Genomic DNA, 57155 nt, shown 5'->3' with positions numbered 1-57155 from the left:
GCACCTGGTACGTGGCGATCGTGACCGGGCGGATCTCCTTCTTCGCGCCGCTGTACTCGCCGATCTCCTCCTCGGTGAGCGACGTGCGCTTGATCAGCTCGTGCTTCCACTGGCGGGCCGAGACCGTGTTCGTCACGAGGATGAGGGTCGTCGCCTTGGCCTGCGCCATCGCGCCCGCGCCGACGAGCGTCTTGCCCGCGCCGCAGGGCAGCACGACCACGCCCGATCCGCCGTGCCAGAAGCCCTCGACGGCCTGCTTCTGGTACGGGCGCAGGGTCCAGCCGGACTCGTCGAGGTCGATGCGGTGGGCCTCGCCGTCGACGTAACCGGCCTGGTCCTCGGCCGGCCAGCCCAGCTTCAGCAGTGTCTGCTTGATCTGGCCGCGCTCGGACGGGTGCACGGCGACCGTGTCCGGGTCGAGCCTGGCGCCGACCAGCGGCTGGATCTTCTTGGAGCGGAGGATCTCCTCCAGGACGGGCCGGTCGGTCGTGGTCAGCACGAGCCCGTGCGTGGGGTGCTTGACCAGCGTGAGCCGCCCGTAGCGGGCCATCGTCTCGGCGACGTCGACGAGCAGTGCGTGCGGGACGGGGTAGCGGGAGAACTCGACGAGCGCGTCGACGACCTGCTCGGCGTCATGGCCCGCCGCTCGGGCGTTCCACAGCCCGAGGGGGGTGATGCGGTACGTGTGGATGTGCTCGGGAGCACGCTCCAGCTCCGCGAACGGGGCGATGGCGCGCCGGCACGCGTCGGCCTGCTCGTGGTCCACCTCGAGCAGGAGAGTCTTGTCGCTCTGGACGATGAGCGGTCCGTTCACGCGTGTGCCCTTTCCTCGTGGCGCCGTGCGGCCGTGTGCGGTCCCGTGCAGCCAAACCTCCAGTTTGCCTTATCGGAGGGTGCGGCCGGGTGGCGTCGGCCACACCCCGGGACTCGGACCGGCCGCGGCCGAGGGCGAACCGCCGGGGCCGCCGGACGGCACGGGCACATGCCCGGGGCGGGGACATGGCCCTCGTACGGCAGGCGGGCGGCGCTCAGGCGGGGTCGTCGGCGAGTTCGGCGACGCCCGTGATGCGGTGGAGGGGATACGTGCGGACCTCGTCGGCCGTGTGGTCGTACGCCGTGACGAAGCCGCCCTCGACGCGCACGGGCGCGATGACGCGCTGGCTGGCGGCGCCGTCGGCGTTGACGTAGCCGATCCACACGGCGGAGCCGGTGAGCGCCGCGGCCTGGACGGTCGCGAGGGTCTCGGCCGGCGTCGTGCGGGGCAGTTCCCCGTCCGCGGTGTGCGGGGCCGGCCTGCGTACGGCCGTGGCGGCCATGTCACCGGCACGGATCGCCTTCACCGCCGCGCCGAGGAGGGTGTCGTCCGGCACGGGCGGCCCCTCGCGCACGGGGGCGGGCGGGGTGCGGGGCGGGGTACGGCGGGCGTCGGCGCGGGTGATCAGTACGTCGCCCTCCGCGGACTCGGCCGCCGGCGCGTAGCCCATCGCCCGCAGCCCCTCGAGCAGCGCCGCCGGGTCGGCCTGGGCCGCCAGCACGGTGGGGGCGAGGCGGCGCATCCGCAGCGCCTGCGAGCGGCGGTCGGCGAGGATCTCGTCGAGCAGGGCGTCGTCGTCGCAGCGTACGTACGCGGAGGCGGCGCCGATCCGGAGGTGGCCGTGCCTGCGGGCCACGTCGTCGATCAGATAGCTGAGCGGCTGCGGCACCGGCGTACGGCTGTGCTTGGCGAGGAACGCGTGCAGATCGGCCGCGGCCTGCCCGGCGTCGAGCGCGCGCCGCACGGACGCAGGCGTGAACCGGTACACGGTCGCCCCACCCTTCGACTCCACGTCCGCCAGCACACCGAGGGCGTCGGCCAGCGGCCGCTCCAGGGGGCCGGGCGCGACGGCGGTGAGGTCGGCCTGGAGGAGGACGTGGTCGAGCGGCGCGGGGAGCAGCGGCGCCATGGCCCGGGCGGCGAGCACCACGCCTTGCGGGCCGGAGGTGTCCAGGAGGGCGCGGGCCGCCGTGGACAGCGCGCCGCGGCCGGTGATGCCGAGGAGTTCGGCCTCGGTGAGGGTCCAGGTCGCGATGCGGGACCGGAGGTCCATGGGCTCCGTGGGGCCCCCGGAAGGGGTACGGGCCGCGTCGCGGGCGGGCGGGGGGCCGGACGCCGGTGCCCCCGCCGGACGGACCGGGCGTTCCCAGCGCAGGCGGTCCAGCAGCGTGCCCGGGACCGGGGCGGCGCCCTGCGGGAGGTCGGCCAGCAGGGCCAGGACGCGGCGGCGGACCTCGGGGGCCGCACTGCGGTCCAGGTCGGGACCGAGCGCCGCCAGCGTGCGGCCCTTCGCGTCCTGGCCGCCGACCAGGCCCGCCGTACGGGTCGCCGCGAGCCACGCCGTCGCGAGCGTCGTCCAGCGCTCGGCCGCCGGGAGGTCGAGCCAGTCGTCGTACGCGGGCGTCGGCGCGAAGCGTTCGTCGGCCTCGCCGTCCGAGGCCAGCAGCCCGGCCGCGTAGGCGAGTTCGATCCAGAAGGCGCCGATCTGCTCGGAGACGTCCAGCAGCGCTGCCGTGCGCTTGAGATCGCGCACGCTCAGCCCGCTGGCACGGAGCACCGCGGGTGCGGCCGCCTGCCACTCCTTCAGGAGCTCCTCGACGGTCGCGAGTGCCGTGTAGGCCTGCCCGGCCGCGGTGTTGTCCACAACCTGTGGACGGTGTTCTGCCGTGACGAGGACCTCCGGAGCGACCGGCTCCGGCTCCCGGTGCGCGCGTCCCCCGCGCAGATGCAGCGCCGCCTCGCGCGGCAGCGCCACCGTGCGCGGCGACGCGGGCAGCAGCAGCCCGTGATCCCGTAGCCAGCGCACCGGCGGTGTGGGCTCGGCCGCCACCTCCCCGTACGGCGGCCCCCACACCAGCCGGTCCAGCACCGCCAGCGCTTCCGGCGGAGCCGTGTCGAGCAGCGCCGACATCCGCTCGCGGTCCGTGAACAGCCCGGTCAGTGCGGCGACCGCCGACACGGGGTCGTGGGTCGTCGGCAGTCCCGCCACCGCGAGGATCTCCTGCATCCGCCCCGGCGACATCCCGGCCGTCGCCTCGGCGACCGTCGGGCCGAGGCCGGTCGGCGAAGGGTGCGACGGGGACGGGGCGAGCAGCTCGCGGGCGGTGCGCACCAGCCGCAGCCGGTCGTCGTCACCCCACACCAGCGCCTGTTCGCGCAGCACACCCAGCGAGCGCGGCAGCGCGCCCTCGACGGCCGGCTCGCCCGCGCCGCCGGCGAGCAGGCCGAGGACCGTGCCGTACGAGGTCGGCTCCGCGGCCACGGCCAGCGCCTGGGCCGTCTGCAGCGTGAACCGGTCGAGCCGCTCGAGCGCGCGGACGACGGAGGCGCGGGTGCCGGCGCGGGTGGCGAGCTGGGTGAGGTCGCTCGGGACCGGGGTCAGCAGGTCCGGGCGGGCACGCAGCAGTGCCGCCAGGCCCTCGTCGCCGCGGGCGCGCAGCGCTTCGGCCAAGGTGCGCGGTGCCGTGCCCGTACCTGTTGTCGTACTTGCGGGCGTTCCTGCGGGCACGTGCGCCTCCCGATCGAGCTCACCGGTCCCCATCCGACCCACGTTAGCCCCTGCCCGCGCGCTAACGTCGGGTCAGGGCGCCCGCGGGTACCCCGCCGTTACAGGGCGCGCTGTGGAGGGGCGACCGTGGGGATCGAGAGCGACCAGCTTGTCTTCGACTACCTGAGCCGGGTCGGCGACCTGGCCCAGCAGCACCAGCTGCCCTCCGGGACCAGGATGCAGCTGGTGTCGTCGCTCCGGAACGAGATCGACCGCCGGCGGGCGAAGTACGACACGGACAGCCCGGCCGCGGTGCGCCGCATCCTGGGACGGCTGGGGACGCCGGACGAGGTGGTGGCCGCGGCCGCGTCCGGCGGTCACGCGGCACCTGAGGAGCGGCGAACCGCGGTGCCGGAGCAGCGGTCCCGTTCGGCGGCCCGGCGCTTCATCGCGTGGCCGCGCGGGACGGAGAAGGCCGAGCGCGAGCCGGGATCCGGGTCGGGACCCGGATCCGCGCCCGGCGCGTCGCCGCCGCATCTGGCGGGGATGGACGAGCTCGGCCCGTCCGGAGGCGAACCGGACTGGTGGCGGGTCACGCCGGGGGAGAGCGACATCGGTGGCTTCGTGGGCGGGGTGGAGATCGCCGAGATACTGAGGCCGCCGCGGAAGGACGATGCGGACGGTTCGGAGCCGGCCGACGGCTCCGTCGATGCCGACGACTCCGACCACGCCGAGGACGAGGAGCCGGCTGCCGGACGCCGTCGTCGGAGCCTGCGGGCGCTGCGCTCCGGTCGGCCGGGGCTGGGCAACCCCCTCCTGCTGACCGCCGCCGCGCTCCTGGTCGTCGGCACGATCCTCGGCTCCTGGCTCGCCCTCGGCCTCGGCTGGCTCCTCGCGTACGCGTCCCGCGCCCTTTCCCGTACGGAGGCGAAATGGGCGGTCCTCGGGCTGCCGGGGGCGGTGGCCGCGACCGCGGCGGTGTGGCTCTGGGGCCGCGTCAACGGCCGCTGGGGCGACCCCATCCCGCCGGGCGGCGAGGCGATGGCCGACGCCCTCGCGACCACCTGGCCCTGGGTGGTGCGGGGCGCGGCGATCACGACGGCCCTCTACCTCGTGTGGCGCGCCCGCAGAAGCAGAAACTGACGGTGACCGCGGGCGCGCCGCGCCTGCGACGGGCCGTGCCCCGCCCTGTCCGACGATGCGGCGGCGCCTCAAGTCTGTCCGGCGTTCGGGGACGGACATGCGGGCCTGCCTGGTGGTGCCGGTGCTTTCCGACGGGCGCTCGGGCCTGCCTGGTGGTGCGGGGTACTTCCCGAGGCCGTCCCGCGTCTGGGGACGGACACGTCGGCCTGCCTGGTGGTGCCGGTGCTTTCCGACGGACGCTCGGGCCTGCCTGGTGGTGCGGGGCATTCCCCGAGGTCGTCCGGCGTCTGGGGACGGACACGCCGGCCTGCCTGGTGGTGCCGGTGCTTTCCGACGGACGCTCGGGCCTGCCTGGTGGTGCGGGGCACTCCCCGAGGCCGTCCGGCGTCCGGGGACGGACACGCCGGCTCGTCCGGGCTAAGGCATGGCGGCTGACGACTGCTCCGGGACGACGGCGTCGGCCCGCCACGGCGCCCCCGGCACGACCAGCGGCGACCCCGTCACCGGGTCCGGTACGACGACCGACGTCAGCCCGAACACCTCGCGCACCAGCTCGGCGGTGACGATGTCCGCGGGCCGCCCCTCGGCGACGATGCGGCCCTGCTTCATCGCGACGAGGTGGTCGGCGTACCGCGCTGCCTGGTTGAGGTCGTGCAGGACCGCGACCACGGTCCGGCCGCGCTGGGCGTTGAGCTGCCGCACCAGGTCGAGGACCTCGACCTGGTGGGAGATGTCGAGGAAGGTCGTCGGCTCGTCGAGCAGCAGCAGATCCGTCTCCTGCGCGAGCGCCATCGCGATCCACACGCGCTGCCGCTGACCACCGGACAGCTCGTCCACGGACCGGTCGGCGAGCGCGGCGACGTCCGTACGCTCCATCGCGTCCGCGACGGCCCGCTCGTCCTCCTCCGACCACTGCTTCCACCAGGCCTGGTGCGGCTGGCGGCCGCGCGAGACCAGATCCGCGACCGTGATCGCCTCCGGTGCGACCGGCGACTGCGGCAGCAGCCCGATCTGCTGCGCGATCCGCTTCGTCGGGATACGGGCCAGTTCCGTGCCGTCCAGCAGCACCGCACCGCCCTTCGGCTTCAGCAGCCGTCCCAGCGCGCGCAGCGTCGTCGACTTGCCGCAGGCGTTCGGACCGACGATGACCGTCACCTGCCCGTCCGGTACGGCCAGGTCGAGCTCGTGCACGACCGTGCGGTCCTCGTAGGCGAGCGTCAGCTCGCGGGCCGTCAGCCTGCTCATGCCTTGCCTCCTGCGGTGCGGCCGGAACGACCGGTACGACCGGAACGACCGGCACCGGCAGTGGCACCGGCACCGGTACGGCTGCGGACGAGCAGCCAGATCAGATAAGGGGCGCCGACGGCGGCCGTCAGCACGCCCACCGGCAGCTCGGTCGGCGCCAGCAGCCGGCGCGCCAGCAGGTCGGCCAGCACCACGATCACCGCGCCCGTCAGCGCCGAGCCGAGCAGCGGGATCTGCGCCGTACGCGTCATCCGGCGCGCGATCTGCGGCGCGAGCAGCGCCACGAAGTCGACCGGGCCCGCCGCACCCGTCGCCACGGACGCCAGGACGACACCGAGCAGGACGAGCCCGAGCCGCACCCGCCCGAGCCGTACGCCCAGCGCGATGGCCGTGTCGTCGTCCAGGGACACGTTGCGCATGGCGCGGGCCGCCCACAGCACGCCCGGGACGAGCACGGCCAGTGTCCAGCCGAGCGGCGCGGCCTCGTCCCAGCCGCGGCCGTTGAGCGAGCCGGTCATCCAGATCTGGGCCTGCTGGGCGACGAGATAGTCGCCCTTCGTCATGAAGAGGGTCGTGATCGAGCGCAGCGCGATGGCGAAGCCGATGCCGATGAGGACGAAGCGGGTGGCGTGGAGCCCGCCGCGCCAGGCGAAGACGTACACCAGCGCGGCGGCGAGGATGCCGCCCGCGACCGACAGGTACGGCAGAGCGGTGTACGACGTGACGCCGAAGGTCAGCGCGCCGACGGTGACCGCGCTCGCGCCCTGGCTGATGCCGATGATGTCGGGGCTGGCCAGCGGATTGCGGGCCACGGTCTGGATCAGGGCGCCGGCGATGCCGAAGGCGGCGCCGACGAGCAGGCCGACCGCCAGGCGGGGCAGCCGGAGCGTGCCGACCACCAGCTCGTTCGGGGACGGCTGCCCGAGGACCACCTTCACGACCTCCGCGGGGGGGACGAAGCTCTCGCCGAAGCAGAGGTACGCGACGGACGCGGCGACGAGGGTCGCGGCGAGCGCGACCGCGACGAGCGCGGCCCGCCGGTGCAGGAGGAACCGTGTTCGGCCGAGCCGGATCAGGCCGTATCCCGCCGGCCGCGCTCCGCCCCGGTGGACGGCACCGGGAGCCGTGTCCGCGCCGGCGGTTCGGCCGCCCACCGTGGTGCTCACGCGGGCACCGCCTTCCGTCGCACCAGCGCCACCAGGAACGGCACCCCGATCAGCGCCGTCATGACGCCCGCCGGGACCTCGCTCGGCGGGAAGACCACCCGGCCCACGACGTCCGAGGCCAGCAGCATCACGGGCCCGATCAGCGCCGCCATCGGGAGCACCCAGCGGTGGTCGGTGCCCACGACCGCGCGGGCGATGTGCGGCACCGCCAGGCCGATGAAGGCGATGGGCCCCGCGGCCGCGACCCCCGCGCCGGTGAGCACGGTGGCGCCCACGCCGCCGACGATCCGGACCGTCGCGACGCGCTGGCCGAGCCCCTTCGCCACGTCGTCGCCCAGCGCCAGCGCGTCGAGGCCGCGGGCGACCGAGACGACCAGCACCGTGCCGAGCAGCAGGAACGGCCAGATCTGCGCGGCCACCTCGGCTTCCCGGCCGCCGATCGAGCCGACCTGCCAGAAGCGGAACTCGTCCAGTGCCGCGGCCTTCGTCGTCAGCACGGCCATCGTCACCGACACGAGCAGGGCGTTGATCGCCGCGCCGCCCAGCGCCAACTTCACCGGCGTGGCGCCGCCGCGGCCGCTGGAGGCGATCGCGTACACCGCGACCGACGCGAGCGCCGCACCGGTGAAGGCGAACCACACATAGCCCGTGAGCGTGTGCACGCCGGCGAACGCGATCGCCAGCACGACGCCCACCGACGCGCCCTGGCTGATGCCCAGAATCCCCGGGTCGGCGATCGGGTTGCGGGTGAGGCCCTGCAGCACCGTGCCCGCCACCGCGAGCGCCGCGCCGACCATCAGGCCGATGAGCGTGCGTGGCAGCCGGAGCTCCCGTACGACCTGGGCCGCGTCGCTCGTCCCACCGTGCAGCAGCGCGTCGAACACGGCGGACGGCGCGATCGGGCGCGCCCCGACCGCGAGGCTGAGCAGAACCGCGAACAGCAGCGCGACCACCGCCGTCGCGGTCGCGCACACGCGTCTGGCTGGCATCGCATCCCATCGAGTGGCCGGAAAAGGAAAATTGGTAAGGCTTGGCTAAGCGCCGCCAAGTTTATGCATCCCGGTCGACGCCGCCTGCACGGGCACAATGGCTCTCATGCCTTCGGAACCTCTGACGCGACCGCTCACGGTCGGCTTCGACCTCGACATGACACTGATCGATTCCCGCCCCGGCATCCACGCCGCCTACCGCGCGCTCTCCGCCGAGACGGGCGTCCACATCGACGCCGATCTCGCGGTCACCCGGCTCGGGCCGCCCCTGGAGCAGGAGCTCGCGCACTGGTTCCCCGAGGACCGCATCCAGGAGATCGGCGACCGCTACCGGGAGATCTACCCCACCCATGCGATCGCCCCGACCCTCGCGATGCCCGGTGCCCGCGAGGCCGTCGCCTCCGTCCAGGCGCTCGGCGGCCGGGCGATCGTCGTCACCGCCAAACACGAGCCGAACGCCGAGCTGCACCTCGAACACCTCGGCATACGGCCCGACGCCGTCATCGGCCGGCTGTGGGCGGAGGCCAAGGCGGTGGCGCTGCGCGAGCACGGCGCGCGGGTGTACGTCGGCGACCACACGGGCGACGTCCGAGGGGCCCGAACGGCAGGGGCGCTCTCCGTGGCCGTGCCGACCGGGCCGTGCCGGGAAGGGGAGCTGAGGGAGGCCGGGGCGGACGTGGTCCTGCCGGACCTCACCGCGTTTCCCGCCTGGGTGGCCGCCTACGCCGAGGAACGCGCCTGACGCCGCTGCGCCGCGATCGACCGCAGGACCCCGGCACCCGCGATCAGGAACCCGACGCCCATCAGCATGCAGACGGCGTACGCGACCGGCGGGAACGGCTCCGTGCCGAGGAACAGCGGGGCCACCGTGACCAGAGTGGCCACGGCGCCGATGATGAAGACGATCGCGCCGACGCGCACGAGTCCGTCGCCGGGCCCGGCGGAATTCGCTTGGGTTTCATGAGTCACCCGACCAGGGTAGTTCCCAGCGCACAGGAACCACCGGGGACGTCTTGTCAGTGGGCCCTGGACCATTAGCCTTGGTTGGTGGCGGGTCGGGCGACCCGCTGCAGTGCTATACAGACCAGTTTTCTTTCGCAATTCCCGACGAGTACGAGGACGAGGACAGACGTGCCTACCGGCAAGGTCAAGTGGTTCAACAGTGAGAAGGGCTTCGGCTTTCTCTCCCGAGACGACGGCGGCGACGTCTTCGTCCACTCGTCGGTGCTTCCTGACGGAGTCGACAGCCTCAAGCCCGGGCAGCGGGTCGAGTTCGGGGTTGTCGCGGGCCAGCGCGGTGACCAGGCGCTTTCGGTGACGGTGCTGGACCCGACCCCGTCCGTCGCGGCGGCGCAGCGGCGCAAGCCCGACGAACTGGCGTCGATCGTGCAGGATCTGACGACGCTCCTGGAGAACATCACGCCGTCGCTGGAGCGGGGCCGCTACCCCGACAAGGTCCACGGCAAGAAGATCGCGGGCCTGCTCCGCGCGGTCGCCGACCAGCTCGACGTGTAGCACCGGGCGGCGCCGTATCCGGCCGTGATGCGGCGACTTCCAGCCGTGTCCGGCCGTATCCGCCCACAGTCAGACGAACGCCAGCGCATCCCGGCCGAGGGGCGGTACCAGCCCCTCGGCCGCCGCACGCGTGAGCAGTCCGCGGACCGCGGCATAGCCGTCCTCGCCGAGGTCGGCGGTGAACTCGTTGACGTACAGCCCGATGTGCTGGTCGGCGACAGCCGGGTCCATCTCCTGGGCGTGTTCGAGCACGTACGGGCGCGACGCCTTCGGGTCGTCCCATGCCATGCGGACGGATGTGCGGGCCGACTCGGCCACCAGTTTCAGGGTCTCCGCGCCCAGGGAGCGCTTGGCGATGATCGCGCCCAGTGGGATCGGCAGCCCGGTAGTGGACTCCCAGTGCTCGCCCATGTCGGCGAGGCAGTGGAGTCCGTAGTTCTGGTAGGTGAACCGTGCCTCGTGGATGACGAGACCGGCGTCGACCTTTCCGTCCCGCACCGCCGGCATGATCTCGTGGAACGGCAGTACGACGATCTGCCCGACGCCCTCCGGGACGACATCCGCCGCCCAGAGACGGAAGAGCAGGTACGCCGTCGACCTCTCGCTCGGTACGGCAACGGTCTTGCCCGCGAGTCCCCCAGGGCCTTCGGCCCGGGCGATGCCCCCACGAGCGCCCGGCTCGCGGGTCAGCACGAGCGGACCGCAGCCCCGGCCGAGTGCGCCGCCGCAGGGCAGCAGGGCGTACTCGTCGAGGACGTACGGGAGCACGGCGTACGACACCTTCAGCACGTCGAGCTCGCCGCGCTCGGCCATGCCGTTGGTGATGTCGATGTCGGCGAACGACACGTCGAGGCGGGGTGCGCCCGGGATCCGGCCGTGTGCCCAGGCGTCGAAGACGAAGGTGTCGTTCGGGCAGGGTGAGTAGGCGATCTTGAGGGTGGTCATCGGGCCTTCTCCTCGAACACGGGGCTGAGCAGCTCGAACGCGCGCCGCAGCGCGGCGAGGGCCTCGCCGATCCGCCAGGCGTCCCGGTCGCGCGGGCCGACGGCGTTCGACACGGCCCGGATCTCGACGACGGGCACGCCGTGGGCCGCGGCGGCCTCGGCCACCCCGAACCCCTCCATCGCCTCGGCGGCGGCCCGGGGATGACGCGCCATCAGCTCCGCGGCACGCTCGGCGGTCCCGGTCACCGTGGACACGGTGAGCACGGGCCCGTGCACCGCGTCCAGGACCTTGGCGATCCGCTCCGAGAGGGGCGAGGGAACGTGCACGGAGCGGCCGAAGCCCAGCTCCTCGACGGTGAGATGGCCGTCGGGCGTGCCGGCTCCGAGGTCGGCTCCGACGACGGCGTCCGCGACGACCACCGAGCCGAGCGGAGCGGCGGGCTGGAAGCCACCTCCGATACCGGCGGACACGACGAGGTCGTACCCGGGCGCGGGCCCGCACACGGCGGCCGTCAGCGCCGTCGCCGTACCCGCCGCAGCGGCGGCGGGGCCCACCCCCGCGGCCAGGACGTCCACGGTCACGCCGTCGCCCACGACGCCCTCGGCCGCGCCTGCCGCACAGCGGCGCAGGGAGTAACCGCCCGGGAGGGTGTGGGTGGTGATCGTCCGGCACGTCACCGCGGTCCCGGCGGAGGCGGCGTCCGCCTCCGCCGGGACCGCGGTCACGACGAGTACGCGCATGGGTGGGCGACGGGTCCCGGGCCGCGTCAGGACTTCTTGAGCGTGAAGTGCCAGATGCCGGTCAGTTTCTTGCCGGTGGTCTCCACGATGCTGACCTGCGCGGTGTTGGTCGTCTCACCGAGCTGGCTGGAGAAGAAGGCGCTGGCCGGGATCGACCGGTACGTCTTGTGGTACGGCTCCTGTTCGGCCTGCTGCCCGCCGATGAACAGCGTCCAGCCGTTCTCGGCGACCTCCGGCTCGACGCCGAAGCGGACCCGGTCGTCCGCCGAGACCTCGACGGTCTTGCCGGACTTCTTGTTGAGGCAGCCCTGGATCAGCGACTCCTTGATGGCTTCGCCGTCGTTGTAGCAGGCCGCCTCGGTGGTGACCGAGTTCGTCCCGACCGTCACGGTCGCGAGCGGCGTCGGCTTGTCGCAGGCGGAGAGTACGAGGAGGCCGGCGGACACGGCACCGAGGGCGGCGGCGGCCCGGCGGTGCTTGCCGGTGAAGAACGCAACGGTCATGGTCCGAAGGCTATCGGGCCACCGGTGTCACGCAGCGCGGGGGTGCGGCGTGGCGTGCTCCTATGGCCCCGCCCGGTGACCGGGCCCGGCCATCACCGCACCCGCGGCGCCATCGTCACCGGGCGCGGCGCCGTCGTACTGCGCCGGGACGCGACGAGCAGTCCGCGCAGGGCCAGCACCGCACCCGTCGCGAGGATGGCCGTGGCCACCGACATGCCCAGCGCACCGTTCAGCGGCAGCGAGATCCCGATCGCACCGCCCACGACCCATGCCATCTGCAGCAGCGTCTCCGAACGGGCGAACGCCGACGTGCGCACCGCCTCAGGGACGTCCCGCTGGATCATCGCGTCCAGCGACAGCTTCGACAGTGCCTGCGACAGCCCCGCCACCGCGGCCAGCACCGCCACCATCAGCGGGCTGAAGAACACCGCGGCGAGAACCGCCGCCGACAGCACGAGCATCAGGCCCGTGGCGACGATCACCTCCGGGGGGCGGCGCCTCACCCACGCGCCGATCGCCGTACCGCACGCATTGCCCAGGCCCGCCGCGACGCCCACCATCACCAGCGACGCGGCCGCGCTCTGCCCGGCCAGCGGATGCACGCGCAGCAGGAAGGCCAGGAAGAAGATCAGGAATCCGGAGAGCATGCGGTGCGCCACGTTCGCCTGCAGCCCGTGCAGCACCGACGGGCCGACCGTGCGCAGGCTCGGCTTGCGCTCGCCGTGCGTCAGCATGTGAGCCTTGCGCTCGCCCTTCGCCGAGTCGACCTTGCGGGGCAGGCTGAACGCCAGGAACGTGCCCGCGACGAAGATCGCGCAGGCCCCGTACAGCGGCCACTCGGGGCCGATCCGCTGCAGCCCCGCCGCGATCGGCGCGGCGATCCCGGTCGCGACCAGCCCGGCGAGGGTCACCCGCGAGTTCGCCTTCACCAGGGCGAAGCGCGGTGGCAGCAGCCGCGGCACGACCGCGCTGCGGACGACGCCGTACGCCTTCGACGCCACGAGCACACCGAGCGCGGCCGGATACAGCTCGAGGCCCCCCGTCGCGACGGCGCCCGACATGGTCAGCGCCAGCACCGCGCGGGTCGTCATCGCGCCGGCCATCGCGGCGCGGCGGCCGTGCGGGATGCGGTCCAGGAGCGGCCCGATCACGGGGGCGAGGAGGGCGAACGGCGCCATTGTGATCGCGAGATAGAGGGCGACCCGGCCGCGCGCCTCGTCGGTGGGGACCGAGAAGAAGACCGTCGAGGCGAGCGCGACGGTGACCATGACATCGCCGGCGCCGTTGACCGCGTGCAGTTCGATGAGTTTTCCGAGTCCGGATTCGCCCGCGCCATGGGCGTGGGTCGCCCGGCGAATGCCTCTCGCCGTTCCGGTGAACGGACGGCGCAGGGCACGTCCGACCGCCCGGCCCGCCCTGGTCAGCGGCCCGGCGACAGGGGACGACCTCGCGGCTGTCACCTCGTCATAGTGCCCCACACGCCTTCGACCCGAACCGGGATTCGGACGGGCAGGTGGGCGGGGCGCCACAGAGGGGGTAGCGTGCGTAGCGCGCCACCGGCGGTAGTTCTCGGCCGCGCGCCTCTTCGTCATCCCGCAGAATGGGTGACAGAAGGCGTGCACGGGATTGATTGCCCGGGCGCGGACGTCGATGCGGCCCTCTGGTCCGCTCCGCCCGCCGCCCGTACATCGCGAATCGGCCGGCGCACCCGTGAGACGGCGTAGGAGAGAAGCGAGACCTGTGAGTGCTGCGACGACGCGAAGCCGTACCCCCGACCGTCTGTGCGCCGAGGCGGTAGACCTCGCGCGGGCCGCCGCAGAGGAGGCGGCCGCGCCGGGGGTGGTGGGCGAGCACGTCGGCCTCGTGTCCGAGGGGGACCGGGTCGTCACCCACCTCTTCGCATCCCGGGAGCCGGGGTACCGGGGCTGGCGCTGGGCGGTGACGGTCGCCCGGGCGTCCCGCGCGAAGGTCGTCACCCTCGACGAGACCGTCCTGCTGCCCGGTCCGGACGCGCTGCTCGCACCCGAGTGGGTGCCGTGGAGCGAGCGGCTGCGGCCGGGCGACATGGGACCGGGCGACCTGCTGCCCACCGAGGCCGAGGACCTGCGTCTCGAGCCCGGGTACTCCGGCGAGGACGTGCCGCCGCCGAACTCGGCCGTCTCCGAGGAGATGGCCGACCGGGTCGACGCCGAGGATGCGGAGATCGTGCTGCGGGCGCCGTCCCGGGGCGCGATCACGTCCGTGGCCGAGGAACTGGGGATGCGCCGGGCGCGCGTCCTGTCCCGGTACGGCCTGCACGTCGCGGCGGACCGGTGGGAAGAGGCGTACGGCGCGAAGACACCGATGGCGCAGGCCGCGCCCGCGACGTGTGTGTCGTGCGGATTCCTGATGCCGCTCGCGGGGTCGCTCAAGCAGGCCTTCGGCGTGTGCGCGAACGAGTTCTCGCCGGCGGACGGACGGATCGTGTCCCTGGCGTACGGGTGCGGGGGGCACTCCGAGGCGGCCGTGATGCCGAAGCCGCCGACGCCGCCGCCGCCGGTGCTCGACACGATGCGCCCGGACGAGTTCCCGCTGCGCCCGGCCCCGGACAGCGGCTCGGTCCCGGACCACGCCGACGCGGCGTCCCCGGACGATCTGGGCCACAGCTAGCCACGCCTTCCCCCGGCGGGGACGCGTGCCGCGTGCGGCATCCGCTGCGTGGTGAGGAGTCTGGCCGGCGAGCCCGGGTGCGGGCCGGTGGGTGGTAGGGCCCACCCGTCCCTTCCCCCAGGACACCGTCCTGGGGGACCTCGGCGGGACGCATGCCCACAAACCACTGGCGATGCGCCTGCCCGCAACCAGCCGGACGCCGTGACGCGGGCCGGGGCGCGAGGCTTCCGCAGGGTGTTCGGGGACGTCGGCCTCGTGCGCCCTCCCTCGGCCGGGCCAGGAGGGCATCAGCCCGGAGTTTCGCGTGGTGGTGGGGCAGGCGGAGGAAATGGCCCGCACCCCACGACCGCCGGCGACCGACCCCGCGCGGGGCAATCCGAAGCCGACGCCCGGGCGAGGTCGGGGGCGGAGCCCCAGCCATTCGCACCCCCGCGCCCCCGATACGGGCCTCGTACGCGATACCTTCGGGCCGCGGTTGAGGTACACCGGTAAGAGGACAGAGCGGAGACAGGCGTGAGCGTCAGGACGACCGAGGGGGCCGACCCGTTCGGGACGGCACGGCTGCGGCGTGGGGTGCTCGACGCGTGGGGCGCGAGCCCCGCACGGTTCCGGGAGGACGCCAACGCCGAGGAGGACCTCTCGCTCGGCGGCTACCGCGACCGCCTCGTCGTCGAACTCGCCCAGAACGCCGCGGACGCCGCCGCCCGCACAGGCGTGCCCGGCCGCCTCCGGCTCACCCTCGACCAGGGCACCCTCGTCGCCGCGAACACCGGCGCGCCCCTCGACGCCGCAGGCGTCGAGTCGCTGTCCACCCTCCGCGCATCCGCCAAGCGCGACCACGACCAGACGGCCGTCGGCCGCTTCGGCGTCGGCTTCGCCGCCGTGCTCGCCGTGAGCGACGAGCCCGCCGTCGTCGGCCGGCACGGCGGCGTCCGCTGGTCCCTCGCCGAGGCCCGCGAGCTCACCGAGCAGGCCGCTCAGGCCAGCTCCGGCCTCGGTGACGAGCTGCGGCGGCGCGACGGCCACGTACCGCTGCTGCGGCTCCCGCTGCCCGCCGAGGGCAGCGCCCCCGACGGCTACGACACCGTCGTCATCCTGCCGCTGCGCGACGGCACCGCCGAAGACCTCGTCGAGCGCCTCCTGACCGGCATCGACGACGCGCTGCTGCTCACGCTCCCCGGCCTCGCCGAGGTCGTCGTGGAGACCCCGGACGGGGCGAGGACCCTGCGCCGATCCGAGCAGGGCCCGTACGTCCACATCGAGGACAGCGCGCGGGGCGTCAGCCGCTGGCGCACCGTCACCCACCACGGCAGCATCGACGCCCGGCTCCTCGCCGACCGCCCCGTGGAGGAGCGGCTGCGACCGCACTGGACGGTCACCTGGGCCGTGCCCGTGGACGTCGAGGGCGCGCCCGTGTACCCCGCCACCGCTCCCGTCGTGCACGCGCCGACCCCCACGGACGAACCCCTCGGCGTCCCCGCGCTGCTGATCGCGACGCTCCCGCTGGACACCACCCGCAGGCACCCCGCGCCCGGCCCGCTCACCGACTTCCTGGTGCAGCGCGCGGCCGAGGCGTACGCCGAGCTGCTCGGCGACTGGCGGCCGGTCTCGACGGGCACCATCGACCTGGTCCCGGGCCCGCTCGGCAAAGGTGTGATCGACGGCGCCCTGCGCGCGGCGATCCTCGAGCGGCTGCAGCGCGTGTCGTTCCTCGCCCCGGCCGCCCCGGCCGCGCTGTCGTCGGACGACGTCGTCGCGCTGCGGCCGCTGGAGGCCGAGGTCGTCGAGGGCGCGGGCGCCGAGACCGTACGCGTACTGGCCGATGTGCTGCCGACGCTGCTGCCCGCCGGTCTCGAGCGCCGCGTGGAGCTGCGGACGCTCGGCGTCGCGCGCGTCCCGCTGACGGAGGCGATCGACCGGCTCGCCGGGATCGAGCGCGACCCGTCGTGGTGGTGGAGCCTGTACGACAGCCTCGCCGGCGTCGACCCCGATCGGCTGTCCGGCCTTCCGGTTCCGCTGACCGGGAGCCCTCGCCCCACCATCGGCCCTCGCCAGGTCCTCCTCCCCACCCCCGAGACCCCCGCCGGTCTCGGCCGGTTCGGGCTGAAGGTGGCCCACCCGGACGCCGCGCACCCCCTCCTCGAGAAGCTCGGCGCGCTGCCCGCGACGCCGCGCGCGGTGCTGACCACGCCACAGGTGCGGGCCGCGGTCGCCGCGTCCCTCGACGAAGGGGACGGGCTGTGGGAGGAGGACACGCCCGACAGCGAGGAGCTCGCGGAGATCGTCCTCACGCTGGTCCGGGACGCGGTCCTGGAGCCCGGCGACGAGCCCTGGCTGGGCGCGCTGGCGCTGCCCGACGAGGACGGCGAGCTCGCGCCGGCCGGTGAACTCGTGCTGCCCGGCAGCCCGTTCGCATCCGTGATGCGCGAGGGCGAACTCGCCCTGTGCGACATGGAGCTGGCCGACCGCTGGGGGGAGCAGCCGCTCGCCGCCTGCGGGGTGCTGGCGAACTTCGCGCTCGTACGCGCCACGGACGTCGTCCTCGACCCGGACGAACTGGAGCCCCGCGACGGGGACTTCGCCGAGCCGGACGACGCGGGGCTGCTCGACGCGGTCGACGTGTGGTGCGAGGACGTGCTGGACCGGCTGCCGGACACGCCCGTGCCGCCGGTCGCCACGGAGATCGTGGCCGTACGGGACCTGGACCTGGTGGACGACGACCACTGGCCGCAGGTGCTGGCCCTGCTGGCCCAGCCGCCGCTGCGGGACGCGCTCACGCAGCCGGTGCGGGTGCTGCTGCCGGACGGCACGACGGAGACCGTGCGCCCGTACACGGCCTGGTGGCTGCGCGACCACCCGGTGCTCGGCGGGCGGCGCCCGGCGGGTCTGCGGGCCTCCGGCGGGGATCCGCTGCTGGTCGGTCTCTACGACTCCGCGGACGCGACCGGCTTCGAGGACGAGCAGGTGCTGCACGCGCTCGGCGTACGGACCTCCGTCGCCGCGCTCCTCGACGAGCCGGGCGGCGCGGCCGAACTGCTGGGCCGGCTCGCCGACCCGGACCGCCCGGTCAGCCCGTCCCAGCTCCACGCGCTCTACACCGCGCTGGCCGACCTCGACCCGGAGCAGGTGACGCTCCCGGACGAGCTGCGCGCGGTTGTCGACGGCGAGGTGCGTGTGGTGGACGCCTCGGAGGCGCTGGTCGCCGACGCGCCCGACCTGCTGCCCCTGGCCAAGGACCGCCCCCTGCTGCCGGTCGCCCCCGGCCGGGCGGCTGACCTCACGGAGCTGTTCCAGGTGGCCCGGCTCGGTGACGTGGTCGAGGCCGAGGTGACGACGGTCGGCGAGGAGCACGAGGTGCCCCGGTCGGTCCACGCCCTGCTCGGCCCCGGCACGCCCGACACGTACGTCGAGCACGAGGAGCTGCTGGCGGGCGGCGTCGAACTCGACTGGCGCCGCACCCCCGACGGCGTCCTCCACGCCGCCACGGTGGAGGGCGTGGCGGCGGGTCTGGCGTGGGCCGCGGGTCAGTGGCCGCGTCGCTTCGAGGTCGCGGCGCTCCTGGAGGACCCGTCGCGCACGGAGGAGCTGGCCCGGGACCGCTGGTTCGACTAGGCCGGTCGCCGGACGGGTTCACATGAGCCCCTACGCCGGGAAGCGGCGGTCCACCCAACGCCAGGAGAGCTCCAGCAGCGCCGCGCCCACCGCCGCGATCGCCACCGCCGCCCAGGGCATCGTCGTGCCCACGAGCTTCAGCGCGAAGAAGTCCTGCAGCCAGGGCACGACCAGGACCACGAGGAAGCCCAGACCCATGGTCAGGACCAGGCCGAGGCGCCACCACGTGTAGGGGCGCGCGATGATCGCCAGGACCCACATGGCGACCAGGAACAGGGTCAGCGTCGCCGCGCTGGTCTCGGCCTCCAGTGCGCCCGGGCCCGAGTAGTGGGACCGAGCCAGGAGGTACGTCGTGAAGGTCGCCGCCGCCGCGACGACACCGGCCGGTATCGCGTACCGCATGACCCGGCGGACGAAGTGCGGCTTCGCGCGCTCCTTGTTGGGGGCGAGGGCCAGGAAGAAGGCCGGAACGCCGATCGTCAGCGTCGACAGCAGGGTCAGGTGGCGGGGCAGGAAGGGGTACTCCACCTGCGCGCAGACCACCAGGATCGCGAGCAGCACGGAGTAGACGGTCTTCGTCAGGAAGAGCGTCGCGACGCGCGTGATGTTGCCGATGACCCGGCGGCCCTCGGCGACGACGGACGGCAGCGTCGCGAAGCTGTTGTTGAGGAGCACGATCTGGGCGACCGCCTTCGTCGCCTCGGAGCCCGAGCCCATGCTCACCCCGATGTCGGCGTCCTTCAGTGCCAGGACGTCGTTGACGCCGTCGCCCGTCATCGCGACCGTGTGCCCACGGGACTGGAGCGCGCCGACCATGTCCCGCTTCTGCTGCGGGGTGACGCGGCCGAAGACCGCGTTGGCGTCCAGCTCCGCGGCCATCGCGTGCCGCTCGGCCGGCAGCCGGCGGGCGTCCACGGTGCCGGCCGCGCCGGGCAGGCCGAGCTTTCCGGCGACCGCGCCGACGGACACCGCGTTGTCGCCGGAGATGACCTTGGTGCGGACGTCCTGCTCCTCGAAGTACCGCAGGGTGTCCGCGGCGTCGGGCCGCAACCGCTGCTCCAGGACGACCAGCGCCGTGGGCATGGCGTCCGCCGCGACCTCGGGGGCGTCCAGCTCTCCGGCGGCGCGCGCGAGGAGGAGCACGCGCAGCCCCTGCTCGTTGAGCCGGTCGACGTCGGCGAGGACCGGATCCTCCTCAGGCAGCAGGACGTCGGGCGCACCGAGCAGCCAGGTGGAGCTCTGACCGTCGCCCTCGCTGAACGCGGCGCCGCTGTACTTGCGCGCCGAGGAGAAGGGCAGCGACCGGATGCAGCGCCATTCGTCGCTGTCCGGGTACGACTCGATGATCGCCTGCAGGGACGCGTTGGGACGCGGGTCCGACTCGCCGAGCGCGCCGAGCACGGTGCGTACGTACGCCTCGTCGGAGCCGTTGAGCGTCCGCAGCTCGGTGACGTCCATGCCGCCCTCGGTGAGCGTGCCCGTTTTGTCGAGGCAGACGACGTCGACCCGTGCCAGCCCCTCGATCGCGGGCAGCTCCTGGACGAGGCACTGCTTGCGGCCCAGCCGGATCACGCCGATCGCGAAGGCGACGGAGGTGAGCAGGACGAGTCCCTCGGGGATCATCGGGACGATGCCGCCGACGGTCCTGGCGACCGAGTCCTTGAAGTTGTCGCCCTTCACCACCAGCTGGCTGATGATCAGTCCGATCGCGGTCGGGACCATCATCCACGTCACGTACTTGAGGATCGTGGAGATGCCGGAGCGCAGCTCGGAGTGGACGAGTGTGAAGCGGGACGCCTCCTCGGCGAGCTGTGCCGCGTAGGCCTCGCGACCGACCTTGGTGGCGGTGAAGGCGCCGCTGCCGGCGACCACGAAACTGCCGGACATGACCGGGTCGCCGCGCCGTTTGAGGACCGGGTCGGCCTCACCGGTCAGCAGGGACTCGTCGATCTCCAGGTTGTCGGCCTCGGCGACCTCGCCGTCGACGACGACCTTGTCGCCCGGGCCGAGTTCGATGAGATCCCCGAGGACGATCTCGGACGTGGACACCTCGGCGGCGATCCCGTCGCGCCGCACGGTGGGTTTCGCCTCGCCGATGACGGCGAGCCCGTCGAGGGTCTTCTTGGCACGGAGCTCCTGGACGATGCCGATGCCGGTGTTGGCGAGGATGACGAACCCGAACAGCGTGTCCTGGAACGGCGCGACAAAGAACATGATCACCCAGAGCACGCCGATGATCGCGTTGAAGCGGGTGAAGACATTGCCGCGGATGATGTCGACGGTGGAGCGGCTGCTGCGCAGGGGTACGTCGTTGACCTCGCCGCGCGCGATCCGCTCGGCCACTTCGTCGGCGCTGAGCCCGACGGGCCGGTGGCGCACGGGTGGTTTCACGGGGTGCACGGGGTCGAGCTCCGCGCCCGCGTCGATGACCACCCGCCCGCTCGGCTCGGATCCGTCGCCGTCGATCTCAGCCCGCTGAGTCATGCTCTCGACGTTACGGCGGGCGAACGTCGTTCACCCCCCGAGCCGGGTGAACATCAGGGCCATGTCAGGGCCGCCCGGCCCTGCCCCGCCCCTCCGCGCCCTCGCGCCGGCGCGGCCCCCGCCTCCTGAGCAGCCGGTACCGGGCGGTGGGCCCGGGTGTGCCCGTCCTCAACACCGGACCGGCTGTGGGGTGTGCCCCGTACGGCGGGCGGAGCCCCCGCCTACTTCGAGGGCGGCGGCGCCTCGCCGCGCGACGCCGCCGCGCGCTTGATCGCCGCGTCGCGCTTGCGGACGTACCAGATGCCGATGAGGCCGAGTCCTGCGCCGGCCAGGCAGGTCCAGATCCACCAGGTCAGATCGCGGTCGTCGTACCAGTCGTAGAAGGGGACCTGGACCAGGAAGAGGACGAACCAGAGGATCGTGCCGCCGACGATGGTGGCGACTACGGGCCCCTCCAGGGGCTCGGGTGCCTCGTGCTTGGGGGTCCACTTCGCCATGCGGTCAGTGTAGGCGGGGCCCTCCGGGGAGCCCTTGGGGCCCCGCAGGCGACCCGGAGGGCCCGGCAGTCACAGACGTCTACGCGCGGAGATACCGATCTTCCCCTTATACGTTCATACTGAAGCGGTTTGCGTCCGACCGGTTTCGTTCGTATGAACATCCAAGGAACCGGGCAAGAACCAGAACCACCGACGAGGTCTCGCAATGCCCCCCACGGCCACCGCTCCTGCGGACGTCCAGCAGCCGCAGCGGCCGGAGTCCGGTCCCGCCGGTCCCGCCGGTCCCGCCGGTTCCGGCGCCCTCGCCCGTCTCGACCGCTACTTCAAGGTCTCCCAGCGCGGCTCCACGATCCCGCGTGAGATCCGCGGCGGCTTCGCCACCTTCTTCGCGATGGCCTACATCATCGTGCTGAACCCGATCATCCTCGGCAGCGCGAAGGACATGTACGGCCACCAGCTCGACGCCGGCCAGCTGGTCACGGCGACCGTGCTCACAGCCGCGTTCTCCACCCTCCTCATGGGTGTCATCGGCAATGTCCCGATCGCGCTGGCCGCGGGCCTCGGTGTGAACACCGTCGTCGCCCTCCAGCTGGCCCCCCGGATGAGCTGGCCGGACGCGATGGGCATGGTCGTCCTCGCCGGTCTGGTGGTGATGCTGCTCGTCGCGACGGGTCTGCGTGAACGCGTCATGAACGCCGTGCCGCTCGGCCTGCGCAAGGGCATCGCGATCGGTATCGGCCTCTTCATCATGCTCATCGGCCTCGTCGACTCGGGCTTCGTCTCCCGCATCCCCGACGCCGCGCACACCACCGTCCCGCTCCAGCTGGGCCTCACCGGTCACCTCGGCGGCTGGCCGGTCCTCGTCTTCGTGCTCGGTGCGCTGCTCACGCTCGCGCTGATCATCCGCAAGGTGCCCGGCGCGATCCTGATCTCGATCGTCGTGATGACGGTCGTCGCGCTCGTCATCCAGCTGATCGCGAACCTGCCCGGCCGGGCCTGGGGCCTGACCGTGCCGCAGTGGCCCGGCAACCCGGTCGCAACGCCCGACTTCGGCCTGGTCGGCCAGGTCAGCCTGTTCGGCGGCTTCGAGAAGGTCGGCTACCTCACGGGTGCGCTGTTCGTGTTCACCGTGCTGCTGTCCTGCTTCTTCGACGCGATGGGCACGATCCTGGGCGTCGGCGACGAGGCGAAGCTGATGGACAAGCAGGGCAACTTCCCCGGCATCAACAAGGTACTGATCGTCGACGGCATCGCGGTCGCCGCGGGCGGTGCGACCTCGTCGTCCGCCAACACCTGCTTCGTGGAGTCCACGGCCGGCGTCGGCGAGGGGGCCCGCACCGGCCTCGCGTCCGTCGTCACCGGCGCGCTGTTCTCGGTGGCGCTGTTCCTGACGCCGCTCGCGACGATGGTGCCGTCCCAGGCGGCGACGCCCGCGCTGCTGGCCGTCGGCTTCCTGATCCTGGCCGGTTCGGTCAAGGACATCGACTGGAGCGACTTCACGATCGCCGTTCCGGCGTTCCTGGCGATGGTGATGATGCCGTTCACGTACTCGATCACCAACGGCATCGGCATCGGCTTCATCGCCTTCAGCGTGCTGCGACTCGCGACCGGACGTGGCCGTGAGGTGCCGGTGGCGATGTACGTCGTGTCGGCGGTGTTCGTCTTCTACTACGCGATGCCCGCGCTGGGCCTCACGTAAGGGCAGCCCTGGGCGGCTCTCGGCCCATGCGTCGGGCTCATGCCGGCCCGTGCGTCGGGCTCATGTCAGGCCGTAGAACTTCTCCGTCTCGTCGACGGCCGCCTTGAAGCGTTCGTCGAAGTCGTCGCGAATGAGCGTCTGGACCACATAGTCCTGGACGCTCATTCCGCGTTTGGCGGCGTGCTGCCGGAGCCGGTCGAGCAGCTCTCCGTCCATCCGCAGGCTGAGCACTGTCGATGACATGTCGGCCAGAGTCGCGGGCGGGAACCGGCCAGTGCGTTACTTTCCCGCCGTCTCACTCATTTGAGTGATGCATCGAGCCGAGCCGAAACCTACTGGTCTTTAGGTAGAGTAATGAGTTATTCTAAGGAACATGCCTGACCTCTCCCACGGCGACGACGACGCCGCCGTGAACGCACTGCGCTCCGCCGTCATGCGGCTGGGCCGGCGCCTGAAGCATCAGCGCGTCGACGAATCGCTGAGCCCGACCGAGATGTCGGTCCTCGGCACCCTGTCCCGCTGCGGCTCCGCCACGCCCGGCGAGCTGGCCCGCAAGGAGCACGTCCAGCCGCCGTCGATGACCCGCATCGTGGCGCTGCTGGAGGCCAAAGGGCTGGTCCGGCTGGAGCCGCACCCCGACGACCGCCGGCAGAAAGTGGTCAGCCAGACCGAGCAGGCCGAAGCCATGCTCGAGGAGAGCCGCCGCAAGCGGAACGTCTGGCTGGCATCGCTCGCCGAGGGCCTGGACGAGGACGAGTGGGCGAAGCTGCGCGCTGCCGCCCCCGTCCTGGAGAAGCTCGCGCATCTGTAGACCGACAGTCCAAGGAGGCGAACCCTGTTGAGTACGGGACCCGGAGCAGACTCCGCACCCGCACCGGACCCCACACACGACACCGACCGCCGCGCCGGCCACGGCACCTTCAGCTCGCTGAAGATCCGCAACTACCGGCTGTTCTTCACCGGAGCGATGGTCTCCAACACGGGCACCTGGATGGCCCGCATCACCCAGGACTGGCTGGTCCTCAGCCTCACCGGCTCCTCCGCCGCCGTCGGTATCACGACGGCCCTGCAGTTCCTGCCGATGCTGCTCTTCGGTCTGTACGGAGGCGTGATCGCCGACCGCTACCCGAAGCGCCGCATCCTGCTGTTCAGCCAGGGCGCGCTCGGCCTGTGCGGGCTCGCCCTCGCCGTACTCACGCTCTCCGGCCACGTCCAGGTCTGGCACGTCTATCTGATCGCGTTCATGCTCGGCATGGTCACGGTCGTCGACAATCCCACCCGGCAGTCCTTCGTCTCCGAGATGGTCGGCCCGCAGCAGCTGCAGAACGCCGTGAGCCTCAACTCCGCGAACTTCCAGTCCGCCCGGCTCGTCGGCCCGGCCCTCGCCGGTGTGCTGATCACGGCCGTCGGCAGCGGCTGGGCGTTCCTGCTCAACGGCCTGTCCTTCCTCGCCCCGCTCACCGGCCTGCTGCTGATGCGCACGAGCGAGCTCCACAAGGTGGAGCGGGCACCGCGCGGCAAGGGGCAGCTGCGGGAGGGGCTGAAGTACGTCGCCGGGCGGCCCGAGCTGATCTGGCCGATCGTGCTGATCGGCTTCATCGGCACGTTCGCCTTCAATTTCCCGATCTGGCTGACCGCGTTCGCCGACGAGGTCTTCCATGCCGGCGCCGGTACGTACGGCCTGTTCAACACCCTGATCGCCGCCGGGTCCCTGGCGGGCGCCCTGCTCTCCGCGCGCCGCGGCTCGTCCCGGCTGCGGATGCTGGTCGGGGCGGCGGCACTGTTCGGCGTCCTGGAGGTCGCCGCGGCCCTCTCGCCGTCCTTCTGGCTCTTCGCGGCACTGCTCGTCCCGATCGGCATGGTGGGCCTGACGGTCAACGTCACCGCCAATTCGTCGGTCCAGATGGCGACGGACCCGGTGATGCGGGGCCGCGTGATGAGCCTCTACATGATGGTCTTCGTCGGTGGTACCCCCCTGGGTGCGCCCCTCGTCGGATGGATCACCGACACGTACGGCGCCCGCGTCGGCTTCGCGACGGGCGGCGCGGTCGCGGCCACGGCCGCGGTGGCGATCGGCCTGATCCTGGCGCGGGTCGGCGGCCTGCGCATCCGGTTCGATCTGCGGTCCGGGCGCCCGCATGTGCGCTTCGTGGCGCGTGAGGAGGCCCGCGAGCCTCTCGCGCCGGTGGCGTGAACCGTCCCGAAGGCACGGGGTGCGGCCGGGCGGATTGCAGCAGACTGGCCGTATGAGACTCTTCGCCGCCGTCGTACCGCCCGAGGAAGCTCTACGGGAGCTCGGGGCCGCCGTCGACCGGCTGCACACCTTCCCCGACGCGGACGGGCTGCGCTGGACCGGTCGGCCCGGCTGGCACTTCACGCTCGCCTTCATGGGGGAGGTCGACGAGGAACTCCTGCCCGAGCTGCGCGAGCGGCTCGGGCGGGCCGCCCACCGCAGCGAGTCCTTCCCGCTGCGGCTGCACGAGGGCGGGCACTTCGGCCGGCGGGCACTGTGGATCGGGGCCGCGGGCGGGCTCGACGCGATGCGCATGCTCGCCGAGCGCGCGGACGCGGCGGCGCGACGGGCGGGCGTGGCGATGGACGAGCACCGCGCCTACCACGCCCATCTCACGATCGCCCGTACCCGTGAGAACTCGGACCTGCGCCCGTACGTGGACGCGCTGTCCGGCTTCGAGGGCACTCCCTGGACCGTGTCCCGGCTGGTGCTCTTCCGGAGCAATCTGCCCAGGAGCGGCACGGCGGGCGAGCAGCCGCGCTACGAGACGGTCGAGTCCTGGCCGCTCGAAGGCTGACGCCCGGGCGTGGCCGGACCACCCACCGGGCGGCACCGGGCGCCCCTGGCCGGACGCGTCAGCGGTTCGTCGCCGGCAGCCGGCCGTTCTGGACGCACCGTATGCCCAGCTCGAAGCGGCTGCGTGCGTTCGCCCGCTCCATCGGCTCGGAGGCGATGCGGCGCGCGTCCGATCGGCGCCGGCCCGGCGCCGGCGTTCATCTCCCCGAAGAGCTGATCCCCGCGACGGACGGCAGGGGCTCTGCCACTCCTCATGGAGTGGCAGAGCCCCTGCCCCTTGATCCGGTGTGATCCGGTCAGCAGATGGTCGGAGAGTCCGCCGCGTTCGATGATCCGGCGCAGGACACCCCACTCCTGATCGTCGGTGACGAGAGACATCGCCGGACAGATCAAGTTCTCGGTGCGGTTACGCTCAAAGGGTGGACCCGAAGACCAGGAACCGGATCATGGCCGGTGTACTCGTGCTGATGTTCGTGATCGTCGCCGTGGCGGCCGTACTCGGTCGGTGAGCAGGGCCGCCATGGGCGGCTACCAGGCGAAGGCCTCCGGAGCAGGCCCCGGACCAGGGAAGATCCCGTCCAGCTCAGCCAGCAACTCCTCGCTCAGCTCCAGCTCGACCGCCCGCAGCGCCGACGCCAGCTGCTCCGCGGTGCGCGGGCCGACGATCGGTCCCGTCACCCCGGGCCGGGTGAGCAGCCAGGCCAGCGCCACCTCTCCGGGCTCCAGGCCGTGCTTGTCGAGCAGGTCCTCGTACGCCTGCACCTGCGCGCGTACGGAAGTGCTGGTGAGCGCGTCCGCCGACCGGCCGGAGGCGCGGCGGCCGCCCTCGACCTCCTTCTTGATCACCCCGCCGAGCAGGCCACCGTGCAGGGGCGACCAGGGGATGACGCCGAGGCCGTACTCCTGCGCGGCCGGGACGACCTCCATCTCGGCGCGGCGCTCGGCCAGGTTGTACAGGCACTGCTCGCTGACCAGACCGACCATCCCGAGCCGGCCGGCGCGCTCGTTGGCCTGGGCGATCTTCCAGCCGGGGAAGTTCGACGACCCCGCGTAAAGGATCTTGCCCTGCTGGATCAGTACGTCGATGGCCTGCCAGATCTCCTCGACCGGGGTGTTCCGGTCGACGTGGTGGAACTGGTAGAGGTCGATGTGATCGGTCCGCAGCCGCTTGAGGCTGGCCTCGACGGCGCGGCGGATGTTCAGGGCGGAGAGCTTGTCGTGGTTGGGCCAGGCCTCATCCTCCGTGCCCATGTTGGCGTACACCTTCGTGGCCAGGACCACCTTGTCACGGCGGTCACCGCCCTTGGCGAACCAGTTCCCGATGATCTCCTCGGTGCGGCCCTTGTTCTCGCCCCACCCGTAGACGTTGGCGGTGTCGAAGAGGTTGATGCCCGCGTCGAGCGCGGCGTCCATGATCGTGTGGCTGTCGGTCTCGTCGGTCTGCGGTCCGAAGTTCATCGTGCCGAGAACGAGTCGGCCGACCTTGAGTCCTGTGCGTCCGAGCTGCGTGTACTTCATGGTCCACAAGCCAACGTGTTGGAGCGCACTCCAGGCAAGAGTGCCCGGCCGTTCGTGTCGGCGCTTCCGCGTCCGAAGCGGCCGGGCGCCGCCGGAGCGGGCGGTCTCAGCCCGAGACGCTCGCCGCCCCGTCTCGATGTGCCCGGTGAATCGCTGGGACCAGGCGGCGTCGGAGTTCACCGTCACCGTCAGGTCGTACCAGCCCTGCTGGTACGCCACCGCGTTGAAGTGGTCGTCCACACTTCCGCCCACGGGCACCGTGCACGTCCAGGGCCCGTCGGAGCGGTGGTTGTTCGCCGTGATGGTGAAGGTGACGGCCGAGGAAGCGTTCTTCATCGAGAACCAGACCGCCGTCTTTCCGGTGCCGCTGTGGACGGCGTAGCAGCTCCGTACGGAGACGTCCTTGCCCGCCCTCGTGGCGTTGCCCTTGAAGCGGCGCATGAAGCGGTTCGGGCCGTACATGCTGATGTCGTACGCGCCGTCGCCGTAGCCCGAGCCGACGTTGAAGTAGTCCTCCTGCATGCCGCCGGCGTCGACCGTGTACTGCCAGGGCGTGCGGGAGCGGTGGGCGTTGGGGTGGATCGAGAAGTGTGCGGCGCTCTTCGCCTGCGCGCCTTCGTCGGCCATCGCGAACCAGGCCAGGATCTTCCCGCTCGCGCCGAACTCGAGGCGGTCGAGGTTGCCGCCCGGCTGGTAGGGCAGCGGCCTGGCCTGCCGATCGCCGTGGTCCACAGCTCCAGGAAGCGGATGACCGACGTGTGGCCGAAGACCTCGGAGCTGACCCAGCCGCCCTGCGTCCACGGCGACACCACGATCGCGGGCACGCGGAAGCCGAGCCCGACCGGCTTCCCGCCGATGACGAGCTCGTCGGGGGTGCCGCTCGGCGGGACGGGCGGCGCGACGTGGTCGAAGTAGCCATAGTTCTCGTCGTAGTTGAGGAACAGGACGGTGGAGTCGAAGACGTCCGGGTCGGCGTTGAGGGCCTGGAGCACCGTGTTGACGAAGTGGTGACCGTCTCCCGGCGGGCCGCCGGAGGGGTGCTCGGAGAATTCGGCGTAGGCGACGATCCACGACACCTGCGGCAGCGTGCCGGCCGTGACGTCGGAGCGGATCGCGTCCGCGATCGCCTCATGGGTGGGCTTGGTGCCGGGCACGGAGGCCATGCCGCGGTCGTACGGCGGACTGTCGGGGGCCGCGTTCGCGAACTGGTCGAAGTCGTCGGCGCGTTGTCGCTCGCCCGCTGGTGGACCTTCCAGGACACGCCGGCGTCCTGGAGGTTCTCGGCGTACGTCTTCCAGGTGCAGCCGTGCAGCCGTGCAGCCGTGCAGTTCGCCGTCGTCGTCGTGGGTGCTGTCGATCTTCCCGCTCCACAGGAAGGCGCGGTTCCCGCCCGTGCCGCCGAGAGCGGAGCAGAAGTACGCGTCGCAGACGGTGTAGACGTCGGTGAGCGCGTAGGGGAAGGGGATGTCCGCGCGGTCCAGGTAGGCCATGGTCCGTACGCCTCCGACGGACGCGGGCCAGGTATCCAGCAGGCCCAGGTTCCAGGCGCCGTGCTGCGTGCCCCACGTGTGGCCGAGTCCGTCGCTGCACCGGGCGAGGAGGCGGGGATCGCCGCCCGTGGACGCGCCGAGCGACCACGGGTACTGACGGCCCGTTCCGTTCGTCTGTTCGAAGATCGTGCAGCCGCAGTCGAGGAGCAGGGCGCTGCGGTCGGAGAAGCCGCGGACGCCCTTGGGGGCGCCCGAAGTAGTGGTCGAAGCTGCGGTTCTCCTGCATGAGGACGACGACGTGCTTGACGTCCGCGAGCGTGTTGGTGGCGGCGACGGCAGGGGCGGCCGCTGTGGCGGCCCCGGCCTGCGGGGCCGTGCCGAGTGCGAGCGCCGGGAGTCCGGCGGCTCCGGCCGCTGCGGCGGCCACTCCAAGGAACGTGCGACGTTCCGACTCCGGAGCCTTCGAGGTGACGGTCACCGGAGGCAGGAAGCTTCGGGGCGTGGCGTCGAGAGGTCAATGCCGGCGCAGGAATGTTCAGCGCGAGGACACCGAATGTTGCGTCCGGGCCCGGGGAGGGGCGGGGGAGTGCGGGGGCGGACGACGGCCGCGCGGCGGGAGGCTCGCTCGTGTGGCCCTCCAACGGGTGATTATCGGCCTGATCGCCACCCGAAAAGCCCACGGAGTAGCTCGAATGCGGGGTTCTCGGGTGGTGGGCCCTCCGATTCCGGCTGACGGTGGTCGAAGTCGCTGCTGCGATCCGATGAGCCGACGATGTGTCAGCCGTCGCAGTCGCGGCGAAAGGAATGTGCTCCCATGCGCTCTGCCCGCACACTGTGGATCTCAGCCGCTGTTACTGCGGTTCTCTCGGTCACCGCTCCCTCCGCCTACGCGATCGCCGTCGCCGACGACCGTGCTGCCGCCGGATCTTCCGCCAGCCGCGACGACGACTCCGACCACGACAAGGACGACTACGACAAGGACGACCACGACAAGGACGACCACGACAAGGGTCACTACAAGAAGTGGGACAAGAAGGACGACGACCACGACAAGGACGACGACGACGACCACGACATCGACATCGACATCAGCACGGACGACGGCGACGACGACGATGACGACGACGACGACGACGACGACGATGACGACGACGACGACGATGACGACGACGACGATGACGACGACGACGACGACAACGACAAGCCGAACGGCGGCGTCAAGACCGGCGGAGGTGCTCTCGCCAGCGTGACCGTCGCGGACGAGTCCGACCAGGACGAGTCCGACAAGAGCAGCCAGAACGAGTACGGCAAGAGCAGCAAGGACGAGTCCGAGAAGGGCAGCCAGAACGAGTACGGCAAGAGCAGCAAGGACGAGTCCGAGAAGAGCAGCAAGGACGAGTCCGAGAAGAGCAGCAAGGACGAGTCCGAGAAGAGCGAGAAGGACGAGTCCGAGAAGAGCAGCAAGGACGAGTCCGAGAAGAGCGAGAAGGACGAGTCCGAGAACAGCGAGAAGGACGAGTCCGACAAGAAGGACGACTACAAGAAGGACGACTACAAGAAGCACGACTACGGCTACAAGAAGCACGACAAGAAGGACGACCACGACAAGAACGTTGACATCGACATCGACATCAGCAAGGACGATGACGACGACGACGACGATGACGACGACGACGACGACGACAACGACAAGCCCAACGGCGGTGTCGACGCCGGTGCGGGCTTCCTGGCCGGCGTGATCTCCGAGGGCGACCACGACAAGGGCGACCACGACAAGGGCGACAACGACGACCACGACAAGGACGACCACGACAAGGGTGGTTGGAAGAAGCACGACAAGGACGACGACCACGACAAGGACGACGACCACGACGACGACGACGATGACGACGACGACGATGACGACGACGACCACGACGACGACGACCACGACGACGACGACGATGACGACGACGACGACGATGACGACGACGACGATGACGACGACGACGACGAGGACAAGCCGAACGGTGGCACCCACACCGGCGGCGGTGGCCTCGCCACGAACAGCAGCAGCCTGGCAGCCGGCTCGGCTCTGATGCTCGGTGGCATCGGTGCCGGCATCTACAAGCTGCGTCGTCGCAACGCCAACGGTGGCGCCCAGATCTGATGCGGCGTCCCGTGAAGTAGCTCATCGCTGAGTTGTCGCGGCCACCGTCGTCCAAGGACGGTGGCCGCGGCGATGGCGTATCTGCTCCTGGCCATGCGCACCCGCATCCGTGCCCGCACCTCTGATACCGCTTCACCCAGCACCGAAAGGCACGCTCACATGATCCTCCGGCAGCCGTCCGGCCGATCCCCGCAACGGTCCGCACGCTCCTTCGGGTCCATCCGGAAGGCCCTGATGTGGCCTGCCGCATCGTTGGGGGTGGGCGCCCTCCTCGTCTACGGTTCGCTCGACCCCACTGTGGTGGCCGGTCGGCCGTCCGCGCCCTCGGCAACGGTCACCCCGGAAGCCGCGGGCCCAGGGGCGAAAGCCCGCTCGGGCCCGGCGCTTCCCCGCTCGGTCCCCAAGCGGATCAAGATCCCCATCATCGGCGTCGACGCGCCTTTCACCCCGCTGAAGCTCAACGCGACCGGACAGCTCAACGCCCCGCCGCCCAACGACAACAACCTGGTCGGCTGGTACGAGCGCGGTCCCACCCCCGGCGAACGCGGCACCTCGATCCTCGCGGGCCACTTCGACACCCTGACCGGTCCCGCCGTGTTCGTGGGACTCAGTGAGGTCAAGCCCGGGAACAAGGTCGAGATCGCGCGTACGGACGGTGTCGTCGCCACGTTCAAGATCGACTCTGTCGAAACGTTCAGCAAGGCGAAGTTCCCGAACGCACGGGTCTACAACGACACCCCGTCCGCGCAGCTGCGCCTGATCACCTGCGCCGGCGAGTACGACAAGACGGCCAAGGACTACAAGGACAACCTGGTGGTCTTCGCCCACCTCGAGTCCAGCCGCGCCCCGGGCCCGGCAGCGCCGAAATCACCTGCCGCGCCGAAACCACCGGCAGCGCCGACACCTGCCGCGCCGAAGTCACCGGCGGCTCCGAGTGCACCGGCGGTGCCCAAGTCACCGGCAGCGCCGACACCTGCCGCGCCGAAGTCACCAGCGGTCCCGAGTGCACCGGCGGTGCCCAAGTCACCGGCAGCGCCGACACCTGCCGCGCCGAAGTCACCGGCGGTCCCGAGTGCACCGGCGGTGCCCAAGTCACTGGCCCCTAGTGCACCGGCGGTGCCGAAGCCACCGGCAGCCCCGGCCACTCCGGCCACACCGGCCGCACCGGCAGTACCCAAAGCACCGGTCGCGGGCTGAACAGCGCTTCGAAAGCCGTGGGGCGGGGCGACCGTCCCCTCCCACGGCGTCCGATTGCGTTGTGCGGTGCGGACGTGTCCGGGCACGCCGAGGCCCCGGCGTGCAGTCCGAACTGCTCCGGGGTCCCCGGTGGTTGGGGCGCGTCAGGCGTTCGCGTACACCTTGGTCGCGAACTCCGCGATCTGTGCGTCCGTGAGATTCCTCGCCAGGTTGGCCTCCGTGATCATGCCGACCAGCTGGTGCCCCTGCTGGACGTCGATCACCGGCAGCCGTTTGACCTGGTTTTCCTCCATCGTCGCGAGGGCCTCGTCGGCGCCCGCGTTCGCGTCGATCCAGTGGAGTTCGCCGGCCAGCGAGCCGGCCTGGACCGTCGCGGGGTCTATGCCCTCGGCGCAGCACTGGACGACGATGTCGCGGTCGGTGATCAGGCCCGTGAGCCGGTTGTTGTCGCCGCAGATGGGCAGACAGCCGACGTTGAGGTCACGCATCATCTGTGCCGCGTCCATCAGCGACTGGTGTGCGCCGACGCACTGTACGCCGCTGGTCATGATGTCGCGAGCGGTGAGCTGGGTGGTGTTCCCGGTCATTGGTTCCCTACCTTCGCCACGCAAAGTAACGGGGCATTCGGTGGTCAGGGCTGCTGCGGGGGCCGGTCCTGGCCGGGCTGGTCGCCGCCGAACTGCTCCTTGAGCTTGTCCTGGGCCACGTCGGTCTGCCGGCTGTACTTGCTCGGAGTCTTCTCGTCGAACGTGTCGCCGGCCTTGTCGATGCCCTGCGAAGCCTTGTCCTCGTGACCCTTGAGCATCTGCTTGATCTTGTCCATCATGGACATGGACGTCCTCCTTGGCGTTGCCCCCCGCCTCTCCAGGGTCACCTCCCTCCGCACCGTTCGCATCCTCGCGGGAGGGGCGCGGGAAAGACTCCCGAAATTCATTCCGCCGGGCCCGTCACATTCCCTCCGCGGGATCCGTCAGAGCAGTGACCGACGAGAACCCCGGAGGGCAGAAACCATGCAGGCTCGGATGAACAACCCCGCCACCGTCATCCCCTCGGCCATGCCGGCCATCCTCGATCTGCTGAAGGCGACGAGGAAGGGCGGCGTACCGGAGACGACCCTGGAGCTGGTCCACCTGCGCGCGAGCCAGATCAACGGATGCAGCTACTGCGTCGTGGGCGGCGCGAGCAGTGCGCGGAAGGCGGGCGTGACCGAGGACCAGCTGACGGCGGTGGCGGCGTGGCGCGAGGCGCCGTACTTCTCGGACGCCGAGCGCGCGGCGCTGGCGCTCACCGAGGCCGCGACCCGGCTCGGCGACCGGTCCGACCCGGTGCCGGACGCGATCTGGGACGACGCCGCCGACCACTACGACGAGCAGCAGCTCGCCGCGATCATCCTCATGATCGGCACGACGAACCTCTTCAACCGCCTGAACGCGACGACCAGGCAGGTCGCGGGCGCCACCTGGTAGCCGAGCGGGAGGTCCCGCCCCGAGCCGGAGGCCGGTCCTAGCCGGCTGCCGGCTCGTAGGCGTCGCCCACGCCCCACGCCTGGTGCATCGCGTCGGCGAAGGCCGCCGCCAGCTTGTGTTCGCCGGACGGGCCCGGGTGGGTGCCGTCGTACGTGTCGGAGTGGATGTCGTACGACATCGGCGTGGACGCCAGGAGCAGCGGCGACGAGGGGGAGTCGAGGTCGGCGACGGCCTTGGCGAGAAGCTCGTTGAAGCGGTCGCACTCCGCCGCGAACGGGGCGTCGGCCGTGGCGCGCACGTTGGGGATGACAGGGAGCACCACGGCCCGGACACGAGAGTTCGCGGCGCGGGCCTCGGCGATGAACCGACGGGCGTTCTCGGCGGTCTGACTGCTGTTCGTGTAGAAGCCGAGGTCTATCAGGCCCAGCGAGACGAGCAGCACGTCCGCCTTCGTCGCCGTCACCGTCTCCTTGATCAGCGGCGCCATGTGCAGCCAGCCCTCGCCCCAGCCGGCGAGGTGCCCGCGGGCGCGGTCGGGGAAGGCCGGGTCGGCGTAGGCCGTCGACACGGGGGCGGCGGCGACGGTGTCGTACAGCTCGGTGCGCGGTCCGACGATCCGGTACGGGCCGCCGAAGGAGCGGTTGAGGTGCTGCCACATCCGGTAGCGCCAGGTGTAGTCGCCGGCGCGTCCGATGGTCATGGAGTCACCGACGAACATGAAACGCATGGGGGTAATGATGGCCGACCTGCGCCGGATGCCGCCCCGGCCGGTGACGTGACGATGGACACTTGGGGGCATGTGTTCGTTGCGTACGACGTGGGCGGCCGTGGCCGCCGCCGTGATGGTCCTGGGATCCGCCGTGCCCGCCGCCGCGGACGGGGACGACGGCTTCACGATCAAGGACCCGCGCATCACCGAGTCCAGCGGCCTCGCGGCGAGCCGCGCCCACCCGGGGATCTACTGGACGCACAACGACCAGGACGAGCCACGTGTCTTCGCCGTCGACTCGAGGACGGGGAAGACCGTCGCGACCGTGACCCTGCGGGGCGTCGGCAGGCCGCGGGACATGGAGGCCATCTCGATCGGGCCGGACGGCTACGTGTACGTCGGCGACATCGGGGACAACGCCGACTCCTGGAACCACGTGTGGATCTACCGCTTTCCCGAGCCGCGTTCGCTGAAGGACATCACGGTGCGCGCGAGGCAGTACGTCGTGCGGTACGAGGACGGGCCGCGCAACGCCGAGGCGATGATGGTCCATCCGAAGACCGGGCGGGTCTACATCGCGAGCAAGAACGAGGACGGGGGAGGGCTCTACGAAGGGCCTGACCGGCTGGTGACGGGCGGGGCGAACGTCTTCCGGCGGATCGGGGAGGTCCCGTGGGTGACGGACGGGGCGTTCTCGCCGGACGGCAGGGAGCTCGTGCTGCGCTCCTACTTCAGCGCCCGCGGCTACGCGTGGAGCGGCGGGCGCCTCGGCGACGACCACCACGTGAGCGCGCCGCTGCAGGGGCAGTCCGAGTCGGTGACCTACACGCCGGACGGCAAGGCCCTCATGTTCGGGACGGAGGGCGGGCAGAGCGAGGTCGTGCGCAGCGACGTCGACAGGAGCGGCGGTGGGGGCGCGGACGGCGACTCGTCCTCCGGGTCCGCGAGCGGCGGCGGGGACGCGGCGGCGTCGGAGGACGGCGGGGACGGCCAGGGCCTCGCCGTGCCGGCGGGTGCGGTCGTCGCCGCGCTGGTGGTGTTGCTGGCCCTGCGGTCGCGGCGGCGCGGGCGCGGACAGAAGGCCTGATCCGGTCAGAGGGCCTGATCCGGTCAGGAGCCCGAGCCACGGTCGGGTGTCCGGTCGCCGGCGTCGCTCGGCAGACGAAGCTCGTAGTGCAGCGTCGTGTCGTGCTTCATCCTGTGCGCCAGCGGTACGAGCATCCCGTGCGTGATCGGGTACTTGCGGGCGAGGAGTTTCGCCGCGTGCTCGTTCTCCTCGCTGTCCGGGTCGAGCAGCCGCATCCGCGCCGTGGTCTCCGGTCCGGTCGGCTTGCCGTGCGGGGTGGCGGGAGCGATCTCCACCTCCTGGTCGCGGCGCAGCCGCTTGGCCTTGCCGGACATGGCGTACGTACGGACGTAGGCGTGGTCCCCCTCGACGGCGATGTTGACGGGTGTACCGACGCCGGTGCCGTCCCGTTTGTGGGTGGTGAGCAGGACGGCCCACTGCTTGGCCAGCGCGGTGAGGGGTGTCGGGGTCGGAGTCGAAGTGGTCATGACTCCATGGAGGCACGAAACGGGCCCGACGTCATCCCGGGCGGCGGGGCCGGGCCCGCCGCCCCGGGGGTGCCTGCCCCGGACCCCGCGCCGTGGCCTGCGCGGGGTCCGGGGCGGGCCGGCTCCCGGCCCGGATCAGGTCTCCGGGCACTCCTTCCACGCGAGCCGGTACACGGTGTTGATCTCGCCGTCCGTCGAGTCCATCGTCATGAAGCTCGTCGCCGACGGGCTGGACGTGCCGGCCTTGACGCGCAGCTCGGTGTTGATGTTGAAGTTCCGCTTGACGCCGCAGGGGGCCCACACCAGCTGGCCCCACTCGGTCTCGTCGGTGGCCTGCCAGTTGTTGTCGTACGGCCCGTTGAAGGGGTGGTTCCTGGCGGCCGTGTCGGGCGAGCCCTGGAAGTAGTACGAGGCCTTCTGGACGGCGGTCGCGCCCCGCTGCAGGCTGGCGTAGCCGCGGTAGTCCGCGCTGGCGACGGCGTACGTGAAGCCCTGCGGGACGTGGACGATCAGATTGAGCTGACAGTTCTTGCGGAAGTCGGTGGGCGCCGAGCCCCCGCCCACCTGCGCCAGATAGTCACTGTACGTGACCGTGAACGCGGTGTTGTCCGGCGAGACCGCCACGGCGGCGGTCCCCTGCTTGCAGCCCGAACCGTTCACCGTGGCGACCTCGATGACGATTTTGTCGGGCGGGGCCACGATGCCCGCCGAGGCGGTGCCGGGGGCACCGGCGACGAGCATGGAGGCGAGGACCGCCGTGGCGGCGGCACCCGCGCGTAATGCACCGGGCATGATGCGTACTCCGATCGATGGTGGTGGTCGGTGGCCTTGCGTGGTGAACCGTGGGGGGTCCAGCCGATCCCATGCCACGCCGGCGGATCGTTGAGGCGTGAACATGTCAATGCACCGGATCGTGCCGATCGTAGGGATGCGGCAGGGTGCCGGATAGAGCGGTTATCGGCCGTCCTGCACGACGACTCCACGCCGTCTTCACGCAACCGGCACGACCGCAGCCGGCACGACAAGGGCCCGGCGGGCGCATGCCGCCGGGCCCTCGTCGTGCAGGCAGTGACTACTACAGCTTCTCGATGACGTGGTCGACGCAGGCCGTCAGCGCCTGCACGTCCGCCGGGTCGATCGCCGGGAACATCGCGATGCGCAGCTGGTTGCGGCCCAGCTTGCGGTACGGCTCGGTGTCGACGATCCCGTTCGCGCGCAGGACCTTTGCGACCGCCGCCGCGTCGATGTCGTCGGAGAAGTCGATCGTGCCGATGACCTGCGAGCGCTTCGCCGGGTCCGCGACGAACGGCGTCGCGTACTTCGACTCCTCGGCCCAGCCGTACAGGTTGCGCGCGGAGGTGCCGGTGCGGCGCACCGACCAGTCCAGGCCGCCCTGCCCGTTGATCCACTTCAGCTGCTCGCCGAGGAGGAAGAGGGTCGCCAGCGCCGGGGTGTTGTACGTCTGGTTCTTGAGCGAGTTGTCGATCGCCGTCGGGAGGCTGAAGAACTCCGGGACGTGCCGGCCGGAGGCGTGCACGCGCGCGGCGCGCTCCAGCGCGGCGGGCGAGAACACCGCGATCCACAGGCCGCCGTCCGCGGCGAAGGACTTCTGCGGCGCGAAGTAGTACACGTCCGACTCGGTGATGTCGACGGGCAGACCGCCTGCGCCTGACGTGGCGTCCACCAGCACCAGCGCGCCCTCGTCGGCGCCCTCGACCCGCTTGACCGGGGCGGCGACACCGGTGGAGGTCTCGTTGTGGGTGAAGGCGTAGACGTCGACGCCCGCCTCGGCCCGCGGATCCGGGTGGGTACCCGGGTCGGACGCGATCACGGTCGGCTCGGCCAGCCACGGGGCGAGCTTCGACGCCTTCGCGAACTTCGACGAGAACTCGCCGAAGGAGAGGTGCTGCGACTTGTTCTCGATGAGACCGTGCGTCGCGATGTCCCAGAAGGCGGTGGAGCCGCCGTTGCCCAGGATCACCTCGTAACCGTCGGGGAGCGAGAACAGCTCGCGCACGCCCTCGCGCACCTCGCCGACCAGGTTCTTGACCGGGGCCTGGCGGTGGGACGTACCGAGCAGGGATGTACCGGTGGCGGCCAGGGCGTCCAGCGCCTCCGTACGCACCTTGGAGGGGCCCGAGCCGAAACGGCCGTCAGCGGGCTTGATGTCAGCGGGAATCTGGATATCGGCCACGAGCCGGAGCCTAGTCGGTTCCGCCAGGTCACCAAGGGTGTTGTCCGGCGGATGAGACAAGAGATCACCGGTCGGGACGGCGGGCGGGCGCGCCCGGGCGTCACCCGATCGAGCGTGGGGCACGCTGTGCCCATGGCTGATCGCAGGGAGCTCGAACGTGCCCTCCGGGCGGACGTCCGCGGCGACGTGGACTTCGGGCCCGGCGCCCGCGCGCTCATGACGATGGACGCCTCCAACTACCGCCGCGTCCCGGACGGCGTCGTCGCCCCGCGGGACGCGGCGGACGTCGCGGCGGCGCTCGCGGTCTGCCGGAGCCACGGGGTCCCGGTGGTGCCACGGGGCGCGGGGACGTCGATCGCCGGGCAGGCGACGGGCGTCGGAGTGGTGCTGGACTTCACCCGGCACATGCGGGCCGTCCTCTCCGTGGATCCCGAGGCGCGCACGGCCGTCGTCCAGCCGGGCGCGGTGCTGGACCGGCTGCGGGACGCGGCGGGGGCGTTCGGGCTGACCTTCGGCCCGGATCCGTCCACACACAGCCGTTGCACGCTCGGCGGGATGATCGGCAACAACGCGTGCGGGTCGCACTCGGTGGCATGGGGGACGACAGCGGACAACGTCCACGAGCTGTCGGTGGTGACGTACGGGGGTGACGAACTCCGGCTCGGCCAGGGGTGGGGGCCTGCGGTCCCGGCCGGGCTGCGGGAGCTCGTCGACGCGAACCTGGCGCTGCTGCGGACGGGGTTCCCCGACGGGCTGCCGCGGCGCATCTCCGGGTACGCCCTCGACGCGCTGCTCCCCGAGCGCGGTGCGGACCTCGCCCGCGCGTTCTGCGGCGGCGAGGGCACCCTGGCGGTGCTCACCGAGGCGACCGTACGGCTCGTGGAGTCGCCGCCGGCGCGGGCTCTCGCCGTGCTGGGGTACGCCGACGAGGGCGCGGCCGCCGAGGCCGCCGCCGGACTGCTGCCCTACCGGCCGCTGACGGTCGAGGGCATGGCGCAGGACCTGGTCCCGGACGCCCCGGGGCGCGGGCTGCCGCGCGGCGGGGCCTGGCTCTTCGTCGAGACGGGCGGGGCGACCGGCGCCGAGGCCCGGGCCCGCGCCGACGAGATCGTGCGGGGCGCCGACGCGCTGGACGGGACCGTCGTCACCGGCCCTGCGGGGCAGCGGGCGCTGTGGCGGATCCGGGAGGACGCGGCGGGCACCGCGACCCGGATGCCGGACGGCAGCGAGGCCTGGCCGGGCTGGGAGGACTGCGCGGTGCCACCGGCCCGCCTCGGCGCCTATATGCGGGATTTCCGGGCGTTGCTGGCGGAGCACGGACTGCGGGGCACCCCGTACGGGCACTTCGGCGACGGGTGCATCCACGTCCGCATCGACTTCGACCTGCTCGGCCGGGACGGCGTACGGCGCTTCCGTGCCTTCTCGCAGGAGGCGGCCGCGCTGGTCGTGGCGCACGGGGGTTCGCTGTCGGGCGAGCACGGGGACGGCCAGGCGCGGGCGGAGCTGCTGCCGACGATGTACGGGGACGAACTCGTCGCGCTCTTCGGCCGGTTCAAGGACGTCTGGGACCCGGCCGGCGGCCTCAACCCGGGCATCCTCGCCCACCCGGCACGGCTCGACGAGAACCTGCGCTTCGATGTGCTGCCGCGGCGGCCGCTCGATGTGGAGTTCGGCTACCCGCACGACGGCGGCGACTTCGCGGGGGCGGTGCGGCGCTGTGTCGGGGTCGCCAAGTGCCGGGTGGACGGGCCGAGTTCCGGTCCCGGGGTGATGTGCCCCTCGTACCGCGCGACCGGTGAGGAGCAGCACTCCACGCGCGGGCGCGCCCGGCTGCTGCACGAGATGCTCGCGGGCGAGGTCGTGACGGACGGCTGGCGGTCGCCGGAGGTACGGGACGCACTCGACCTGTGCCTGTCCTGCAAGGGGTGCAGGAGCGACTGTCCGGTGGGCGTCGACATGGCCACGTACAAGGCGGAGTTCCTGCACCACCACTACGCGGGCCGGGTGCGCCCGGCGGCCCACTACGCGATGGGGCGGCTGCCGGCGTGGCTGCGCCTGGCCGCACCTTTCGCCCCCGCCCTGAACGCGGCCGCCCGGGTACGCCCCCTGGCGGCACTCGCCAAGCGCCTGGGCGGCATCGCCCCGGAGAGGGACATCCCGGTGCTGGCGCCGGTGACGTTCCGGCGCTGGGTGCGCGGGCACCTGGGCGACCGTACGCGGATCTCCGCCAAGAGCCGGACGGCCGTGCTGTGGCCGGACACCTTCACCGACCACCTCTCGCCCGCGGTCGGGAAGGCCGCCGTGACGGTGATGGAGGCGGCCGGCATGGGCATCGTGCTGCCGCGTCGCCGCGTGTGCTGCGGCCTGACCTACGTTTCCACCGGCCAGCTCGACCGTGCACGTGCGGTGATGCGCAGGACCCTGGACACCGTCGAGCCGCTGCTGGACATGGACGTACCCGTGGTCGTCCTCGAACCGAGCTGCGCGGCCACCCTCACGACGGACCTCCCGGAACTCCTCGGCGACGACCCGCGCGCCGCCCGCCTCGCGGCATCCGTACGCACCTTCGCCGCCGCCCTGGAGCAGTGCGCACCGGACTGGACCCCGCCGAGGATCGACCGCCCGGTCGCCGGCCAGACCCACTGTCACCAGCACGCGGTCCTGGGCGACGCGGCGGAGCGCCGGCTGCGCGAACGAACGGGCCTGGCGGGCGATCTGAGCGGCGGCTGCTGCGGCCTCGCCGGCAACTTCGGCTTCGAGCGCGGCCACTACGAGGTGTCCGTCGCGTGCGCCGAGGACCAGCTGCTGCCGTCGGTACGGGCGGCGGGCGGGGGCGCGGTCCTGCTGGCGGACGGCTTCTCGTGCCGTACGCAGCTGGAGCAGCTGGCGGGCGTCCGGGGGCGTCATCTGGCGGAGGTGCTGGCGGAGGGGCTGGGGGAGGAGTAGGCGGCGGGTGGACGCGCGCTCGTACGGGCGTGTCGTCACAGCCGTACGTATCGTTGTACTGCGCGGCTGCAGGCGACCACGCGGCAGCCGGGGAGGAGCGCCAGGATGACCGTCGTAGAGACCGACAGGATCGACATGGCCGACGAGAACGACGAGCTGACTCTGGACGACCTGTTCGAGTCGCTCGAGCGGATGCCCGTCCCCGAGGGATACAAGGTCGAGATCGTCGAGGGGGCCGTCCACATGTCGCCGCAGCGGGATGCGCACTGGGAGATCATCCGCCGGATCGTCCGAGCTCTGGAGGACAGGTTCGGCATGAGCGTGAAGGTCAAGTCGGACGTGCGCATCGACTTTCCCGGGCACCTGAACGGATTCTGCCCGGATGTGGCGAAGCTCCGAGAAGGCGCGGAGAAAGACCACAAGGGACGCTGGCGTCACCAGGATGTCGAATTCATCGCCGAGGTGATCTCCAAGGACACCGCCGCCAACGACTACGGACGGAAGAAGACCGCCTACGCCGCCGCCGAGGTACTGGTCTATCTCATCGCCGACCCGTACGTCGGTAAGTGCCACGTCTACACCCAGCCCAAGAACGGTGACTACGTCATCGAGACGACCGTTGCCTTCGGTGCCGAGATCGACCTCACCAACACCCCTCTCGGCCTCACCCTCGCCACCGACGAGTTCCCCCGCGACTGAGCACACCTTCCTTGCACACCTTGCACGTTGCGGCAGGCTCTCCCCCAAGCTCTGTCCGGGGGACACCACCGTTCCGATCAGTATCCGGACGGGCGCACGACGCCCGTCTCGTACGCGAAGACCGCCGCCTGGGTGCGGTCGCGCAGGCCCAGCTTGACCAGGATCCGGCTCACATGACTCTTCACCGTCTGCTCCGCGACCACCAGCCGCACGGCTATCTCGGCGTTCGACAGGCCCTGCGCGATCAGCGACAGAACCTCGGTCTCGCGTTCCGTCAGGTCGCCGACGCGGTCCTTGAGCGGGGCGCGGGGAGCGCCCGCCGTCCGGGAGAACTCCGTGATCAGGCGCTTGGTGATGTTCGGGGAGAGAAGGGCGTCACCGGCCGCCACCACCCTGACCGCGTGCGCGAGTTCGTCGGCCGATGCGTCCTTGAGGAGGAACCCCGACGCGGGGCTGCGCGGCGCTCGGTCGGCAGATTCAGGGCACGTCGCTGTGCGGTTGCTCCAGTTTGAAGTCCAGCCACACGCTTTTACCCACGATGTGCTCTGTGACGCCGAAGTCGTCGGCCAGTTCCTTCACCAGGAAGAGCCCCCGCCCGTCGCACGCGTCCGCGTCTGCGGCCTGTACTTCGGGCCGACCGTCCCCGCTGTCCCGCACGTGGATACGCAGCACGGCGCCATCGACGGCGAGCCCGACGCAGAATTCGCGTCCAGGCGGGACGCCGTGCCGCAAGGCGTTCGTGGCGAGTTCCGAGACCGCGAGTTGCACGTCGTCGTGCCGCTCGACAATGCCCCACCGGATGAGGGTGTCGAGGGCGAACGCGCGTGCCGCGCCGACGGACCGGGCGGACCTGGGGAATCGCCGTTGCTGTGACAGGGGCACAGTGAGCCACCACCTTGGGTGAGCAGGTTGTACGATCGCGCAGACCGTACTGCTATTCACAAAAAGCAGCAAGATTTGCCCAAGGGTGGGGACTTAGAGTGAGTCGCCTACGGTACGAAGCAGCGCACGGCGCGGAGTTCGTCGGACGTCAGGGAGGCGCCATGAGCAGCAGCGACTGGGTCAGCACTTCGCTGCCCTACCTCACGCCGCGCAGGCGGGGCGAGGCCGACGCCTGGAGTGAGGAGGCTGCTGCTCGGGGAGGTTCCGGAGCGCAGCGCATCGTCCATGCCGGAGAAGTGCCCGCGCCGCCCGAGGTGGCCGAACTGTTGGGAGTCGCTGAGGGCGAGCCCGTCGTCGTACGCCGACGAGTGATCGAACTCGATGGTGATCCCTGCGAGTTGACGGACACGTACTACCCGGCCGCGGTGGCCCGTGGCACCCGGCTCGCCGGTACGGCCAAGATCCGGGGCGGGGCGGTGACGTTGCTTGCCGAACTGGGGCACGTTGGCGTACGCGTATGCGAGGACGTCACGGCCCGGATGCCCCGAGCCGAGGAGCGCGAGACGTTGCGCTTGGGGCCGGACGAGCCGGTACTGCGGCTGACGCGGCTCACCCTGGACGGCAGTGACCGTCCGATCCAGGCCGATCTGATGACCATGCCCGCGAACCGCCAGCGCCTCCGCTACGAGATCAGGATCGGATGACCGTGCCCCGCACCGACGCTGAAGCGTCCGACCGACGCCCCTTGCACGAGCGGATCGCTGCCGATCTGCGGGACGAGATCATGAGCGGTGACCTGGCGCCGGGTGCCAGGCTTCCGTCCACGGCGCAGATGAAGGAGCGGTTCGACGCGTCGGGCGCGACCGTGCAGAAGGCGCTCCAACTCCTCAAGAGCGAACGGCTGGTCGTCGGACGCGCAGGAGCTGCAGTGACGGTCCGCGAGCACCGCCAGCGCACGATGCGCCCCGCCGCGTACATGGCACCGGCGCGCCCGGGCGAGCTGTACCGGTGGCTCGCCCGGGAAGAGCGCAACGGCAGGCGGGCGCGCAGCACGCTGCTGGAAGTGGCGGAGGTCATGCCTCCCGCGGACGTGTCGGACGCGCTCGGCCTCGCCGAAGGGGCCGTTGCCGTACTTCGCCGCCAACTCCTCACGATCGACGACGAGCCGGCCGAACTCGTCGCGTCGTACTACCCGACGGATATCGCCCATGACACCCCCATCACGGAACGCCGCAAGATCCAGGGCGGGACGCCCGTACTGCTGACCGGTCTCGGGTTTCCTCCGCGTCTCAGCGTGGACCACGTCTCGGCACGGGTGCCAACGCAGGAACAATGCACGGCACTGCTTCTCCCCGGAAACTTGCCGGTGCTCCGCACCCTGCGGGTCGTCTACAGCAATCATGAGCGCCCCATCGAGGCGACGGTCATGGTCAAGGCGGGCCATCTCTACGAACTACGGTACGAGTTCACGCCTGATTGAGCGGAGGCTTCGGAGCCTCATCGTGACGGGGCAACCGACTGTCCCCGGAATGGGGCGTGCCGAGTTCCGCGCGTCGGCTCCTCCTCGCCGAGGCCGCCGCGGACAAACGAGTGAAGCTGACCGACGACGCGGCCGAACAGCTCGCCACGAGCTCCGACCCCCGCCTCCGGGCCGAGGCCGCCCACTTCCCCGGGCTGCCCGTGCGCCTGTTGACCTCGCTCGTCACCGACGCCGATCCGCGCGTGCGCGCGTCCGCCTGCCCTCACGCCTGGTCGCCTCTGGACACCGCGGCACGGAACGTGCTGCTCGCCGACGGCGGCGTGCGCGTCGTCGCGCTGCTGTGCCACTACGAGGACCACCCGATGTCCCGGTCGGTCTTCGAGGCGCACGGCTTCGGCAACCGGACGGTGGAGACGTACCGCCTCGACCGCGAACACCCGGGGCCGTGCGCGGACGCCCGGACTGGCTCAGCCCCTCCCGAAGAGCTGTTCCAGGACCACGGCGACGCCGTCCTCCTGGTTGGACGCCGTGCGCCGGCGTACGGCGGAGAGCACGGCCGGGTGGGCGTTGCCCATCGCGTAGCCGGTGCCGGCCCAGTTCAGGAACGTCAGGTCGTTGGGCATGTCGCCGAAGGCGACGACCTCGGAGGCCGGGATGCCGCGCTCGCCGCACAGAGCCGAGAGGGTCTCCGCCTTCGTCACGCCCGGTGCGCTGATCTCCAGCAGTCCGCGACCGCCGGAGTGCGTGAACTGGGCCACGGTGCCCGCGGCGTCCTCGGCGATGGCGAGCAGCCTGTCCGCGTCGAACCGCGCGGAATGGGCCAGTAGTTGCACGATGGGCACGTTTGTGAGCCACAGGTCCGCCAGGGACGAGACCGCGAGGTCGGCTGCAGGGACTCCGCCGAAACGCAGTCTGTACGCCGGTTCGTACAGGACCTGGTGGCCCGTCTCCAGGGCGAAGCCCAGTCCGGGCGCGGCGGTCGACAGTGCGGCGGCCACATCGCGGGCGACGGCCAGGGGCAGGGTCCGGGACGTGGTCACGGTGCGGGTCGCGATGTCGTACACCAGCGCGCCGTTGCTGCACACCGCCGTCCCGCCGAGTCCGGCGGCGGTCGCGAGCACGTCCACGTACCGCGGCGGGCGGGCCGTGACGAAGACGACCTCGGCGCCGGTGTCGACGGCGGAACGCAGCGCGCGCACGGTGCGGGCGGAGAGGGTGCCGTCGCTGCGCAGGAGCGTGCCGTCGAGGTCGGTGGCGATCAGTCGGGGCGGCGGCATCGGGCCATGGTAACGAGCCGTCGCCGGCGGGATTCGGTGTCCCGATCGATCGTCGGCGCCCGCGGTGCGGGCTTCGGGAAGTGCCTGCAGGGCTGTCCGCGACCGGCCTCAGCCGCGGGCGCTGAGTTCGCGGGCCAGCTCCGTCAGCGCCTCCAGCGCCGGATGCGGAGCCGTCGTGCGCCAGGCGAGGAGGACCGGGACCGGCGGGGCGTCGGTGAGGGGGCGGTAGGCGACGCCCGGGTGGGGGTGCATCCCGGCCGTGGACGCGGCCGAGACGCCGGCGCCGCGGCCCGCCGCGATGGCGGTGAGCCAGTCGTCGGTGTTGGCGACCGTGAGGGTCGAGGCCGGCCGGGAGGGGGCCGGCCACAGTGCGGGAGTGGTGGTGCCGGAGACCGTGTTGAGGACGATCGTCCCGGGAGTCAGGTCGGCGAGGGCCAGCGCGGGGCGGGCGGCCAGCGGGTCGTCGGACGGGACCGCCGCGACCCGGGGCTCGGTGAAGAGGAGTTCGGTCGCGAGGCCCGGGGTGTCGACCGGGCCGCGCAGCACCGCCGCGTCGACCTCGCCGCGGGCCAGGCCCGCCGTGCGGTCGTCGATGCGCAGCAGCTCGAGGGGCACGTCCGGATGTTCCTGCTGCCAGCGGCGGAGCAGCGGGGTGGTGTACGGGCCGAGGGCGGACCAGGCGTGGCCGAGGCGGAGGGGGCGGTGGTGCAGCCGGACCGCGTCGAGGGCTTCGTCGAAGGCGGTGACGGCCGTCGCGGCCTTGTCACGGAAGGCCAGGCCCTCGGGGGTGAGATCGAGGTGGTGGGTGGAGCGGTCGACGAGCCGGACGCCCAGGTGGCGTTCGAGCGCGGCGAGGGTACGGGAGACGGCCGGCTGGGTCCGATGCAGCGTGGCGGCGGCCCGGGTCAGGCTCCGTTCCTCCGCGATGGCGAGAAAGCAGCGGAGATGGCGCAGCTCGATGCTCATGCGTGCGGAGCATAATCGCAGCCCATTAGGCATTTCACGGGCGGCGCGGGGTTCCGTAGCGTGAAGGGAGGGAAGTGGACCAGACTCTTCCAGTGCAGTATTTTGGACCGACAGTTCAGTCGGATGGACGAAGGTGGAATCGGTGAGCGGGTCCCGGAGCGCGAGCGGCATGGGCAGCGCGAGCGCGGAACAGGCGGCCGCCTCCGCCGTCGCGCTGCCCGAGGCCGCCGGCGCCCTCGCGGGCGAACGAGGGCGCGGCCTCGCCCTCGGGCCGGTCGCGCTCGTCGTCGCGGGCGGGCTCTCGGTGCAGTTCGGTGCCGCCGTCGCCGTGCTGCTGATGCCCCGCGCGGGAGCGCTCGGCGTCGTCACACTGCGGCTCGTGCTTGCCGCCATCGTCCTGATGCTGGTCTGCCGGCCGCGGCTGCGGGGGCACTCCCGCGCCGACTGGGGCACCGTCGTCGCCTTCGGCACCGTCATGGCGGCCATGAACATGCTGTTCTACCAAGCCGCGGACCGCATTCCGCTCGGCGCCGCCGTCACCCTCGAGGTGCTCGGGCCGCTCGCGCTCTCGGTCGTGGTCTCGCGGCGGCTGATCAATCTGCTGTGGGCGGGGCTCGCGCTCGCCGGCGTCGTCCTGCTCAGCGGAGGCGGCTTCGACCGCCTAGACCCGGTCGGTGCCGCCTTCGCCCTCGGGGCGGGCGCGATGTGGGCCGCGTACATCGTCTTCAGCGCCCGCACCGGACGCCGCTTCCCCCAGGCCGACGGGCTGGCCCTCGCGATGGCGGTCGGCGCGGTGCTCAGCCTGCCGTTCGGCATCGTCGAGGCGGGGAGCAAACTGTTCGTGCCGTCCACGATCGGGCTCGGGCTCGCGGTCGCGCTGATGTCGTCCGTGCTGCCGTACACGCTGGAGCTCCTGGCCCTGCGCCGGCTGCCCGCGTCGACCTTCGCCGTGCTGATGAGCCTGGAGCCCGCGATCGCGGCGACCGCCGGATTCCTGGTGCTGCACCAGGCCCTGTCCGCCGCCGACGCGCTGGCGATCGCCCTGGTCATCGCGGCCAGCATTGGAGCGGTACGGACACAGGTGGGGCGCGCCGCCCGGTAGCCGCCGGTCGGCAGTACGGAGGCGGACACGATGACGGATCCCTGGCCCGATCCCGGCCCAGGTCCCGGCGCCGGCGCCGACGGCCCTGAAGGTCCGGGCCCTGGGGACCTGGTCAGGGCCGCCCGTGCCGCCGGAGTCCGTGACGCGCGTCTGCTGGAGGCCATGCGGTCCACCCCGCGTGCGGCCTTCGTCCCCGCCGCTCACCGTGCCTCGGCGTACGCGGACGTGCCGATTCCCATCAGCCACGGTCAGGTGACGACGCAGCCCTCCCTCGTCGCCATGATGATCGCCGCGCTCGGCCTGACCGGGAGCGAGCGCGTCCTGGAGATCGGCACCGGTCACGGCTTCCAGACCGCCCTGCTGGCCCGCCTCGCCACGTACGTCGTCAGCGTCGAGCGCTGGCCGGACATGGCGCGTGAGGCCCGGGCCAATCTCGGCGCCCGCGGCGTCGCGAACGTCGAGGTCGTCGTCGGCGACGGCACCCTCGGCATGCCCGCCCGCGCCCCCTACGACGCCGTCGTCGTCTGCGCCGCCTTCCCGGAGGTGCCGCCGCCGCTGGTCCGGCAGCTGCGGGTCGGTGGCCGTCTCGTCCAGCCGATCGGTCCGGGCGGCCAGGAGGAGGTCGAGCTGTACGAGCGCACGGCCGGCGCCCACGGCCTCCTGCGCAGGGGCGGTGTCGTGGCGGCCCGCTTCGTCCGCCTCTACGGGGACTACGGATATCCCGCCACGGATCCGTTCGGGGATGCTGGGTGACATGGTGGCGGTCGTGACGGTCCTGGGCGTCGACGCGTGCGCGGCCGGGTGGGTGGGGGTCGAGCTCCGTGACGGCCGGTTCGCAGGGGCTCGCCTGAGCAGCGACCTGCGCTCGCTGCTGCGCGAGGCACCGGTAACCGGTGGCGGTGGTGACTTCGGGGTCGTGGCCGTGGACATGCCCCTGGGGCTCCTCGACACGGGGTGGCGGCAAGCGGACACCGAGGCGGCCGCCTTGCTGGGCCGGCTCCGGAGCAGCGTCTTCCGAGTGCCTCCGCACGCGGTGTGGCAGGAGGAGGAGTACGAGGCCGCGAACCGCAGATGCCGGGAGCTCACCGGCACCGGGCTGAGCCGCCAGAGCTGGGGGCTCGCCGTCAAACTCCGCGAGGCGAACGGCTGCCTGGCGGACGCCGGGAGCGACCGGCTCTTCGAGGTGCACCCCGAAGTGTCGTTCCGGGCACTGGCGGGCGGGCAGTCGCTCCCGCACCGGAAGAAGAGCTGGGCGGGGCAGATGGCCCGCCGCTCCCTCCTCGAGGCCGCAGGCGTCGTCATTCCCGACGGGCTCGGGGACGTGGGACGTGTGGCGCCGGACGACGTGCTGGACGCGGCGGCCGCTGCCTGGAGCGCACACCGGATCGCCCTGCGCCGCGCACGCTCCCTCCCGGACCCGCCGCAACGCGACGCCCGCGGCCGTCAGGTCGCGATCTGGTACTGACCCCGTGGACGCGGCGGTTGCCGGCCGCCCTCCGCGGACGGGGAGGCCGTCGGCCGCTCCTGCGCACACAGAAGGCCGGAAAAAGTAAAGCAAGCGCGCTTGCTTGTTTCTGGTTGCGGTGCCATGCTCCGGACACCACGCCGTGTCCCGGAGGGAGCGCACCGTGCCCGACCCCGCGGTCGTCATCGACGACCTGCGCGCAGAGAGCGAGGAACTCGACCGCCTCATCGGTGAGTCGAGTGACGAACAGTGGGAGACCGCGACACCCGCGGCCGGCTGGACCATCGCCCACCAGATCGCCCATCTCGCCTGGACCGACGAGGTCGCGCTGCTCGCCGTCACCAACCCCGGGGCGTTCGCCGAGGAGGTCGAGAAGGCCCTCGTCGCACCCGACACCTTCGTCGACCGTGCCGCCGAAGCCGGCGCCCGCCGGCCGCCGCACGAGCTGCTCGCCCACTGGCGGGCCGGCCGCGACGGGCTCCGGCAGGCCCTGCGCGACGCGCCCGCGGGATCCCGCTTCCCCTGGTACGGGCCGCCCATGAGCGCCACCTCGATGGCCACCGCCCGGCTCATGGAGACCTGGGCACACGGCCAGGACGTCGCCGACGCGCTCGGCGTCGTACGGGAGCCGACCGCCCGGCTGAGACATGTCGCGCACATCGGTGTCCGGGCCCGCGACTACGCCTACACCGTCCGCGGGATCGAACCGCCGAAGCAGGAGTTCCGGGTCGAACTCACCGGCCCCGACGGCGAGCTGTGGGCGTACGGGCCCGAGGACGCCGCCCAGAGTGTCGCCGGCCCCGCGCTGGACTTCTGTCTGCTGGTGACCCAGCGCGCGCACCGCGCCGACCTCGCCGTACGGGCGGAGGGCGCGGACGCCGACCGGTGGCTGGACATCGCCCAGGCCTTCGCAGGCCCTGCGGGTGCGGGCCGCGCACCGAAGGGGGCGTGAGGATGGCTCCGGAGCCGCTTCGTATCGGCAACGCCTCCGGCTTCTACGGCGACCGCTTCGACGCCGTGCGCGAGATGCTCACCGGCGGTGGACTCGACGTCCTCACCGGCGACTACCTCGCCGAGCTGACCATGCTCATCCTCGGCCGCGACCGGGCGAAGGACCCGCGCCTCGGATACGCCAAGACCTTTCTGCGGCAGCTGGAGGAGGGCCTCGGGCTCGCCCACGAGCGCGGGGTGCGGATCGTCACCAACGCCGGCGGGCTCAACCCGGCGGGCCTCGCGGAGGCGGTGCGCGCACTCGCGGACCGGGTCGGCGTGCCCGTGCGGGTCGCCCACGTCGAGGGCGACGACCTCACCGCCCGCTTCCCCGGCGCGCTCGCGGCGAACACGTACCTCGGCGGGGGCGGGATCGCCGCGTGCCTCGCCGCCGGCGCCGACGTCGTCGTCACCGGACGGGTGACGGACGCGGCGCTCGTCACCGGGCCCGCGCAGTGGCGGTTCGGGTGGGGGCCCGAGGCGTACGACCGGCTCGCGGGCGCGGTCGTCGCGGGCCACGTGCTGGAGTGCGGGACGCAGGCGACCGGCGGCAACTACGCCTTCTTCACCGGCCATGGGCTCCGGCGGCCCGGCTTCCCGCTCGCGGAGCTGTACGCCGACGGCACGTCCGTCATCACGAAGCACCCCGGCACCGGCGGGTTCGTGGACGTCGGCACGGTCACGGCGCAGCTGCTGTACGAGACGGGCGGCGCGCGGTACGCAGGTCCCGACGTCACCGCCCGCCTCGACTCCGTACGTCTCACCCAGGACGGGCCCGACCGGGTCCGTGTCGCGGGCGTGCGCGGCGAGGCCCCGCCGCCCACGCTCAAGACCGGCCTGGTGAGGGTCGGCGGCTGGCGCAACGAGGTCGTGTTCGTCCTGACGGGACTGGACGTGGAGGCCAAGGCGGAGCTGGTGCGGGGACAGATCGAGGACGCTTTCGCGCATGCCAAGTCCCGGCCGGAGGAGGTCCGCTGGGAACTGGCCCGCACCGACCGCCCCGACGCGGACACGGAGGAGACGGCGAGCGCGCTGCTGCGGCTGGTGGTGCGCGACAGGGACGCCGAGGCTGTGGGACGCGTCGTCAGCGGCGCCGCGATCGAGCTGGCGCTCGGCAGCTACCCCGGCTTCCATGTGACGGCCCCGCCGGGGAAGGGCACGCCGTACGGGGTGTTCGATGCCGTGTACGTGGAAGCGGCGTCGGTCGAGCACGTCGCGGTGCTGCCGGACGGGGAGAGGGTGCCGGTGCCGGCGGCGGGCCGTACGCGGCCGCTGGAGCCCGTCGCCGCACCGCCCCTGCCCGAGCCGCTTCCGGCGGGCGGTCCGGTGCGCCGCGTCCCGCTCGGCCTCGTCGCGGGAGCCCGCAGCGGTGACAAGGGCGGGGACGCGAACGTCGGGGTCTGGGTCCGGACGGACGAGGCGTGGCGGTGGCTGGCCCACGAGCTCACGGTCGACCGCTTCCGCGACCTCCTCCCGGAGACCGCCGGACTGACGGTCGTACGGCACGTCCTGCCGAATCTGCGCGCGCTGAATTTCGTCGTCAACGGGCTGCTCGGCGAGGGCGTCGCCGCCCAGGCCCGCTTCGACCCCCAGGCGAAGGCGCTGGGCGAGTGGCTCCGGTCGCGACACGTCGAGGTGCCGGTGGCGCTGCTGTGACGGACACGCGGGCCCACCGCTCGGTACCGGTACAACCCCACAGCCCATCCTCACCCCCACCGGAGGTGACCCCATGACCGTCCTCCCCAGCACGCTCGACACGACGTCGCCCGAGTACGCCGCCCACCGCGCCGCGATGCTCGCCAAGCTGGACCAGCTCGAGGCCGAGCACGCGAAGGCCCTGGCCGGGGGCGGCGAGAAGTACGTCGCCCGGCACCGGAAGCGCGGCAAGCTGCTCGCCCGCGAGCGGATCGAGCTCCTCCTCGACCCGGACACGCCGTTCCTGGAGCTGTCGCCGCTCGCCGCGTGGGGGAGCGACTACCCCGTCGGCGCCTCCATCGTCACCGGCATCGGCACCGTCGAGGGCGTCGAGTGCCTGATCACCGCCAACGACCCGACCGTACGCGGCGGAGCCAGCAACCCCTGGACGCTGAAGAAGGCCCTCCGCGCCAACGAGATCGCGTTCGCCAACCGCCTCCCGGTCATCAGCCTCGTCGAGTCGGGCGGTGCCGATCTGCCCTCCCAGAAGGAGATCTTCATCCCGGGCGGCGCGCTCTTCCGTGACCTCACCCGGCTCTCCGCCGCCGGTATCCCGACCGTCGCCGTCGTCTTCGGCAATTCCACCGCAGGCGGGGCGTACGTGCCCGGCATGTCCGACCACACGGTCATGATCAGGGAGCAGTCGAAGGTCTTCCTCGGCGGCCCGCCGCTCGTCAAGATGGCCACCGGCGAGGAGAGCGACGACGAGTCCCTCGGCGGCGCCGAGATGCACGCCCGCACCTCCGGCCTCGCCGATCACTACGCCGTCGACGAGCACGACGCCCTCCGCCACGCCCGCCGGATCGTCGCCCGCCTCAACCACCGCAAGGCGCACCGCGATCCGGACGCCCCCGCGGCGGAGCCGAAGTACGACGAGGACGAGCTCCTCGGCATCGTTCCCGAGGACCTCAAGACCCCCTTCGACCCGCGCGAGGTCATCGCCCGGATCGTCGACGGCTCGGACTTCGACGAGTTCAAGCCGCTGTACGGGACGAGCCTGGTCACCGGCTGGGCGCGGCTGCACGGCTACCCCGTCGGCGTGCTCGCCAACGCGCAGGGCGTGCTGTTCAGCGCCGAGTCGCAGAAGGCGGCCCAGTTCATCCAGCTCGCCAACCAGCGCGACATCCCGCTCCTCTTCCTCCACAACACCACCGGCTACATGGTCGGCAAGGAGTACGAACAGGGCGGCATCATCAAGCACGGCGCGATGATGATCAACGCGGTGGCGAACTCGAAGGTCCCGCACCTGACCGTCCTCATGGGCGCCTCGTACGGCGCCGGGCACTACGGCATGTGCGGACGGGCCTACGACCCGCGCTTCCTCTTCGCCTGGCCCAGTGCCAAGTCCGCCGTCATGGGCCCGCAGCAGCTCGCCGGTGTCCTGTCGATCGTCGCCCGCGCGTCCGCCGCCGCGAAGGGGCAGCCGTACGACGACGAGGCCGACGCCGCCCTGCGCGCGATGGTGGAGCAGCAGATCGAGTCCGAGTCGCTGCCGATGTTCCTGTCCGGGCGGCTGTACGACGACGGCGTCATCGACCCGCGCGACACCCGCACGGTCCTCGGCATGTGCCTGTCCGCCCTCCACACGGCCCCGGTCGAAGGCGCGCGCGGCGGCTTCGGCGTCTTCAGGATGTGAGGCCTTGATGATCCATTCCGTACTCGTCGCCAACCGGGGCGAGATCGCCTGCCGGGTCTTCCGCACCTGCCGTGAGCTGGGCATCGCGACCGTCGCGGTGTACTCGGACCCGGACGCCGACGCTCTGCACACGAGGGAGGCCGACGCCGCCGTACGCCTCCCCGGCGCCACCCCCGCCGAGACCTATCTGCGCGGTGACCTGATCGTGAAGGCGGCGCTCGCGGCGGGCGCGGACGCGGTGCACCCCGGATACGGATTCCTGTCCGAGAACGCCGGCTTCGCACGTGCCGTCATCGACGCGGGGCTGGTGTGGATCGGCCCGCCGCCCGAGGCCATCGAGGCGATGGCGTCCAAGACACGGGCCAAGGAGCTGATGGGCATCACGCCCCTCGCCGCGTCCGACGTCACCGAGGACGATCTCCCCGTGCTGGTCAAGGCGGCAGCGGGCGGTGGCGGCCGCGGCATGCGGATCGTGCGCGAACTCGCCTTCCTCAAGGAGGAACTGGAGGCGGCGCGGGCCGAGGCGCTCAGCGCCTTCGGCGACGGAGAGGTCTTCGTCGAGCCGTACGTCGAGAAGGGCCGCCATGTGGAGGTGCAGATCCTCGCGGACGCGCACGGCACGGTCTGGGCGCTCGGCACCCGTGACTGCTCCCTCCAGCGGCGTCACCAGAAGGTCGTCGAGGAGGCCCCGGCGCCCGGGCTGAGCCCGGAACTCACGGCCGCCCTCCGCGAGATGGCCGTCCGCGCCGCCCGCGCGACGGACTACCGGGGCGCCGGCACGGTGGAGTTCCTGGTCGCCGACGGCACGGCGCACTTCCTGGAGATGAACACCCGCCTCCAGGTCGAACACCCGGTGACGGAAGAGGTGTTCGGTATCGACCTCGTCGCCCTGCAGCTCCGGGTCGCGGAGGGTGCCCCCCTCCCGCCCGCCCCGCCGGCCCCCCACGGCCACGCCGTCGAGGCCCGCCTCTACGCCGAGGACCCGGCCCGCGACTGGACCCCGCAGACCGGCACGCTGCACCGCCTCTCCGTGCCGGCCGGCTCCGGCGTGCGCCTGGACACCGGGTGCGCGGACGGCGACCGCATCGGGGTCCACTACGACCCGATGCTGGCCAAGGCCGTCGCCTGGGCGCCCACCCGGGCGGAGGCCGTGCGGAAGCTGGCCGGTGTGCTGGAGCGTGCCCGCGTGCACGGGCCCGTGACCAACCGGGAACTGCTCGTACGGTCCCTGCGGCACCCCGAGTTCGCCTCGGCCGCGATGGACACCGGCTTCTACGACCGGCATCTGCCGGAGCTGACCGCTGCCGAGGACGGCGAGGAAGTGGCCGCGCTCGCGGCCGCCCTGGCGGACGCGGCCGCCCGGCAGACGGCCGGGAGCGCCACCGCCCGCCTCGGCGGCTGGCGCAACCTTCCGTCGCAGCCGCAGGTCAAGCGGTATCTCGGCCGCGAAGGCGAGCACGAAGTGCGCTACCGCCGCACCCGCCACGGCACGGAGGCCGAAGGCTTTCCGGACGTGCGGGTCCTCGATGCGACCGCGCACGCCGTACGGCTGGAAGTCGGCGGTGTGCAGCGCGAGTTCCGGGTCGGCCGCTACGGCACCCGTGTCCACGTCGACACGGCCGCAGGCGCCTACACCCTCATGGAAGCGCCCCGCTTCCCCGATCCCGCGGACCGCCACGAGCCCGGCTCGCTGCTCGCGCCGATGCCAGGGACCGTCGTACGCATCGCCGAGGGCCTGGCCCCCGGGTCGGCGGTCACCGCCGGGCAGCCGCTCGTCTGGCTGGAGGCGATGAAGATGGAGCACAGGATCTCCGCTCCCGCCTCCGGCACGCTCACCGCGCTCCACGCCGCCCCCGGCCGCCAGGTCGAGGTCGGTGCCCTTCTCGCCGTCGTACAAGCCGCCGCACCAGCCGCCGTACAGGAGGACGCCACCCCATGAACAGCGTCATCGAGAGCGAAGAGCACATCGCACTGCGCGCCGCCGTCTCCGCGCTCGGGCGCCGGCACGGCCGCGGCCACGACCGAGAGGCGCTGTGGGCCGAGGCCGCCAAGCTCGGCTACCTCGGCGTGAACCTGCCCGAGGAGCACGGCGGCGGTGGCGGCGGCATGGCCGAGCTGTCCATCGTCCTGGAGGAGCTGGGCGCCTCGGGCTGTCCGCTGCTGATGATGATCGTCTCGCCCGCCATCTGCGGCGTCGTCATCGCGCGCTTCGGCACCGAGGAACAGAAGCGGCAGTGGCTCCCCGGACTCGCCGACGGCAGCCGCACCATGGCCTTCGGCATCACCGAGCCCGACGCCGGGTCGAACTCCCACCGCATCACCACCACGGCCCGCAGGACCGAGGACGGCGGCTGGCGGCTCACCGGCCGCAAGGTCTTCGTCTCCGGCGTCGACATCGCCGACGCCACCCTCGTCGTCGGACGGACGGAAGACGCGCGCACCGGCAGGCTCAAGCCCTGCCTGTTCATCGTCCCGCGCGACGCCCCCGGCTTCACCCGCTCGCAGATCGACATGGAACTGCACGCGCAGGAGAAGCAGTTCGAGCTCGTCCTCGACGACGTGGCCCTGCCCGCCGACGCCCTCGTCGGCGACGAGGACGCGGGCCTGCTCCAGCTCTTCGCCGGGCTCAACCCGGAGCGGATCATGACCGCGGCCTTCGCCATCGGCATGGGGCGCTACGCCCTCGCACAGGCCGTCGACTACGCCAGGACCCGGCAGGTCTGGAAGGCCCCCATCGGCGCCCACCAGGCCATCGCCCACCCCCTCGCCCAGGCCCACATCGAGCTGGAGCTCGCCCGCCTGATGATGCAGAAGGCCGCCGCCCTCTACGACGCGGGCGACGACCTGGGCGCGGGAGAGGCGGCGAACATGGCCAAGTACGCGGCCGCCGAGGCCTGTGTGAAGGCCGTCGACCAGTCCGTGCACACCCTCGGCGGCAACGGCCTCACCCGCGAGTACGGCCTCGCCGCGCTGATCACGGCCTCCCGCGTCGCCCGGATCGCTCCGGTCAGCCGGGAAATGATCCTCAACTACGTATCCCATCAGTCCCTGGGTCTCCCCAAGTCGTACTGACAGAGGCGATTCTGGCGCCACCACTCCATCGCCGAAGGGCTGCAGCTGCCATGGTGATCACCAGCGAGTACGCGGACGTCCCTGCCGTCTCCCTCCCCATCCACGACGCCGTCCTCGGCCGCGCCACCGAGTACGGCGACACCGTCGCGCTCATCGACGGGGCGGGCGACATGACGATCACGTACGCACAGCTCGACACGTTCCACCGCCGTATCGCCGCCGCGCTCGCCGACGCGGGCGTGCGCAAGGGCGACGTCCTCGCCCTGCACAGCCCCAACACGGTCGCCTACCCGACGGTCTTCTACGCCGCCACGCGCGCCGGGGCATCCGTCACGACCGTCCATCCGCTCGCCACGGCGGAGGAGTTCGCCAAGCAGCTGCGCGACTCCTCCGCCCGCTGGATCGTCACCGTCTCCCCGCTCCTCGAGACGGCCCGCCGCGCCGCCGAACTCGTCGGCGGCATCGAGGAGATCTTCGTCTGCGACCAGGCGGAGGGGCACCGCTCGGTCCTCGGCATGCTCGGCTCCACCGCTCCGGAGCCGGACATCGCCGTCGACCCGGCCGAGGACATCGCCGCCCTCCCGTACTCCTCGGGCACCACCGGCGTCCCGAAGGGCGTCATGCTCACCCACCGGTCCATCGCCACCAACCTGGCCCAGCTGGAGCCGTTCATCCCGATGAAGCCCGGCGACCGCATCCTCGCGGTGCTGCCGTTCTTCCACATCTACGGCCTCACCGCCCTGATGAACGCCCCACTGCGCAACGGCGCCACCGTCGTCGTGCTGTCCCGCTTCGACCTCGAACAGTTCCTGGCCGCGATAGAGAAGCACCGCATCAACGGCCTGTACGTCGCCCCGCCGATCGTCCTCGCCCTCGCCAAGCACCCGGCGGTCGCGCAGTACGACCTGTCGTCGCTGGAGTACATCGTCAGCGCCGCCGCCCCGCTCGACGCCCAGCTGGCCCAGGCCTGCTCGGCGCGGCTGAAGCTGCCGCCGGTGCGGCAGGCGTACGGCATGACCGAGCTGTCGCCCGGCACCCACGTCGTGCCGCTGTCCGCCGCGACCCCGCCGCCCGGCACCGTCGGGAAGCTCCTGCCGAACACCGAGATGCGGATCCTCTCGCTCGACGACCCGGGCCGGGACGTCGAGCCC

Annotated in this window: 48 protein-coding genes and 4 pseudogenes (2 of these 52 cut by a window edge); 26 read left to right on the top strand and 26 right to left on the bottom strand. The window is 72.1% G+C overall.

All coding sequences use genetic code 11. The annotated features are described in order from the left end of the window. Window positions 1-814 carry the 5' portion of a DNA repair helicase XPB gene (locus ABT078_RS13640; protein ID WP_351227109.1) on the bottom strand. It extends 830 nt beyond the left edge of the window, so the window shows 814 of its 1644 coding nt (coding positions 1-814); its start codon is at window positions 812-814; its stop codon lies beyond the left edge, outside the window. Between the two features lie 214 nt (window positions 815-1028). Beyond that, window positions 1029-3575: a helicase-associated domain-containing protein gene (locus ABT078_RS13635; protein WP_351227107.1), complete on the bottom strand. Its 2547-nt coding sequence runs from the start codon at window positions 3573-3575 to the stop codon at window positions 1029-1031. A gap of 93 nt (window positions 3576-3668) precedes the next feature. On the opposite strand from ABT078_RS13635, the gene ABT078_RS13630 reads away from it, so the two are divergent. Continuing rightward, window positions 3669-4664, top strand: coding sequence for a hypothetical protein (locus ABT078_RS13630; protein ID WP_351227105.1), 996 nt, complete (start codon window positions 3669-3671; stop codon window positions 4662-4664). A 417-nt stretch (window positions 4665-5081) separates the two neighbouring features. On the opposite strand, the gene ABT078_RS13625 is transcribed toward ABT078_RS13630, so the two are convergent. From ABT078_RS13625 to ABT078_RS13615, 3 genes are read right to left on the bottom strand one after another with little or no spacing between them, the layout of a single operon-like run. Further along, on the bottom strand, window positions 5082-5909 hold the full coding sequence (locus tag ABT078_RS13625) for an ABC transporter ATP-binding protein (RefSeq protein ID WP_351227103.1): 828 nt from the start codon (window positions 5907-5909) through the stop codon (window positions 5082-5084). Continuing rightward, a complete protein-coding gene (locus ABT078_RS13620; RefSeq protein ID WP_351227135.1) occupies window positions 5906-7063 on the bottom strand; it encodes a FecCD family ABC transporter permease in 1158 nt (385 codons plus the stop codon). The genes ABT078_RS13625 and ABT078_RS13620 overlap by 4 nt, the downstream gene beginning before the upstream one ends. Window positions 7064-7071: 8 nt before the next feature. Then, window positions 7072-8064 (bottom strand): FecCD family ABC transporter permease, encoded by a 993-nt coding sequence (locus tag ABT078_RS13615; protein WP_351227101.1) that lies wholly within the window; start codon window positions 8062-8064, stop codon window positions 7072-7074. Window positions 8065-8170: 106 nt separating this feature from the next. On the opposite strand from ABT078_RS13615, the gene ABT078_RS13610 reads away from it, so the two are divergent. Beyond that, the gene (locus ABT078_RS13610; RefSeq protein ID WP_351227099.1) at window positions 8171-8806 is read left to right on the top strand and encodes an HAD family hydrolase; all 636 of its coding nucleotides are present in this window, start codon (window positions 8171-8173) and stop codon (window positions 8804-8806) included. Here the strand turns inward: ABT078_RS13610 and ABT078_RS13605 are convergent. After that, complete coding sequence (locus tag ABT078_RS13605; protein ID WP_351227097.1) at window positions 8785-9033, bottom strand: hypothetical protein; 249 nt, start codon at window positions 9031-9033, stop codon at window positions 8785-8787. The genes ABT078_RS13610 and ABT078_RS13605 overlap by 22 nt on opposite strands. A gap of 162 nt (window positions 9034-9195) precedes the next feature. On the opposite strand from ABT078_RS13605, the gene ABT078_RS13600 reads away from it, so the two are divergent. Beyond that, the gene (locus ABT078_RS13600) at window positions 9196-9579 is read left to right on the top strand and encodes a cold-shock protein (protein ID WP_351227095.1); all 384 of its coding nucleotides are present in this window, start codon (window positions 9196-9198) and stop codon (window positions 9577-9579) included. A 69-nt stretch (window positions 9580-9648) separates the two neighbouring features. On the opposite strand, the gene ABT078_RS13595 is transcribed toward ABT078_RS13600, so the two are convergent. From ABT078_RS13595 to ABT078_RS13580, 4 genes are all read right to left on the bottom strand, one after another. Next, window positions 9649-10524, bottom strand: a complete 876-nt coding sequence (locus ABT078_RS13595) for a 1,4-dihydroxy-6-naphtoate synthase (RefSeq protein WP_351227093.1) — start codon at window positions 10522-10524, stop codon at window positions 9649-9651. Further along, window positions 10521-11264 (bottom strand): futalosine hydrolase, encoded by a 744-nt coding sequence (locus tag ABT078_RS13590; RefSeq protein ID WP_351227091.1) that lies wholly within the window; start codon window positions 11262-11264, stop codon window positions 10521-10523. The genes ABT078_RS13595 and ABT078_RS13590 overlap by 4 nt, the downstream gene beginning before the upstream one ends. Before the next feature lie 26 nt (window positions 11265-11290). After that, on the bottom strand, window positions 11291-11767 hold the full coding sequence (locus ABT078_RS13585) for a DUF2771 domain-containing protein (RefSeq protein WP_351227089.1): 477 nt from the start codon (window positions 11765-11767) through the stop codon (window positions 11291-11293). A gap of 92 nt (window positions 11768-11859) precedes the next feature. After that, entirely contained in the window at window positions 11860-13227 is a 1368-nt protein-coding gene (locus ABT078_RS13580) for an MFS transporter (protein ID WP_351227087.1), read from the bottom strand. Window positions 13228-13507: 280 nt separating this feature from the next. On the opposite strand from ABT078_RS13580, the gene ABT078_RS13575 reads away from it, so the two are divergent. Together ABT078_RS13575 and ABT078_RS13570 are read left to right on the top strand one after the other, a co-directional pair. Beyond that, window positions 13508-14416 (top strand): DUF3027 domain-containing protein, encoded by a 909-nt coding sequence (locus ABT078_RS13575; protein ID WP_351227085.1) that lies wholly within the window; start codon window positions 13508-13510, stop codon window positions 14414-14416. A gap of 513 nt (window positions 14417-14929) precedes the next feature. Then, on the top strand, window positions 14930-18028 hold the full coding sequence (locus ABT078_RS13570) for a sacsin N-terminal ATP-binding-like domain-containing protein (RefSeq protein ID WP_351227083.1): 3099 nt from the start codon (window positions 14930-14932) through the stop codon (window positions 18026-18028). A gap of 30 nt (window positions 18029-18058) precedes the next feature. On the opposite strand, the gene ABT078_RS13565 is transcribed toward ABT078_RS13570, so the two are convergent. Together ABT078_RS13565 and ABT078_RS13560 are read right to left on the bottom strand one after the other, a co-directional pair. Further along, window positions 18059-20512 carry an HAD-IC family P-type ATPase gene (locus ABT078_RS13565; protein WP_351227081.1) on the bottom strand — a complete coding sequence of 818 codons (2454 nt, stop codon included), beginning with the start codon at window positions 20510-20512 and terminating at the stop codon, window positions 18059-18061. A 221-nt stretch (window positions 20513-20733) separates the two neighbouring features. Beyond that, window positions 20734-21009, bottom strand: a complete 276-nt coding sequence (locus ABT078_RS13560) for a DUF2530 domain-containing protein (protein WP_351227079.1) — start codon at window positions 21007-21009, stop codon at window positions 20734-20736. A gap of 205 nt (window positions 21010-21214) precedes the next feature. Between ABT078_RS13560 and ABT078_RS13555 the strand changes: the two genes are divergently transcribed. Beyond that, window positions 21215-22708 carry an NCS2 family permease gene (locus ABT078_RS13555; RefSeq protein ID WP_351227077.1) on the top strand — a complete coding sequence of 498 codons (1494 nt, stop codon included), beginning with the start codon at window positions 21215-21217 and terminating at the stop codon, window positions 22706-22708. A gap of 60 nt (window positions 22709-22768) precedes the next feature. On the opposite strand, the gene ABT078_RS13550 is transcribed toward ABT078_RS13555, so the two are convergent. Continuing rightward, complete coding sequence (locus ABT078_RS13550) at window positions 22769-22951, bottom strand: ribbon-helix-helix protein, CopG family (protein WP_351227075.1); 183 nt, start codon at window positions 22949-22951, stop codon at window positions 22769-22771. Between the two features lie 130 nt (window positions 22952-23081). On the opposite strand from ABT078_RS13550, the gene ABT078_RS13545 reads away from it, so the two are divergent. From ABT078_RS13545 to thpR, 3 genes are read left to right on the top strand one after another with little or no spacing between them, the layout of a single operon-like run. Next, window positions 23082-23519, top strand: a complete 438-nt coding sequence (locus tag ABT078_RS13545; RefSeq protein WP_351227073.1) for a MarR family winged helix-turn-helix transcriptional regulator — start codon at window positions 23082-23084, stop codon at window positions 23517-23519. A 27-nt stretch (window positions 23520-23546) separates the two neighbouring features. Then, a complete protein-coding gene (locus tag ABT078_RS13540) occupies window positions 23547-24902 on the top strand; it encodes an MFS transporter (RefSeq protein WP_351227071.1) in 1356 nt (451 codons plus the stop codon). Between the two features lie 52 nt (window positions 24903-24954). Then, window positions 24955-25518 (top strand): RNA 2',3'-cyclic phosphodiesterase, encoded by a 564-nt coding sequence (thpR, locus tag ABT078_RS13535; protein ID WP_351227069.1) that lies wholly within the window; start codon window positions 24955-24957, stop codon window positions 25516-25518. Window positions 25519-26045: 527 nt separating this feature from the next. Here thpR and ABT078_RS13525 read toward each other — a convergent pair. The 3 genes and pseudogenes from ABT078_RS13525 to ABT078_RS13515 all read right to left on the bottom strand — a co-directional run. Further along, window positions 26046-27035, bottom strand: a complete 990-nt coding sequence (locus ABT078_RS13525; protein ID WP_351227133.1) for an aldo/keto reductase — start codon at window positions 27033-27035, stop codon at window positions 26046-26048. 198 nt (window positions 27036-27233) lie between these two features. Further along, a pseudogene (locus ABT078_RS13520) lies at window positions 27234-27767 on the bottom strand (phospholipase domain-containing protein); the annotation flags it as partial. A 62-nt stretch (window positions 27768-27829) separates the two neighbouring features. Further along, window positions 27830-28735 (bottom strand): annotated as a pseudogene (locus ABT078_RS13515) (alkaline phosphatase family protein); the annotation flags it as partial. A 604-nt stretch (window positions 28736-29339) separates the two neighbouring features. Between ABT078_RS13515 and ABT078_RS13505 the strand changes: the two are divergent. Together ABT078_RS13505 and ABT078_RS13500 are read left to right on the top strand one after the other, a co-directional pair. Then, on the top strand, window positions 29340-30674 hold the full coding sequence (locus ABT078_RS13505; protein ID WP_351227067.1) for a DNA primase: 1335 nt from the start codon (window positions 29340-29342) through the stop codon (window positions 30672-30674). A gap of 159 nt (window positions 30675-30833) precedes the next feature. Beyond that, window positions 30834-31514, top strand: a pseudogene (locus ABT078_RS13500) (class F sortase); the annotation flags it as partial. 500 nt (window positions 31515-32014) lie between these two features. Here ABT078_RS13500 and ABT078_RS13495 read toward each other — a convergent pair. Both ABT078_RS13495 and ABT078_RS13490 read right to left on the bottom strand, forming a co-directional pair. Further along, a complete protein-coding gene (locus ABT078_RS13495; RefSeq protein WP_351227065.1) occupies window positions 32015-32458 on the bottom strand; it encodes a CBS domain-containing protein in 444 nt (147 codons plus the stop codon). Window positions 32459-32502: 44 nt separating this feature from the next. Next, the gene (locus tag ABT078_RS13490; protein ID WP_351227063.1) at window positions 32503-32703 is read right to left on the bottom strand and encodes an antitoxin; all 201 of its coding nucleotides are present in this window, start codon (window positions 32701-32703) and stop codon (window positions 32503-32505) included. A gap of 178 nt (window positions 32704-32881) precedes the next feature. On the opposite strand from ABT078_RS13490, the gene ABT078_RS13485 reads away from it, so the two are divergent. After that, on the top strand, window positions 32882-33337 hold the full coding sequence (locus tag ABT078_RS13485) for a carboxymuconolactone decarboxylase family protein (RefSeq protein ID WP_351227061.1): 456 nt from the start codon (window positions 32882-32884) through the stop codon (window positions 33335-33337). 37 nt (window positions 33338-33374) lie between these two features. Here the strand turns inward: ABT078_RS13485 and ABT078_RS13480 are convergent, their stop codons facing one another. Beyond that, the gene (locus tag ABT078_RS13480; protein WP_351227059.1) at window positions 33375-34064 is read right to left on the bottom strand and encodes a GDSL-type esterase/lipase family protein; all 690 of its coding nucleotides are present in this window, start codon (window positions 34062-34064) and stop codon (window positions 33375-33377) included. 70 nt (window positions 34065-34134) lie between these two features. Between ABT078_RS13480 and ABT078_RS13475 the strand changes: the two genes are divergently transcribed. Then, complete coding sequence (locus ABT078_RS13475; RefSeq protein ID WP_351227057.1) at window positions 34135-35133, top strand: SdiA-regulated/phytase-like domain-containing protein; 999 nt, start codon at window positions 34135-34137, stop codon at window positions 35131-35133. Between the two features lie 23 nt (window positions 35134-35156). Here the strand turns inward: ABT078_RS13475 and ABT078_RS13470 are convergent, their stop codons facing one another. From ABT078_RS13470 to serC, 3 genes are all read right to left on the bottom strand, one after another. Then, window positions 35157-35600: a PPOX class F420-dependent oxidoreductase gene (locus tag ABT078_RS13470; protein ID WP_351227055.1), complete on the bottom strand. Its 444-nt coding sequence runs from the start codon at window positions 35598-35600 to the stop codon at window positions 35157-35159. 135 nt (window positions 35601-35735) lie between these two features. After that, window positions 35736-36392 (bottom strand): DUF4360 domain-containing protein, encoded by a 657-nt coding sequence (locus tag ABT078_RS13465; RefSeq protein ID WP_351227053.1) that lies wholly within the window; start codon window positions 36390-36392, stop codon window positions 35736-35738. A gap of 283 nt (window positions 36393-36675) precedes the next feature. Then, complete coding sequence (serC, locus tag ABT078_RS13460; protein ID WP_351227051.1) at window positions 36676-37794, bottom strand: phosphoserine transaminase; 1119 nt, start codon at window positions 37792-37794, stop codon at window positions 36676-36678. Window positions 37795-37926: 132 nt separating this feature from the next. Here serC and ABT078_RS13455 point away from each other — a divergent pair, with 132 nt between their 5' ends. Together ABT078_RS13455 and ABT078_RS13450 are read left to right on the top strand one after the other, a co-directional pair. Beyond that, window positions 37927-40740: an FAD-binding and (Fe-S)-binding domain-containing protein gene (locus ABT078_RS13455; protein WP_351227049.1), complete on the top strand. Its 2814-nt coding sequence runs from the start codon at window positions 37927-37929 to the stop codon at window positions 40738-40740. Between the two features lie 105 nt (window positions 40741-40845). After that, the gene (locus ABT078_RS13450) at window positions 40846-41439 is read left to right on the top strand and encodes a Uma2 family endonuclease (protein WP_351227047.1); all 594 of its coding nucleotides are present in this window, start codon (window positions 40846-40848) and stop codon (window positions 41437-41439) included. A gap of 77 nt (window positions 41440-41516) precedes the next feature. On the opposite strand, the pseudogene ABT078_RS13445 reads toward ABT078_RS13450, so the two are convergent. Beyond that, window positions 41517-41903 (bottom strand): annotated as a pseudogene (locus ABT078_RS13445) (LuxR C-terminal-related transcriptional regulator); the annotation flags it as partial. 13 nt (window positions 41904-41916) lie between these two features. Next, the gene (locus ABT078_RS13440) at window positions 41917-42321 is read right to left on the bottom strand and encodes an ATP-binding protein (RefSeq protein WP_351227045.1); all 405 of its coding nucleotides are present in this window, start codon (window positions 42319-42321) and stop codon (window positions 41917-41919) included. Between the two features lie 161 nt (window positions 42322-42482). Between ABT078_RS13440 and ABT078_RS13435 the strand changes: the two genes are divergently transcribed. Together ABT078_RS13435 and ABT078_RS13430 are read left to right on the top strand one after the other, a co-directional pair. Then, on the top strand, window positions 42483-43025 hold the full coding sequence (locus ABT078_RS13435; RefSeq protein ID WP_351227043.1) for a GntR family transcriptional regulator: 543 nt from the start codon (window positions 42483-42485) through the stop codon (window positions 43023-43025). Then, on the top strand, window positions 43022-43801 hold the full coding sequence (locus ABT078_RS13430; RefSeq protein ID WP_351227041.1) for a GntR family transcriptional regulator: 780 nt from the start codon (window positions 43022-43024) through the stop codon (window positions 43799-43801). The genes ABT078_RS13435 and ABT078_RS13430 overlap by 4 nt, the downstream gene beginning before the upstream one ends. Window positions 43802-44268: 467 nt before the next feature. Here the strand turns inward: ABT078_RS13430 and ABT078_RS13425 are convergent, their stop codons facing one another. After that, complete coding sequence (locus ABT078_RS13425; RefSeq protein WP_351227039.1) at window positions 44269-45078, bottom strand: Cof-type HAD-IIB family hydrolase; 810 nt, start codon at window positions 45076-45078, stop codon at window positions 44269-44271. Window positions 45079-45186: 108 nt separating this feature from the next. Next, on the bottom strand, window positions 45187-46044 hold the full coding sequence (locus tag ABT078_RS13420; RefSeq protein WP_351227037.1) for a LysR family transcriptional regulator: 858 nt from the start codon (window positions 46042-46044) through the stop codon (window positions 45187-45189). A 169-nt stretch (window positions 46045-46213) separates the two neighbouring features. Here ABT078_RS13420 and ABT078_RS13415 point away from each other — a divergent pair, with 169 nt between their 5' ends. From ABT078_RS13415 to ABT078_RS13375, 9 genes are all read left to right on the top strand, one after another. Continuing rightward, window positions 46214-47146 (top strand): EamA family transporter, encoded by a 933-nt coding sequence (locus ABT078_RS13415; protein ID WP_351227131.1) that lies wholly within the window; start codon window positions 46214-46216, stop codon window positions 47144-47146. A 30-nt stretch (window positions 47147-47176) separates the two neighbouring features. Next, a complete protein-coding gene (locus tag ABT078_RS13410) occupies window positions 47177-47899 on the top strand; it encodes a protein-L-isoaspartate(D-aspartate) O-methyltransferase (protein ID WP_351227036.1) in 723 nt (240 codons plus the stop codon). Between the two features lies 1 nt (window position 47900). Then, entirely contained in the window at window positions 47901-48611 is a 711-nt protein-coding gene (locus tag ABT078_RS13405) for a DUF429 domain-containing protein (protein WP_351227034.1), read from the top strand. A gap of 163 nt (window positions 48612-48774) precedes the next feature. Beyond that, window positions 48775-49563: a TIGR03084 family metal-binding protein gene (locus ABT078_RS13400; RefSeq protein WP_351227032.1), complete on the top strand. Its 789-nt coding sequence runs from the start codon at window positions 48775-48777 to the stop codon at window positions 49561-49563. Between the two features lie 2 nt (window positions 49564-49565). Then, on the top strand, window positions 49566-51257 hold the full coding sequence (locus ABT078_RS13395; RefSeq protein WP_351227030.1) for an acyclic terpene utilization AtuA family protein: 1692 nt from the start codon (window positions 49566-49568) through the stop codon (window positions 51255-51257). A gap of 73 nt (window positions 51258-51330) precedes the next feature. Next, on the top strand, window positions 51331-52932 hold the full coding sequence (locus tag ABT078_RS13390) for an acyl-CoA carboxylase subunit beta (RefSeq protein ID WP_351227028.1): 1602 nt from the start codon (window positions 51331-51333) through the stop codon (window positions 52930-52932). Between the two features lie 7 nt (window positions 52933-52939). Beyond that, window positions 52940-54871, top strand: a complete 1932-nt coding sequence (locus tag ABT078_RS13385; protein ID WP_351227026.1) for an ATP-binding protein — start codon at window positions 52940-52942, stop codon at window positions 54869-54871. Then, a complete protein-coding gene (locus ABT078_RS13380; RefSeq protein ID WP_351227024.1) occupies window positions 54868-56004 on the top strand; it encodes an acyl-CoA dehydrogenase family protein in 1137 nt (378 codons plus the stop codon). Before ABT078_RS13385 ends, ABT078_RS13380 begins: the two co-directional genes overlap by 4 nt. A 50-nt stretch (window positions 56005-56054) precedes the next feature. After that, window positions 56055-57155: the 5' portion of a 4-coumarate--CoA ligase family protein gene (locus ABT078_RS13375; protein ID WP_351227022.1), read on the top strand. The gene runs 516 nt beyond the window's last position; 1101 of the gene's 1617 nt are visible here — the first part of the coding sequence; it begins with the start codon at window positions 56055-56057; its stop codon lies beyond the right edge, outside the window.

The sequence above is a fragment of the Streptomyces sp. NPDC002133 genome (assembly GCF_040296405.1).
GTDB lineage: Bacteria > Actinomycetota > Actinomycetes > Streptomycetales > Streptomycetaceae > Streptomyces.
The sequence above is the reverse complement of the archived record's forward strand: the minus strand, read 5'-3'. Positions and strand labels throughout refer to the sequence as shown.

Coding starts and splice junctions, on each gene's coding strand:
- ABT078_RS13480 (WP_351227059.1), bottom strand. CDS start 34,064: ATGCGTTTCATGTTCGTCGGTGACTCCATGACCATCGGACGCGCCGGC.
- ABT078_RS13395 (WP_351227030.1), top strand. CDS start 49,566: ATGGCTCCGGAGCCGCTTCGTATCGGCAACGCCTCCGGCTTCTACGGC.
- ABT078_RS13455 (WP_351227049.1), top strand. CDS start 37,927: ATGGCTGATCGCAGGGAGCTCGAACGTGCCCTCCGGGCGGACGTCCGC.
- ABT078_RS13430 (WP_351227041.1), top strand. CDS start 43,022: ATGACCGTGCCCCGCACCGACGCTGAAGCGTCCGACCGACGCCCCTTG.
- ABT078_RS13585 (WP_351227089.1), bottom strand. CDS start 11,767: ATGACCGTTGCGTTCTTCACCGGCAAGCACCGCCGGGCCGCCGCCGCC.
- ABT078_RS13420 (WP_351227037.1), bottom strand. CDS start 46,044: ATGAGCATCGAGCTGCGCCATCTCCGCTGCTTTCTCGCCATCGCGGAG.
- ABT078_RS13505 (WP_351227067.1), top strand. CDS start 29,340: ATGCGCTCTGCCCGCACACTGTGGATCTCAGCCGCTGTTACTGCGGTT.
- ABT078_RS13625 (WP_351227103.1), bottom strand. CDS start 5,909: ATGAGCAGGCTGACGGCCCGCGAGCTGACGCTCGCCTACGAGGACCGC.
- ABT078_RS13415 (WP_351227131.1), top strand. CDS start 46,214: ATGGGCAGCGCGAGCGCGGAACAGGCGGCCGCCTCCGCCGTCGCGCTG.
- ABT078_RS13405 (WP_351227034.1), top strand. CDS start 47,901: ATGGTGGCGGTCGTGACGGTCCTGGGCGTCGACGCGTGCGCGGCCGGG.
- ABT078_RS13475 (WP_351227057.1), top strand. CDS start 34,135: ATGTGTTCGTTGCGTACGACGTGGGCGGCCGTGGCCGCCGCCGTGATG.
- ABT078_RS13615 (WP_351227101.1), bottom strand. CDS start 8,064: ATGCCAGCCAGACGCGTGTGCGCGACCGCGACGGCGGTGGTCGCGCTG.
- ABT078_RS13470 (WP_351227055.1), bottom strand. CDS start 35,600: ATGACCACTTCGACTCCGACCCCGACACCCCTCACCGCGCTGGCCAAG.
- ABT078_RS13545 (WP_351227073.1), top strand. CDS start 23,082: ATGCCTGACCTCTCCCACGGCGACGACGACGCCGCCGTGAACGCACTG.
- ABT078_RS13590 (WP_351227091.1), bottom strand. CDS start 11,264: ATGCGCGTACTCGTCGTGACCGCGGTCCCGGCGGAGGCGGACGCCGCC.
- ABT078_RS13490 (WP_351227063.1), bottom strand. CDS start 32,703: ATGTCCATGATGGACAAGATCAAGCAGATGCTCAAGGGTCACGAGGAC.
- ABT078_RS13565 (WP_351227081.1), bottom strand. CDS start 20,512: ATGACTCAGCGGGCTGAGATCGACGGCGACGGATCCGAGCCGAGCGGG.
- ABT078_RS13465 (WP_351227053.1), bottom strand. CDS start 36,392: ATGCCCGGTGCATTACGCGCGGGTGCCGCCGCCACGGCGGTCCTCGCC.
- ABT078_RS13525 (WP_351227133.1), bottom strand. CDS start 27,035: ATGAAGTACACGCAGCTCGGACGCACAGGACTCAAGGTCGGCCGACTC.
- ABT078_RS13485 (WP_351227061.1), top strand. CDS start 32,882: ATGCAGGCTCGGATGAACAACCCCGCCACCGTCATCCCCTCGGCCATG.
- ABT078_RS13610 (WP_351227099.1), top strand. CDS start 8,171: ATGCCTTCGGAACCTCTGACGCGACCGCTCACGGTCGGCTTCGACCTC.
- ABT078_RS13410 (WP_351227036.1), top strand. CDS start 47,177: ATGACGGATCCCTGGCCCGATCCCGGCCCAGGTCCCGGCGCCGGCGCC.
- ABT078_RS13555 (WP_351227077.1), top strand. CDS start 21,215: ATGCCCCCCACGGCCACCGCTCCTGCGGACGTCCAGCAGCCGCAGCGG.
- ABT078_RS13560 (WP_351227079.1), bottom strand. CDS start 21,009: ATGGCGAAGTGGACCCCCAAGCACGAGGCACCCGAGCCCCTGGAGGGG.
- ABT078_RS13385 (WP_351227026.1), top strand. CDS start 52,940: ATGATCCATTCCGTACTCGTCGCCAACCGGGGCGAGATCGCCTGCCGG.
- ABT078_RS13425 (WP_351227039.1), bottom strand. CDS start 45,078: ATGCCGCCGCCCCGACTGATCGCCACCGACCTCGACGGCACGCTCCTG.
- ABT078_RS13380 (WP_351227024.1), top strand. CDS start 54,868: ATGAACAGCGTCATCGAGAGCGAAGAGCACATCGCACTGCGCGCCGCC.
- ABT078_RS13390 (WP_351227028.1), top strand. CDS start 51,331: ATGACCGTCCTCCCCAGCACGCTCGACACGACGTCGCCCGAGTACGCC.
- ABT078_RS13435 (WP_351227043.1), top strand. CDS start 42,483: ATGAGCAGCAGCGACTGGGTCAGCACTTCGCTGCCCTACCTCACGCCG.
- ABT078_RS13450 (WP_351227047.1), top strand. CDS start 40,846: ATGACCGTCGTAGAGACCGACAGGATCGACATGGCCGACGAGAACGAC.
- ABT078_RS13595 (WP_351227093.1), bottom strand. CDS start 10,524: ATGACCACCCTCAAGATCGCCTACTCACCCTGCCCGAACGACACCTTC.
- ABT078_RS13550 (WP_351227075.1), bottom strand. CDS start 22,951: ATGTCATCGACAGTGCTCAGCCTGCGGATGGACGGAGAGCTGCTCGAC.
- ABT078_RS13635 (WP_351227107.1), bottom strand. CDS start 3,575: ATGGGGACCGGTGAGCTCGATCGGGAGGCGCACGTGCCCGCAGGAACG.
- thpR (WP_351227069.1), top strand. CDS start 24,955: ATGAGACTCTTCGCCGCCGTCGTACCGCCCGAGGAAGCTCTACGGGAG.
- ABT078_RS13495 (WP_351227065.1), bottom strand. CDS start 32,458: ATGACCGGGAACACCACCCAGCTCACCGCTCGCGACATCATGACCAGC.